Annotated in this window: 58 protein-coding genes and 2 riboswitches (2 of these 60 only partly in view); of the genes, 37 read left to right on the top strand and 21 right to left on the bottom strand. The window is 70.8% G+C overall.

Annotated elements, in window-relative coordinates; genetic code table 11:
* From Psi02_RS01365 to thiO, 3 genes are all read right to left on the bottom strand, one after another.
* Positions 1–128, bottom strand: partial view of a thiazole synthase gene (locus tag Psi02_RS01365; RefSeq protein ID WP_373317581.1) — the 5' portion only. Its footprint begins 667 nt before the window's first position; only the first 128 of its 795 coding nucleotides appear in the window; its start codon is at positions 126–128; the stop codon falls past the left edge of the window.
* A complete protein-coding gene (thiS, locus tag Psi02_RS01360; protein WP_203970895.1) occupies positions 125–325 on the bottom strand; it encodes a sulfur carrier protein ThiS in 201 nt (66 codons plus the stop codon). The genes Psi02_RS01365 and thiS overlap by 4 nt, the downstream gene beginning before the upstream one ends.
* A complete protein-coding gene (thiO, locus tag Psi02_RS01355) occupies positions 322–1,551 on the bottom strand; it encodes a glycine oxidase ThiO (protein WP_239094503.1) in 1,230 nt (409 codons plus the stop codon). The genes thiS and thiO overlap by 4 nt, the downstream gene beginning before the upstream one ends.
* Positions 1,540–1,651, bottom strand: a riboswitch (TPP riboswitch). (Overlaps the previous gene by 12 nt.)
* A gap of 128 nt (positions 1,652–1,779) precedes the next feature.
* On the opposite strand from thiO, the gene Psi02_RS01350 reads away from it, so the two are divergent.
* From Psi02_RS01350 to thiE, 3 genes are read left to right on the top strand one after another with little or no spacing between them, the layout of a single operon-like run.
* Positions 1,780–2,958, top strand: coding sequence for an NAD(P)/FAD-dependent oxidoreductase (locus tag Psi02_RS01350; protein ID WP_203970893.1), 1,179 nt, complete (start codon positions 1,780–1,782; stop codon positions 2,956–2,958).
* 43 nt (positions 2,959–3,001) lie between these two features.
* Complete coding sequence (locus Psi02_RS01345) at positions 3,002–3,376, top strand: Rv2175c family DNA-binding protein (RefSeq protein ID WP_203950878.1); 375 nt, start codon at positions 3,002–3,004, stop codon at positions 3,374–3,376.
* 28 nt (positions 3,377–3,404) lie between these two features.
* Positions 3,405–4,058, top strand: a complete 654-nt coding sequence (thiE, locus tag Psi02_RS01340; protein WP_203971637.1) for a thiamine phosphate synthase — start codon at positions 3,405–3,407, stop codon at positions 4,056–4,058.
* Between the two features lie 36 nt (positions 4,059–4,094).
* Here the strand turns inward: thiE and Psi02_RS01335 are convergent, their stop codons facing one another.
* On the bottom strand, positions 4,095–5,162 hold the full coding sequence (locus Psi02_RS01335) for a polyprenyl synthetase family protein (protein ID WP_203970891.1): 1,068 nt from the start codon (positions 5,160–5,162) through the stop codon (positions 4,095–4,097).
* Positions 5,163–5,308: 146 nt separating this feature from the next.
* On the opposite strand from Psi02_RS01335, the gene metF reads away from it, so the two are divergent.
* Positions 5,309–6,238 carry a methylenetetrahydrofolate reductase [NAD(P)H] gene (metF, locus tag Psi02_RS01330; protein WP_203970889.1) on the top strand — a complete coding sequence of 310 codons (930 nt, stop codon included), beginning with the start codon at positions 5,309–5,311 and terminating at the stop codon, positions 6,236–6,238.
* Between the two features lie 9 nt (positions 6,239–6,247).
* On the opposite strand, the gene Psi02_RS01325 is transcribed toward metF, so the two are convergent.
* Together Psi02_RS01325 and Psi02_RS01320 are read right to left on the bottom strand one after the other, a co-directional pair.
* Positions 6,248–6,799: a GNAT family N-acetyltransferase gene (locus Psi02_RS01325; protein WP_239094502.1), complete on the bottom strand. Its 552-nt coding sequence runs from the start codon at positions 6,797–6,799 to the stop codon at positions 6,248–6,250.
* Positions 6,800–6,901: 102 nt separating this feature from the next.
* Positions 6,902–7,378 carry a YbaK/EbsC family protein gene (locus Psi02_RS01320; RefSeq protein WP_239094501.1) on the bottom strand — a complete coding sequence of 159 codons (477 nt, stop codon included), beginning with the start codon at positions 7,376–7,378 and terminating at the stop codon, positions 6,902–6,904.
* A gap of 129 nt (positions 7,379–7,507) precedes the next feature.
* Here Psi02_RS01320 and Psi02_RS01315 point away from each other — a divergent pair, with 129 nt between their 5' ends.
* Both Psi02_RS01315 and Psi02_RS01310 read left to right on the top strand, forming a co-directional pair.
* Positions 7,508–8,359, top strand: a complete 852-nt coding sequence (locus Psi02_RS01315) for a peptidoglycan-binding protein (RefSeq protein WP_203970887.1) — start codon at positions 7,508–7,510, stop codon at positions 8,357–8,359.
* Positions 8,360–8,807: 448 nt separating this feature from the next.
* Entirely contained in the window at positions 8,808–9,242 is a 435-nt protein-coding gene (locus Psi02_RS01310; RefSeq protein WP_203950873.1) for an SAV_6107 family HEPN domain-containing protein, read from the top strand.
* Between the two features lie 108 nt (positions 9,243–9,350).
* On the opposite strand, the gene Psi02_RS01305 is transcribed toward Psi02_RS01310, so the two are convergent.
* Both Psi02_RS01305 and bldD read right to left on the bottom strand, forming a co-directional pair.
* Positions 9,351–10,595 (bottom strand): arginine deiminase, encoded by a 1,245-nt coding sequence (locus Psi02_RS01305; protein ID WP_203970879.1) that lies wholly within the window; start codon positions 10,593–10,595, stop codon positions 9,351–9,353.
* Positions 10,596–10,796: 201 nt separating this feature from the next.
* Positions 10,797–11,291, bottom strand: coding sequence for a transcriptional regulator BldD (bldD, locus tag Psi02_RS01300; RefSeq protein ID WP_203880615.1), 495 nt, complete (start codon positions 11,289–11,291; stop codon positions 10,797–10,799).
* Between the two features lie 402 nt (positions 11,292–11,693).
* On the opposite strand from bldD, the gene pyrR reads away from it, so the two are divergent.
* The 14 genes from pyrR to metK all read left to right on the top strand — a co-directional run bounded on the left by pyrR (position 11,694) and on the right by metK (position 26,359).
* Positions 11,694–12,251: a bifunctional pyr operon transcriptional regulator/uracil phosphoribosyltransferase PyrR gene (gene pyrR / locus Psi02_RS01295; RefSeq protein WP_203950871.1), complete on the top strand. Its 558-nt coding sequence runs from the start codon at positions 11,694–11,696 to the stop codon at positions 12,249–12,251.
* Entirely contained in the window at positions 12,248–13,180 is a 933-nt protein-coding gene (locus Psi02_RS01290; RefSeq protein WP_203970877.1) for an aspartate carbamoyltransferase catalytic subunit, read from the top strand. The genes pyrR and Psi02_RS01290 overlap by 4 nt, the downstream gene beginning before the upstream one ends.
* A gap of 97 nt (positions 13,181–13,277) precedes the next feature.
* The gene (locus Psi02_RS01285; protein ID WP_373317590.1) at positions 13,278–14,519 is read left to right on the top strand and encodes a dihydroorotase; all 1,242 of its coding nucleotides are present in this window, start codon (positions 13,278–13,280) and stop codon (positions 14,517–14,519) included.
* The gene (carA, locus tag Psi02_RS01280) at positions 14,516–15,721 is read left to right on the top strand and encodes a glutamine-hydrolyzing carbamoyl-phosphate synthase small subunit (protein WP_203970873.1); all 1,206 of its coding nucleotides are present in this window, start codon (positions 14,516–14,518) and stop codon (positions 15,719–15,721) included. The genes Psi02_RS01285 and carA overlap by 4 nt, the downstream gene beginning before the upstream one ends.
* Positions 15,714–18,992 carry a carbamoyl-phosphate synthase large subunit gene (gene carB, locus Psi02_RS01275; protein WP_203970865.1) on the top strand — a complete coding sequence of 1,093 codons (3,279 nt, stop codon included), beginning with the start codon at positions 15,714–15,716 and terminating at the stop codon, positions 18,990–18,992. The genes carA and carB overlap by 8 nt, the downstream gene beginning before the upstream one ends.
* Positions 18,993–19,006: 14 nt before the next feature.
* Entirely contained in the window at positions 19,007–19,864 is an 858-nt protein-coding gene (locus Psi02_RS01270; RefSeq protein WP_239094500.1) for a dihydroorotate dehydrogenase electron transfer subunit, read from the top strand.
* A gap of 21 nt (positions 19,865–19,885) precedes the next feature.
* Positions 19,886–20,860, top strand: coding sequence for a dihydroorotate dehydrogenase (locus Psi02_RS01265; RefSeq protein ID WP_203971574.1), 975 nt, complete (start codon positions 19,886–19,888; stop codon positions 20,858–20,860).
* Entirely contained in the window at positions 20,857–21,555 is a 699-nt protein-coding gene (gene pyrF, locus Psi02_RS01260; protein WP_203970854.1) for an orotidine-5'-phosphate decarboxylase, read from the top strand. Before Psi02_RS01265 ends, pyrF begins: the two co-directional genes overlap by 4 nt.
* Positions 21,556–21,963: 408 nt before the next feature.
* Positions 21,964–22,287, top strand: a complete 324-nt coding sequence (mihF, locus tag Psi02_RS01255; RefSeq protein ID WP_203880608.1) for an integration host factor, actinobacterial type — start codon at positions 21,964–21,966, stop codon at positions 22,285–22,287.
* 121 nt (positions 22,288–22,408) lie between these two features.
* On the top strand, positions 22,409–22,972 hold the full coding sequence (gene gmk / locus Psi02_RS01250; protein WP_203970852.1) for a guanylate kinase: 564 nt from the start codon (positions 22,409–22,411) through the stop codon (positions 22,970–22,972).
* Between the two features lie 11 nt (positions 22,973–22,983).
* Complete coding sequence (rpoZ, locus tag Psi02_RS01245; RefSeq protein ID WP_203880606.1) at positions 22,984–23,247, top strand: DNA-directed RNA polymerase subunit omega; 264 nt, start codon at positions 22,984–22,986, stop codon at positions 23,245–23,247.
* 72 nt (positions 23,248–23,319) lie between these two features.
* Entirely contained in the window at positions 23,320–24,513 is a 1,194-nt protein-coding gene (gene coaBC, locus Psi02_RS01240; protein ID WP_203970849.1) for a bifunctional phosphopantothenoylcysteine decarboxylase/phosphopantothenate--cysteine ligase CoaBC, read from the top strand.
* 117 nt (positions 24,514–24,630) lie between these two features.
* On the top strand, positions 24,631–24,999 hold the full coding sequence (locus Psi02_RS01235; protein ID WP_203970847.1) for a hypothetical protein: 369 nt from the start codon (positions 24,631–24,633) through the stop codon (positions 24,997–24,999).
* A gap of 172 nt (positions 25,000–25,171) precedes the next feature.
* Complete coding sequence (metK, locus tag Psi02_RS01230) at positions 25,172–26,359, top strand: methionine adenosyltransferase (RefSeq protein WP_203950862.1); 1,188 nt, start codon at positions 25,172–25,174, stop codon at positions 26,357–26,359.
* Between the two features lie 172 nt (positions 26,360–26,531).
* Here metK and Psi02_RS01225 read toward each other — a convergent pair whose 3' ends face one another.
* Entirely contained in the window at positions 26,532–27,203 is a 672-nt protein-coding gene (locus tag Psi02_RS01225; protein WP_203970845.1) for a DUF1345 domain-containing protein, read from the bottom strand.
* 58 nt (positions 27,204–27,261) lie between these two features.
* Here Psi02_RS01225 and Psi02_RS01220 point away from each other — a divergent pair, with 58 nt between their 5' ends.
* Genes Psi02_RS01220 through Psi02_RS01195 form a run of 6 tightly spaced genes read left to right on the top strand, consistent with a single transcriptional unit; the run spans position 27,262 to position 35,332 of the window.
* A complete protein-coding gene (locus Psi02_RS01220) occupies positions 27,262–29,343 on the top strand; it encodes a primosomal protein N' (protein WP_203970843.1) in 2,082 nt (693 codons plus the stop codon).
* Positions 29,344–29,383: 40 nt separating this feature from the next.
* Entirely contained in the window at positions 29,384–31,060 is a 1,677-nt protein-coding gene (locus Psi02_RS01215) for a hypothetical protein (RefSeq protein WP_239094499.1), read from the top strand.
* Between the two features lie 23 nt (positions 31,061–31,083).
* Positions 31,084–32,298 carry a hypothetical protein gene (locus Psi02_RS01210; protein WP_203970841.1) on the top strand — a complete coding sequence of 405 codons (1,215 nt, stop codon included), beginning with the start codon at positions 31,084–31,086 and terminating at the stop codon, positions 32,296–32,298.
* A gap of 41 nt (positions 32,299–32,339) precedes the next feature.
* Entirely contained in the window at positions 32,340–32,888 is a 549-nt protein-coding gene (gene def / locus Psi02_RS01205; RefSeq protein ID WP_203950858.1) for a peptide deformylase, read from the top strand.
* Positions 32,888–33,817 carry a methionyl-tRNA formyltransferase gene (fmt, locus tag Psi02_RS01200; RefSeq protein WP_203970839.1) on the top strand — a complete coding sequence of 310 codons (930 nt, stop codon included), beginning with the start codon at positions 32,888–32,890 and terminating at the stop codon, positions 33,815–33,817. Before def ends, fmt begins: the two co-directional genes overlap by 1 nt.
* 6 nt (positions 33,818–33,823) lie before the next feature.
* The gene (locus Psi02_RS01195; RefSeq protein WP_203970838.1) at positions 33,824–35,332 is read left to right on the top strand and encodes an RsmB/NOP family class I SAM-dependent RNA methyltransferase; all 1,509 of its coding nucleotides are present in this window, start codon (positions 33,824–33,826) and stop codon (positions 35,330–35,332) included.
* 21 nt (positions 35,333–35,353) lie between these two features.
* Here Psi02_RS01195 and Psi02_RS01190 read toward each other — a convergent pair whose 3' ends face one another.
* Positions 35,354–36,265 carry a hypothetical protein gene (locus tag Psi02_RS01190; protein WP_203970836.1) on the bottom strand — a complete coding sequence of 304 codons (912 nt, stop codon included), beginning with the start codon at positions 36,263–36,265 and terminating at the stop codon, positions 35,354–35,356.
* Entirely contained in the window at positions 36,262–36,627 is a 366-nt protein-coding gene (locus Psi02_RS01185) for a PadR family transcriptional regulator (protein ID WP_203970834.1), read from the bottom strand. Before Psi02_RS01185 ends, Psi02_RS01190 begins: the two co-directional genes overlap by 4 nt.
* 119 nt (positions 36,628–36,746) lie before the next feature.
* Between Psi02_RS01185 and rpe the strand changes: the two genes are divergently transcribed.
* Positions 36,747–37,406 (top strand): ribulose-phosphate 3-epimerase, encoded by a 660-nt coding sequence (gene rpe / locus Psi02_RS01180; protein WP_203970832.1) that lies wholly within the window; start codon positions 36,747–36,749, stop codon positions 37,404–37,406.
* A gap of 73 nt (positions 37,407–37,479) precedes the next feature.
* Here rpe and Psi02_RS01175 read toward each other — a convergent pair whose 3' ends face one another.
* The 5 genes from Psi02_RS01175 to Psi02_RS01155 all read right to left on the bottom strand — a co-directional run bounded on the left by Psi02_RS01175 (position 37,480) and on the right by Psi02_RS01155 (position 43,551).
* On the bottom strand, positions 37,480–38,511 hold the full coding sequence (locus tag Psi02_RS01175; RefSeq protein WP_203970830.1) for an ABC transporter ATP-binding protein: 1,032 nt from the start codon (positions 38,509–38,511) through the stop codon (positions 37,480–37,482).
* Positions 38,508–39,572, bottom strand: coding sequence for an ABC transporter ATP-binding protein (locus tag Psi02_RS01170; RefSeq protein WP_275415125.1), 1,065 nt, complete (start codon positions 39,570–39,572; stop codon positions 38,508–38,510). Before Psi02_RS01170 ends, Psi02_RS01175 begins: the two co-directional genes overlap by 4 nt.
* 76 nt (positions 39,573–39,648) lie before the next feature.
* Positions 39,649–40,629, bottom strand: a complete 981-nt coding sequence (locus Psi02_RS01165) for an ABC transporter permease (protein WP_203970828.1) — start codon at positions 40,627–40,629, stop codon at positions 39,649–39,651.
* Positions 40,630–40,719: 90 nt separating this feature from the next.
* Complete coding sequence (locus Psi02_RS01160; protein WP_203970826.1) at positions 40,720–42,507, bottom strand: ABC transporter substrate-binding protein; 1,788 nt, start codon at positions 42,505–42,507, stop codon at positions 40,720–40,722.
* 18 nt (positions 42,508–42,525) lie between these two features.
* Positions 42,526–43,551: an ABC transporter permease gene (locus Psi02_RS01155; protein ID WP_203970824.1), complete on the bottom strand. Its 1,026-nt coding sequence runs from the start codon at positions 43,549–43,551 to the stop codon at positions 42,526–42,528.
* A gap of 394 nt (positions 43,552–43,945) precedes the next feature.
* A riboswitch (FMN riboswitch) is annotated at positions 43,946–44,109 on the top strand.
* Positions 44,110–44,242: 133 nt separating this feature from the next.
* Between Psi02_RS01155 and ribD the strand changes: the two genes are divergently transcribed.
* The 7 genes from ribD to Psi02_RS01125 all read left to right on the top strand — a co-directional run bounded on the left by ribD (position 44,243) and on the right by Psi02_RS01125 (position 48,967).
* Positions 44,243–45,304 (top strand): bifunctional diaminohydroxyphosphoribosylaminopyrimidine deaminase/5-amino-6-(5-phosphoribosylamino)uracil reductase RibD, encoded by a 1,062-nt coding sequence (gene ribD / locus Psi02_RS01150; RefSeq protein ID WP_203970822.1) that lies wholly within the window; start codon positions 44,243–44,245, stop codon positions 45,302–45,304.
* On the top strand, positions 45,305–45,901 hold the full coding sequence (locus Psi02_RS01145) for a riboflavin synthase (RefSeq protein ID WP_203970821.1): 597 nt from the start codon (positions 45,305–45,307) through the stop codon (positions 45,899–45,901).
* A complete protein-coding gene (locus tag Psi02_RS01140; protein ID WP_203950847.1) occupies positions 45,898–46,530 on the top strand; it encodes a nicotinamide mononucleotide transporter family protein in 633 nt (210 codons plus the stop codon). Before Psi02_RS01145 ends, Psi02_RS01140 begins: the two co-directional genes overlap by 4 nt.
* Positions 46,527–47,762: a bifunctional 3,4-dihydroxy-2-butanone-4-phosphate synthase/GTP cyclohydrolase II gene (locus Psi02_RS01135; protein ID WP_203970819.1), complete on the top strand. Its 1,236-nt coding sequence runs from the start codon at positions 46,527–46,529 to the stop codon at positions 47,760–47,762. Before Psi02_RS01140 ends, Psi02_RS01135 begins: the two co-directional genes overlap by 4 nt.
* Positions 47,759–48,238 carry a 6,7-dimethyl-8-ribityllumazine synthase gene (gene ribH, locus Psi02_RS01130; protein WP_203970817.1) on the top strand — a complete coding sequence of 160 codons (480 nt, stop codon included), beginning with the start codon at positions 47,759–47,761 and terminating at the stop codon, positions 48,236–48,238. Before Psi02_RS01135 ends, ribH begins: the two co-directional genes overlap by 4 nt.
* Before the next feature lie 155 nt (positions 48,239–48,393).
* Positions 48,394–48,522 (top strand): hypothetical protein, encoded by a 129-nt coding sequence (locus tag Psi02_RS40610; protein ID WP_275415124.1) that lies wholly within the window; start codon positions 48,394–48,396, stop codon positions 48,520–48,522.
* Positions 48,515–48,967 (top strand): PH domain-containing protein, encoded by a 453-nt coding sequence (locus Psi02_RS01125; RefSeq protein WP_203970815.1) that lies wholly within the window; start codon positions 48,515–48,517, stop codon positions 48,965–48,967. Before Psi02_RS40610 ends, Psi02_RS01125 begins: the two co-directional genes overlap by 8 nt.
* A gap of 43 nt (positions 48,968–49,010) precedes the next feature.
* On the opposite strand, the gene Psi02_RS01120 is transcribed toward Psi02_RS01125, so the two are convergent.
* Genes Psi02_RS01120 through Psi02_RS01105 form a run of 4 tightly spaced genes read right to left on the bottom strand, consistent with a single transcriptional unit; the run spans position 49,011 to position 52,694 of the window.
* Positions 49,011–50,144, bottom strand: a complete 1,134-nt coding sequence (locus tag Psi02_RS01120; RefSeq protein ID WP_203970813.1) for an LLM class flavin-dependent oxidoreductase — start codon at positions 50,142–50,144, stop codon at positions 49,011–49,013.
* Complete coding sequence (locus Psi02_RS01115) at positions 50,141–51,136, bottom strand: ABC transporter substrate-binding protein (RefSeq protein ID WP_203970811.1); 996 nt, start codon at positions 51,134–51,136, stop codon at positions 50,141–50,143. The genes Psi02_RS01120 and Psi02_RS01115 overlap by 4 nt, the downstream gene beginning before the upstream one ends.
* Positions 51,133–51,888, bottom strand: a complete 756-nt coding sequence (locus Psi02_RS01110) for an ABC transporter ATP-binding protein (protein WP_203970809.1) — start codon at positions 51,886–51,888, stop codon at positions 51,133–51,135. The genes Psi02_RS01115 and Psi02_RS01110 overlap by 4 nt, the downstream gene beginning before the upstream one ends.
* A complete protein-coding gene (locus Psi02_RS01105; protein WP_203970807.1) occupies positions 51,861–52,694 on the bottom strand; it encodes an ABC transporter permease in 834 nt (277 codons plus the stop codon). The genes Psi02_RS01110 and Psi02_RS01105 overlap by 28 nt, the downstream gene beginning before the upstream one ends.
* A 125-nt stretch (positions 52,695–52,819) precedes the next feature.
* On the opposite strand from Psi02_RS01105, the gene Psi02_RS01100 reads away from it, so the two are divergent.
* A complete protein-coding gene (locus tag Psi02_RS01100; RefSeq protein WP_203970805.1) occupies positions 52,820–53,143 on the top strand; it encodes a DUF4031 domain-containing protein in 324 nt (107 codons plus the stop codon).
* A gap of 45 nt (positions 53,144–53,188) precedes the next feature.
* On the opposite strand, the gene Psi02_RS01095 is transcribed toward Psi02_RS01100, so the two are convergent.
* On the bottom strand, positions 53,189–53,791 hold the full coding sequence (locus tag Psi02_RS01095) for an HD domain-containing protein (RefSeq protein WP_239094498.1): 603 nt from the start codon (positions 53,789–53,791) through the stop codon (positions 53,189–53,191).
* 115 nt (positions 53,792–53,906) lie between these two features.
* On the opposite strand from Psi02_RS01095, the gene Psi02_RS01090 reads away from it, so the two are divergent.
* Together Psi02_RS01090 and Psi02_RS01085 are read left to right on the top strand one after the other, a co-directional pair.
* Positions 53,907–54,881 carry an AAA family ATPase gene (locus Psi02_RS01090; RefSeq protein WP_203970801.1) on the top strand — a complete coding sequence of 325 codons (975 nt, stop codon included), beginning with the start codon at positions 53,907–53,909 and terminating at the stop codon, positions 54,879–54,881.
* A protein-coding gene (locus Psi02_RS01085; protein ID WP_203970799.1) for a vWA domain-containing protein crosses the window boundary here: on the top strand, positions 54,874–55,752 show its 5' portion. The gene runs 273 nt beyond the window's last position; 879 of the gene's 1,152 nt are visible here — the first part of the coding sequence; its start codon is at positions 54,874–54,876; its stop codon lies beyond the right edge, outside the window. The genes Psi02_RS01090 and Psi02_RS01085 overlap by 8 nt, the downstream gene beginning before the upstream one ends.

Here is a 55,752-nt window from a genome sequence, read left to right as displayed (position 1 = left end):
GCCTCCTCGAGGACGTCGAGCGAGGGGGCGCCGCCGGTCCCCATGATCAGCCGGGACGTGAACTTCTCCCCGCCCAGGGTCAGCACGTCGTCCATGCCCGCTTCCACTTCCACGCCGTCCACGCTCATCCTCCCTGCACCGCCGTGAGCACCTCGACCAGGTCGCTCTCCGACAGTCGCGTCGACTCCCACGCGCTCCTGCTCACGACCTCGCCGTTCACCGCGACCGCGACGCCGGACGTCATCGGCGTCAGGGTCCGTACGGCCTTGCCCACCGTCGCCCCGCCCGGCAGTTCGACGGCGCCCCCATTGATCGTTATCTTCATCGGCTGAATCTCCCTGGATCGCACGACTCCACCACCTGCGGGACCGGCTCCCCGGTGAGGAACGCCGCGATGGCGTCGGCGGTGATCGGGGCGAGCAGGACGCCCGCCCGATGGTGCCCGGTCGCGGCCAGCAGGTCCGGCGGCCGGGGCGGCCGCGGTGCGGCGGGCTCGGCCGGCCCGCGTGGTCCCGTCCCCCGCAGCGGGCCGATGAGCGGCAGGTTGTCGGGGGTTCCCGGGCGGAAGCCGACGGTCGTCTCGGACAGCTCCAGCTCCGTGACGCCGGGCACCAGTTCGCGGGCGTCGCGGAGCAGTTCGTAGACCCCGCCCGCGGTGACCCTCCCGTCGAACCCCATCTCCTCCATCGTCGCGCCGAGAGTGATCTCCCCGTCGCCCCGGGGGACGAGGTAGGCCGGAGCGCCGTGGACCAGCCCTCGCACGCAGCGCGTGAGGAACCCCTCGGGGCCGCGCAGCCGCAGGATCTGGCCCTTGATCGGCCGGATCGGCAGGCCGGGCACGAGAGAGGGCGACCACGGGCCGGCCGCGACGACGACGCTCGTGGCCCCGATGACCTGGCCGGATGCCAGCCGTACGCCGACGACGCGGTCGCCGTCGAAGGCGAGACCGCCGGCCCGCTCCGTGATGACCGTGCCCCCGGCCTTGGCCAGCGCCGCCAGCAGCGCGGAGACCACGCGGCGCGGGTTGACCCAGGCGTCGTCCCGGGCGAGCAGGCCGCCTCGGACCGAGGGCGAGAGCATCGGCTCCAGGGCGCGGCAACCCCGCCCGGTCAGGCGCTCGACCCGGAGGCCGAGGGACTCCTCGAACGACGCGAGGTCGTCCAGGTAGGCCATGTCGTCGGTGCCGTAGGCCACGTCGAGGGTGCCGTCGGTCCGGTAGTCGAGGTCCTCGCCGCTCTCGCCTTCGAGGTCGGCGCGGAACGCCGGCCACATGGCCAGGGACGCCAGGCCCAGGCGCAGCAGCGGCTGCTCGGTGTAGGTCACCTCGCTGACGGGCGCGAGCATCCCGGCGGAGGCGTGGGTGGCGCCGCTCCCCGGGCTCGGGTCGACGACGACGACGGACAACCCCCGCCGCGCCGTACGCCAGGCGACGGACAGGCCCGCCACGCCGGCGCCGACGACGGCGACGTCGTAAAGCGGGGAAGCGTCAGGAGAGCCGTCCGGGACGGCGGAGGAACCGGGCTCGGCGGCGGTTCGTCGCAGATCAGGCACTGCGCTCCCTTCGCCGGCATTACCCGGATCAGGTCGATTGCGGTCGAGAGCCTCACGCTCTCCTCTCAGCCCGGCCTGCCGGGCTCCCGCGCGTCTTACGCCCCTAGCCTAGCCCTGATCGGGAGGGATACGCACAAGGCGGTCATTACGCATTGTGCGCAGTACTTAGTCAATTCGTTATCCACTCTCCATTGGCGGGTGGCCGTGTCGGCAATCTATGGTCAGGTCGTGGATCACGTCGTGGTTGTGGGAGCCGGTCTCGCCGGCGTGCGAAGTGTCGAGGCGCTGCGTGCCCACGGGTTCGCTGGGCGGATCACGCTGGTCGGCGAGGAACCGCATCGCCCCTACGACAGGCCGCCGCTGTCCAAGGCGGTGCTGCTCGGCCAGGCCGACTCCACGGTCGTCGACTCCGACCTCGAGGCCCTCGACGTCCGGCTGTGCCTGGGCATCGCCGCGAAGGGCCTGCGCGACGGCGTGGTGGAGACCACGGAGGGCGAGCTCGACTACGACGGCCTCGTCATCGCCACAGGCGCCTCGCCCGTACGGCTGCGGGGCGAGGGCCGTCAGCACGTCCTGCGCACCATCGACGACGCACTGGCCCTGCGGGCACAGCTCGTCCCCGGCGCCAGGATCGTGGTGATCGGCGCGGGCTGGATCGGCGCCGAGGTCGCGACCGCCGCCGCCAAGGCCGGCTGCGCGGTCACCGTGATCGAGGCGGGTGAGGCGCCGCTGTCCGCCGCGCTGGGCGTCGCCGCCGGCGGCCACACGATCCCCTGGTACGGCAAGGCGGGCGTCGAGTTGCGGCTGGGTGCGATGGTCGGCAGCGTGGACCCGGACGGGGTGACCCTGATGTCGGGCGCCAGGATCGAGGCGGACGTCATCCTCACCTGTGTCGGCGTGCGCCCCGCCGTCGACTGGCTGAAGGGCTCCGCCGTGGCCGTCGAGGACGGCGTGGTCGTCGACGAGCACCTGCGGACCTCGCTCGCCAACGTGGTCGCCGTCGGCGACTGCGCCAACTGGTGGTCGCGCAGGTTCGGACGCCGGATGCGGGTCGAGCACTGGGACACGGCTCTCGGCGCCCCCGACACCGCGGCGGCGACGCTGCTCGGCGAGGTCGCGGTCTACGACCCCGTTCCGTATTTCTGGTCGGAGCAGTTCGGCCACATGGTGCAGTTCGCCGGGCACCGGGGGACGGCGGAGCGCCTGCTGCTGCGGGGGGATCCCCTCGTGGACGAGAAGTGGGCGGTATGCTGGCTCGCCGCCGATGATCGGCTGGCGGCCATCCTCACCGTCGACCGGCCGCGGGACCTCGTGCAGGGGCGCCGCGTCGTCGAGGGTGGCCAGCGGCTCGACGTCACCCGGTTGATCAATCCGGCAGTGACTCTCCGCGACTGTATTATGGCGTAATCGAGGTGTTTCCTGGAAGGTCGGCTGTGGTAATGGTGGTTTCGTGACGCTTACTGTTGCGCAGATCGACGTGGAGACCGACCGGCTGGTGGGGGAGTGGCTCCCCCTTTCCGAGGTCGCGGAGAGGCTGAGGCTGTCCATCGGACGAGCCAAGCAGCTGCTGAAGGACAAGAAGCTCGTCGGCGCCCGCAGGGGCGGCGGTGAGCCGCACATCCCGGCCGTGTTCATCGCGGACGGGGATGTCCTCAAGGGGCTTCCCGGCACGCTGACCGTGCTGTCCGACGCGGGCTACGGCGATGTCGAGGCGATCCGGTGGCTGTTCACACCGGACCCCTCGCTTCCCGGTTCGCCGATCGACGCGGTCCTCGCGGGACGGCACACCGAGGTCAAGCGGAGGGCTCAGGCACTGGGATTCTGATCCCGGCGGCCCGTGGCATTGTGGTCGGGTGACCGACACCCGGCGCGAGCGACTCGCGCATGCCAGGCTCTATCTCTGCACCGACGCCAGGAGGGACCGCGGCGATCTCGAGGACTTCCTCGACGCGGCCCTGGCGGGCGGAGTGGACATCGTCCAGTTGCGGGACAAGGGCCTGGAGGCGCGTGAAGAGCTCGAACTGCTCGAGGTCTTCCGTGCTGCCTGCGACAGGCATGGGGCGCTCCTGGCGGTGAACGACCGGGCGGACATCGCCCACGCGGCCCGCCCGGACATCCTTCACCTGGGCCAGGACGACCTGCCCGTCGCGCTCGCGCGGGAGATCCTCGGCCCCGGCATCCTGATCGGCCGGTCCACGCACTCGGCGGACGAGGCCTCGGCCGCGGCGGTGCAGCCCGGCGTCGACTACTTCTGCTGCGGCCCCATCTGGCCGACCCCGACCAAGCCTGGCCGCCACGCGCCCGGCCCCGCCCTGCTCAAGCATGCCGCCGATCTCGGTGCCGGCCGGCCGTGGTTCGGCATCGGGGGGATCGGGCTTGACACGCTCGACGAGGTCATGTCGTACGGCGTGCGCCGTGCCGTCGTCGTGAGGGCGATCACCGAGGCCGACGACCCCCGGGAGGCCGCGGCCGGGCTGCGGGCGCGGCTCGCCTCGGTTCCGCTCTGACCACGCGGACCTCCGTAAGACCCGCTTCGGCCGTGCTCAGGTCCGCCGGGACGTGGCCGCCACGGCGAGCGCGGCGAGGGCCGTACGTGCGCTCTCGTCGATGGGGGCATGCTCCAGAGCGTGCAGGGCGTCGTCGAGGAACCGTTTGATCATCTCCTCGCACGCCGACAGCGCGCCGGTGTCCAGGATCACGGAGCGGAGCCGCTCGACCCCGTCCGCGTCGAGCAGGGGATCCCCGAGCAGGGTGCGCACGACCTCCGCCTGGGCGGGCGACGCCACCGAGAGGGTCCGCGCGATGAGGATGGTCCGCTTGCCCTCGCGCAGGTCGTCTCCCGCCGGCTTCCCGGTCTCCGCGGGATCGCCGAAGACGCCGAGGATGTCGTCGCGGAGCTGGAACGCGATGCCGACCTGCTGGCCGTACTGGACGCAGAGTTTGTCGATCCACGGGTGCTGGGCCCGGGCCGCGAGCACGAGGCCCAGCCGGAGCGGCTGCTCGACGGAGTATTTGCCGCTCTTGTAGAGGGCGACGCGGAGCGCCCCGTCGAGGGTGCTCTCTCCCTGGGCCTGCTCCAGCAGGTCGAGGTACTGCCCCGACATGAGCTCGGTCAGCATGTGCTCATGGACCGGCTGCGCCGCGGCGAGCGCCTCCGGCCCCAGACCGCTGTTGCGCCACATCTCGCCGGCCCAGATGAGGAGCAGGTTGCCGAGCAGGACGGCGGCGCCCTCCCCGAACTGCTTCGCGGACCCGTGCCAGCCGGCCTGCCTGTGCATCTGCTCGAACTTGCGGTGAACGGCCGGCATGCCGCGGCGGACGTCGCTGGAGTCCATCACGTCGTCGTGGATGAGCGCGCTCGCCTGCAGGAGTTCGAGCGAGGCGGCGGCGGCGTGGAGCGCGGGGTCGTCCCCGCCTCCCGCGGCACGCCAGCCCCAGTAGCAGAAGGCCGGCCGCAACCGCTTCCCGCCCGCGAGGAAGTCCTCCGCCGTGCTCAGCAGGACGGCCAGCTGAGGGTCGGTGAACAGAGGACGCTGCCGGTCGACGAACATGCGCAGAGATCGGTCCACCTCCGGGCGAATGAGGTCGAACGGAGCGGCGGAAGCGGTCATGCTTTGAGGGTAACCGCGGTTGATCGAACGTCCTATCTGGAGATACCCCTGTTGCTACTGTTTTGTGATTAGTCTCGCACCGTCTGTGCCCGCCGGGCGGGGTGAGAGGCTCTGGCCCGGTTGACGCGACATGTAACGTTGGGGCCATGGCTCTCGGTCTTCCGTCACGGCTTCCTGAACGAGTTCCGACGGTCCGCGAGCTGCTGGCCGCGGGTGAGCGATCGTTCTCGTTCGAGTTCTTCCCGCCGAAGACCGATGAGGGTGAGCGCCAGCTGTGGCGGGCGATCCGTGAGCTGGAGGCGTTGCGTCCCACGTTCGTCTCGGTGACCTACGGCGCCGGGGGTTCCACCCGTGATCGCACGGTGGACATCGTCGAACGCCTGGCGCACGAGACGACGCTCACACCGGTCGCCCACTTCACTGCGGTCGATCACTCGATCCGCGAGCTGCGGCACCTGATCGGCAGGTTCGCCGACGCCGGCGTCCGCAACATCCTCGCCGTGCGGGGGGACCCGCGCGGGGCCGACCCCCTGAGCGAGTGGGTCAAGCATCCGGAGGGCGTGCTGTACGCCGAGGACCTGGTCCGGCTGATCCGTCAGGCGGGCGAGTTCTGCGTCGGGGTCGCGGCCTTCCCCTACAAGCATCCGCGGTCGGCGACGATCGAGTCCGACACCGAGTTCTTCGTCCAGAAGTGCCGCGCCGGAGCGGACTACGCGATCACGCAGATGTTCTTCAAGGCCGACGACTACCTGCGCCTGCGCGACCGGGTCGCGGCCAGGGGCTGCGACACCCCGATCATCCCGGGCATCATGCCCGTCACCCAGATGAGCACCATCGCGCGCTCGGAGCAGTTGTCGGGCGCCCCGTTCCCGCCGGAGGTGGCCGCGCGGTTCGAGGCGGTCGCCGACGATCCCGCGGCGGTGCGCCGGCTGGGCATCGAGCATGCCGCCGAGCTGTGCCGGACCCTCCTCGACGAGGGCGCGCCCGGCATCCACTTCATCACCTTCAACCGGTCGAGCGCCACCCGCGAGGTGTTCGAGGCGCTGGCCCCCGCCACCGCGACCGTACGCCGCTGACCTGCGGGTTCACCCCGCCAGCGGAGACAGAGGCAGGCTCGTGCCGGCGATGGCGTAGTCCTCGTAGCCGCCGGGGAAGACGAACTCCGTCATGAGGTCGACGAAGCCGATGTCACGGTAGAGGTGGCGGGCGGCCGTCGGCGCGTCGTGGGTGGACAGTACGGCCGTGCGCTCGCGCCGGCCCTCACAGAGCCCGTGGATCATCCGGCGGCCGATGCCCTTGCCCTGGTGGTCGGGGTGGACGTGGACCTCCGCGATCTCCAGGGCGTCCCCGAACCAGTTCTCCGCGATCGGGGCGCCCGCCCGGTCCCGCAGGGCGCGGCGGACCACGTCGTGCCACCACTGCCCGGGAGTGCCGTGAAAGCCGTAGGCGAAGGCGACGATCTCCGGAGCCTCCGCGAGCATGCACACGAAGTCGGGATAGGTCGCGTGGTTGCGCATGATGGCGAGGCGGCCGGGGAGCTGATCCGGCGGCGGGCGCATGGCCGCGGCGTAGATCGTCAGCACCGTGTCGAGTGCCGCGATGAACCGGTCGGGCCCGACGCGTCGCAGTTGGATCACTTTCCGGACCCTAGCAAAGACCGCGTGCCCCGCCCGCCGATGAGAAGCCGCCGGCGGATCTTTCCCGGGCCTCACGGACCGTCCACGCCATCCACCAGGGCCTCATCCGACCTCTGCGGCCGTGCCTCCGGTGATCTTCAGGAGCTCGCCGTACGTCGTGGCGAAGACCGTGTGCGGGTGACCCGCCGCGGCCCAGACGGTCTCGTGCTCGTCGAGCCAGGTGTCGACCAGGGTGCGGACCTGCGCCGGGTGCCCGACGGGGGCGACGCCGCCGATCGGCTGGCCGGTGTGCTCCCGGACGAACTCCGGGGTGGCCCGCCGCACCTTCCGCGCCCCCACGAGGCCGGCGACCAGGTCGGTGTTCACGCGGTGGGCCCCGCTGGTGAGCACGAGCAGGGGGGCGTCGTCCGCGTTGAAGATCAGGCTGTTCGCGATCGCCCCGATCTCGCAGCCGAGTTGGGCCGCGGCCGTCGCGGCCGTCGGCGCGCTGTCCGTGAGGACCACGATTTCGCTCTCGATGCCGTGTGAGCGGAGGGCTTCGGCCACCCGGACGGCGTTGGGATGCAACTTTTCTGGCACGCGGACACTCTAAACACGGTGAGTGGGCATGAGCGATCCGTTATCGCCACTTGATCCCTCGATGGGACGGGCCCACCATACCCACAGGATCCCTTGATCCAATTTGGCCTAAACGAGAGGTTGGACGCGATGGGGGGACGACGGAAGTTGGCCGCCGCCGCGCTGGTCACGGTGGGGGCCGTGACGCTGATGGCGAGTGGTCTGTCCGAGGCCGCACAGGCGCGGACGGGCACGACGCGGATCACCGCCGTACAGGTGGCGACCGTGGGGGCGACGACCGCCTCGCAGCTGGGAACGGCTCTCCAGGAGAGCATGGTCACGTCGGCGGCGGCCTTCACGGCGCCGTCGAAGACGCTCAAGTACGGTGCGAAGGGCGCCGCGGTCAAGACGCTGCAGACGAGGCTCAAGCAGCTCGGTTACGTGCCGGGGAAGGTCGACGGCGTCTACGGCTCGGGCACGAGGGCCGCCGTCTGGGCCTTCCAGAAGGTCCAGGGCATCAAGCCGACCAGCACGGTGGCGTCGAAGACGTGGAACGCGCTGGAGAAGCCGAAGGCGCCCACGGTCCTGGTCCCCAAGGGCAAGCCGACCAGGGTCGAGATCAACCTCACCAAGCAGATCATGGTGTTGTACCGCGGGGGCAAGCGGAAGCTGATCTCGCACATCTCATCCGGCAGTGGGATCCCGTACACCGAGTGGGTGGTGTGGAACGGCAAGCGGCAGAAGTTCTCCGGGAACGCCAGGACGCCTACGGGCAACTACAAGACGACGTGGCGCGTGAAGGGCTGGCACACGTCCTATCTGGGATCGCTGTACAACCCGATCTTCTTCAACGGCGGCATCGCGCTGCATGGCGCGACGTCGGTTCCGCTGTACCCCGCGTCCCACGGTTGCGTCCGGCTCCCCATGCCGGTCGCGCAGATCCTGCCCGGTCTGCTCGGCACGGGCGTGCCCGTCCACGTCCGCGGCAAGTTCGTCCGCTGAGAGGGTCCCGGCCCCACGCCGGGAGTACGGCACGGCAGGCTCGAGGCCTCGCGCGAACATCTCGCGCGGGGCCTTCGCCGTTGCCGGAGAGGTGGCCGGAGGTGGGGCGCCCGGCGGGCGGGAATCGAATACGTGTTCGCTCTCATCCTTGACACGCGCTGGTGTCGAATCTATGTTCGATGTAGTGGGCGTGAGACTCGCGGCTCGCGCCCACCCCGTTGGACCCGTGCCTTCGTCGTCGGCGGAGACGAACGCGGCACGGCCCGCGGCGTGGGCCGGACGGGGAGAGGGGAAGCTCCTCGTCCGGCCGGCCTCGGGAGTGCCGGCGGTGTTCGGGAATTCCATGTCGTCGTCGGAGATTGCTGACCTCGGCGGAATTGTCGGTGGGACCTGTAACTGTGATCTCACCGGCGATCACCGCCGGCTGCCACGACTCGAGGAGGCGGGCATGACTGGACAGATCGAAGAGCGGAGCGGGCCCAGGGTCTCGCAGACCGTCCTGGCGCACCTCGGTGACGCCAGGACGTGCCTGGCGGACGCCACCATGGGGCGCACGCCCGCCGACAGGTACGTCTCGGCTCACCTCGCGGCACTGCGGGCAGCCGCGGCCATCCTCGCGGCACGGCCCCGGCCGATGGACGGGCGCAAGCGGCGGCTGCGCAGCGCCTGGGAACTGCTGCCGGAGGCGGAGCCCAAGCTCGCGGACTGGGCCGCGTTCTTCGCGGTCAGCGCCACCAAGCGGGCGGCGGCCGAGGCCGGCTTGGTCCGGGTCGTGACGCCCAGGGATGCGGAGGAGCTCATCGCCGAGGCCGACAGATTCGTCGGCGAGGTCGAGGCGATCCTGGGGGTCCCCGGCCAGTCGGCCCTGCCGATGGCCGGCTAGGAGTCGCGGCAGGCCCGAGGCGCGGCCGCTCACACGGAGTCGTGGCAGGACCCGGGGCTCAGGCGCGGCCGCTCAAACGCGGCAGGGCCGAGGCTGGGGCGCGGCCGCTCAGACGGCGTCGCGTTCCAGCGGGCAGCTCATGCAGCGCGGGCCGCCCCGTCCGCGGCCGAGTTCGCTGCCCCGGATCGTGATGACCTCGATCCCGTGCCTGCGCAGGTAGTTGTTGGTCGTGGTGTTGCGCTCGTAGGCCATGACGACGCCGGGCTCCAGCGCCAGCACGTTGCAGCCGTCGTCCCACTGCTCCCGCTCGGCGGAGCGCACATCCTGCGACGGGGTGAGGATCTTGATATCGTCCAGGTCCAGCGCCCGCGCGATGGCCTGGTGCATCTCCGCAGGAGCATGATCGGTGACCTTGAGCTCCTTCTCGTTGTCGCCCGGCTCGATCGTGTACGACGGGAGCATGCCGAGTCCGGCGTACTTGGTGAACACGCCCACGTCCACGTTGGTCATCACCGTGTCGAGATGCATGAAGGCCCTGGCCTTCGGCATGTCCAGCGCCACGATCCTCGTCGCGGAGCCGGCGGCGAACAGGTTCGTGGCCAGCATCTCGACCGCCTGAGGCTGCGTGCGCTCGCTCATCCCGACCAGCACGACGCCGCTCCCGAGCACCAGGACGTCGCCGCCCTCGATGGTCGCGGGGGCGGCCCGGGTGCCGTGGTACCAGACATGGAAGCCGCCCTCCTCCGGCCGGTCGTAGCCGGCGGCGAACGCCGGATGCCACCGGTAGACGGCCTCGTAGTTCACCGTCTCCCGCCTGCGTGCCTTCTTCCGCATGGCGTTGATGGACACCCCGTCGTACACCCAGCACGAGGTGTCGCGGGTGAACATGTGGTTGGGCAGCGGAGGCAGGACGAAGTCGTCGGCCTTCAGAGTGTGGAACGCGATCGACTTCGGGGCGCAGCCGAGCTCCATGATCTCGCGCTTGGTGATCCCGCCGGTCAGGAACGGCGCGAGCGTGGCCGCGTCGAGGCCGTCGAGGGTGTTCCTGATCGCGTCGGCGGCGAGGGGGCCGAACCAGCGCTCGTCGACGGTGCCGTCGAGGACGTGCTTCCTGGCCTCGGGAACGGCGACGGTCTCCTCGATGAGGTCGCCGAGCAGATGGACCCGGACGCCGCGGGCCGCGAGGGCCTCACGCCACTCGTGGTGCTCCTCCAGCGCGCGCTGGACCCAGAGCACGTCGTCGAAGAGCAGATCGTCCTTGTTGGAGGGGGTGAGCCGCTTCAGCGCGAGCTCGGGGATGTGCACCAGGACCTGGCGGAGTTTCCCGACCTCCGAGCCGACATGAAAGGTCATATCCCTTCACATCCTCGTCCACCAGGAGAGTCTCCGCAACAGGAGGTGCAGGGGTGATCCTGTGTGACGGACGGTGTCACCCGCGACTACGCCAAGCGCAGGAGAGCCCGTCGCGTCCGGGACCGAGACGGCCCGGACGATCGACCTCGCGTGACGAACCCGGACGGGCCGCCTCCCCGGACGGGGGGCGACGTGGCCGGGTCAGAAGGACTCGACAGCGCGCCGGGCCTCCGCGTCGAGCACACCCCAGCTGATGAACTCCTCGGTCAGCTCGACCGGCGACTTGTCGTAGATGACGGCGAGCGAGCGCAGGTCCTCCTGGCGGATCGACAGCACCTTGCCGTTGTAGTCACCACGCTGGCTCTGGATGGTCGCGGCGTATCGGGCCAGCGGCCCGGCCTTCTCCTTGGGCAGCTGCGAGAGCCGCTCCAGGTCGATGACAAGCTTCGGCGCGGGCGCGAGCGGGCTGGGCGCGGCCCCTCCGGGGAGCAACTCGGAAACCGGGACCCCGTAGAAGTCGGCAAGCTCGGCAAGCTTCTGCACCGTCACCGCACGGTCGCCACGCTCGTAGGAACCCACGACGACGGCCTTCCACCGGCCGCGCGACTTCTCCTCGACCCCGTGCAGGGACAGGCCCTGTTGGGTGCGGATGGCGCGGAGTCGTGCGCCCAGGGACTTGGCGTAGTCAGACGGCATTGGATGGCCCCCGGCTTTCTATGTCTGTTCTCACTTGATTCTGCTTCCTCGGCCCGAGCGTTCCGAACACCGGGGTTGCACTGAGTCAGGCACCATCGGTGACCATTGCGTCGGGTTTTACCCAGGAAGGTCGCGAGTTGTGGTTACGGACAGTGACGGTAAAGCCGTCACTGTCAAAGGTCAAGCTGATTGGAAAAAAGAGCGCCAAACAGTGCTCTGGCCGAAATCCCCGACACGTGCCGCAGCCTGGGAGTTTCGGACCACTCCACCGTAGGCGACCGAGCCAGGCGTTCCGTACATCGTCCCTGGCGAGAGGGGGTCTGAAGCCGCCCTGGTAGCCTGAACCCGCCAAACACCCTTTTAAGACCCGTCCTGTGAGGCGGGAAAGGTGGTGACTTTTCGATGTCCGACGTCCAGAACCAGGCGCACGCCGTGCTGGAGGGCCCCGACATCCATCGGGCTCTCACCCGCATCGCACACGAGATCCTCGAGCGCACCAAGGGCGCGGAAAGCGTCGTCCTCCTGGGCATCCCCACCCGCGGGGCCACGCTGGCGCGGCGGCTCGCCGAGCGGATCGCCCAGTTCGAAGGCCTCAAGGTCCCTGTCGGTTCCATCGACATCACGATGTATCGCGACGACCTGCGCCTGCGGCCCGCCCGCCCGCTGGGCCGTACCGAACTGCCGCCGGACGGGGTCGACGGCAGGACCGTCGTGCTCGTCGACGACGTCCTGTTCTCCGGCCGGACGGTCCGCGCCGCGCTCGACGCGCTCAACGACGTGGGCCGCCCCCGGGCCGTCCAGCTCGCGACGCTCGTCGACCGGGGCCACCGCGAACTGCCCATCCGCGCCGACTACGTGGGCAAGAACCTGCCGACCTCCAAGGCGGAGAAGGTCAAGGTCTACCTGGAGGAGACCGACGGCCGCGATGCCGTCCTGCTCATCAAGGAGGAGGCCCGATGAGGCACCTGATCTCGGCGGGCGAACTCTCCCGCGACGACGCGCTTGTCATCCTCGACACCGCAGAGGAGCTGGCGAGGGTCTCCGACCGGTCGATCAAGAAGCTGCCCACGCTGCGCGGCCGCACGGTGGTCAACCTCTTCTACGAGGACTCCACCCGCACCCGGATCTCGTTCGAGGCGGCGGCCAAGCGCCTGTCGGCCGATGTGATCAACTTCTCGGCCAAGGGGTCGAGCGTGTCCAAGGGCGAGTCGCTCAAGGACACCGCGCTCACCCTGGAGGCCATGGGCGCCGACGCCGTAGTCATCAGGCACGGCGCCTCCGGCGCGCCGCACAGGCTCGCGACGTGGGTCCACGGCAGCGTGGTCAACGCCGGCGACGGCACCCACGAGCACCCGACCCAGGCGCTCCTCGACGCGTACAGCATGCGGCGGAGGCTGGGCCGGCTGGAAGGGCTCAAGGTCGCCGTGGTGGGCGACGTCCTGCACAGCAGGGTGGCCCGATCCAACGTGCTGCTCCTGCACACGCTCGGCGCCGAGGTGACCCTCGTCGCGCCGCCCACGCTGCTGCCGGTGTCGGTCGAGACCTGGCCCTGCCAGGTGTCCTACGACCTCGACGCCGTGCTGCCGAAGTCGGACGTCGTCATGATGCTGCGCGTCCAGCTGGAGCGGATGAACGCCTCCTACTTCCCCTCCGCGAGGGAGTACAGCCGCCGTTACGGCCTCGACCGCGACCGGTTCGCGCGGTTGCACGACGAGGCCATCGTCATGCACCCCGGTCCGATGAACCGGGGCATGGAGATCTCGGCCGAGGTCGCCGATTCTCCGCGGTCGACCATCGTGGAACAGGTCGGCAACGGCGTGACCGTCCGCATGGCCGTTCTCTACCTGCTGCTGGGCGGCTCGGAGCCCGCGATCGGGGGCACCGCGTGAGCACCATGAACACGCCGGGCGACATCGAGGGAGACCTGTGAACACCATCCTCATCAAGGGCGCCGCGATCCTCGGCGGCGGCCCCGCAGACATCCTCATGAAGGACGGCGTGATCGCGGAGATCGGCGACCTCGCCGGAGCGGCCGCGACACTGACCGTCGACGCCGCCGGCCTGATCGCGCTGCCGGGACTGGTCGACCTGCACACCCACCTGCGCGAGCCGGGCCGGGAGGACGCCGAGACCGTGGAGACCGGCACCCAGGCCGCGGCCAGGGGCGGCTACACCGCCGTCCACGCCATGGCCAACACCTCGCCGGTCGCCGACACGGCCGGCGTGGTCGAGCAGGTGTGGCGGCTCGGCCAGGAACACGGGCACTGCGACGTCCAGCCGGTCGGCGCGGTGACCTCTGGCCTGGAGGGCAGGCAGCTCGCCGAGCTGGGGGCGATGGCCGACTCGGCCGCCCGCGTCCGCGTCTTCTCCGACGACGGCAAGTGCGTCTCCGACGCCGTGCTGATGCGCCGCGCGCTCGAATACGTCAAGGCGTTCGACGGGGTCGTGGCCCAGCACGCCCAGGAGCCCCGGCTGACGGAGGGCGCCCAGCTCAACGAGGGCGAGGTCTCCGGCAGGCTCGGCCTGAGCGGCTGGCCGGCGGTCGCCGAGGAGGCGATCATCGCGCGCGACTGCCTCCTGGCCGCCCACGTCGGCTCCCGGCTGCACGTGTGCCACGTCTCGACCTCCGGGTCCGTGGAGATCATCCGCTGGGCAAAGTCGAAGGGCTGGGACGTCACCGCCGAGGTCACCCCGCACCACCTCCTGCTCACCGACTCCCGCGCGGAGTCCTCGCCGGTCGGGCCGTACAACCCGATCTACAAGGTGAACCCGCCGCTGCGGACGGAGGAGGACGTGCGGGCGCTGCGCGAGGCGCTGGCCGACGGCACGATCGACTGCGTCGCCACCGACCACGCCCCGCACCCGGTCGAGGACAAGGAGACCGAGTGGAGCGTGGCCGCCATGGGGATGATCGGCCTCGAGACCGCTCTGTCGGTCGTCCAGGAGGCCATGGTCGAGACCGGCCTGCTCGACTGGGCGGGCGTCGCCGACCGCATGTCGGCGCGTCCGGCGCGAATCGGCCGTCTGGCCGGTCACGGCCACCCGATCGAGGTCGGGGCCCCCGCCAACATCACCCTCTACGACCCCTCGCCGCGGGCCCTCGTCGACCCGTCCGCGATGGCCTCCCGCAGCCGCAACACGCCGTATGAGGGCATGACGCTGCCGGGCCGGGTCGTGGCCACGTTCCTGCGCGGCCGTCCTACCGTTCTCGAAGGGAAGCTCGTATGACCGCCCTGCTCGTGCTCGAGGACGGGCGCGTCTTCGCCGGAACGCCCTACGGAGCCGTGGGGGAGACGTTCGGGGAGATGGTCTTCAACACCGGCATGACCGGCTACCAGGAGACCCTGACCGACCCGTCGTACCACCGGCAGATCGTCGCCATGACGGCACCCCACATCGGCAACACCGGCGTGAACGAGGACGACCCCGAGTCCGGGAAGGTCTGGGTGGCCGGGTACGTCGTGCGCGAGCCGTCCAGGATCCCGTCGAACTGGCGGTCCACCCGGACGCTCGACGACTACCTGCGCGACCAGGGCGTCGTCGGCATCGCCATGCGGGGCACCCGTGCCCTCACCCGCCACCTGCGCGAGCGCGGAGCCATGCGCGCGGGCGTCTTCTCCGGGCCGTCCCTCGCACCGGTCGCCGAACTGGTCGAGCGCGTACGGCTCTCGCCGGGCATGGAAGGGGCCGACCTGGCGAAGGAGGTCAGCACCGCCGAGCCGTACGTCGTCGAGGCGCGGGGGACCCGCCGCTTCAAGGTGGCCGCGGTCGACCTCGGCATCAAGGCGATGACGCCGCAGCGGATGGCCGAGCGTGGTTGTGAGGTGCACGTGCTGCCCGCGAGCGCGACGGCGGCCGACATCCTCGCCCTCGAGCCCGACGGGGTCTTCTTCTCCAACGGGCCCGGCGACCCCGCGACGGCGGACTACGCCGTCGAGGCGCTGCGCGGCGTGCTGGGCGAGGGGGTGCCGTTCTTCGGCATCTGCTTCGGCAACCAGATCCTCGGCCGCGCGCTCGACCTCGGCACCTACAAGCTGCGCTACGGCCATCGGGGAGTGAACCAGCCGGTGCAGGACCGACGCACCGGCAAGGTGGAGATCTCCGCGCACAACCACGGCTTCGCCGTCCGGGCGCCGCTTGACGGGCCCTTCGCCACGCCGTACGGCAGGGCCGAGGTGAGCCACGTCAACCTCAACGACGAGTGCGTCGAGGGGCTGCGGCTGCTCGACCGGCCGGCGTTCAGCGTCCAGTACCACCCCGAGGCCGCGGCGGGCCCGCATGACGCGGCGTATCTGTTCGACGAGTTCTGCGAGCTGATGGAGCGCAGGAGGGAGCGAGCGAGCGGCGCTCAGGGGGTCCTCGATCCTGCGAGCGAGCGATCGGGCGCGACCGGGAACACAGCGGATGAGATGGGAGCCCAGGGTGCCTAAGCGCACGGACATCAGGTCGATCATGGTGATCGGCTCCGGGCCGATCGTCATCGGGCAGGCGTGCGAGTTCGACTACTCCGGCACCCAGGCGTGCCGCGTCCTGCGGGCCGAGGGCTTCCGCGTGATCCTGGTCAACAGCAACCCGGCCACGATCATGACGGACCCCGAGTTCGCCGACGCCACCTACGTCGAGCCGATCACTCCGGACATCGTCGAGAAGATCATCGCCAAGGAGCGGCCCGACGCGCTGCTGCCGACGCTGGGCGGCCAGACCGCCCTGAACACGGCGGTCGCGCTGCACGAGGCGGGCGTGCTCGAGAAGTACGGCGTCGAGCTGATCGGCGCCAACTTCGACGCCATCCAGGCGGGGGAGAACCGCGAGCGGTTCAAGGAGATCGTCGCCAAGGTCGCGGCCGAGCAGCGCCTGAACGCCGAGTCCGCCCGCAGCGTCGTCTGCCACACCATGGACGAGTGCCTGCGCGGCGCGGAGGAGCTGGGCTACCCGGTCGTCGTGCGGCCCTCCTTCACCATGGGCGGGGTCGGCTCGGGATTCGCCCACGACGAGTCCGACCTGCGCCGCATCGCGGGCGCCGGGCTCGACGCGTCCCCGACCACCGAGGTGCTCCTCGAGGAGTCCATCCTCGGCTGGAAGGAGTACGAACTCGAGGTCATGCGCGATCGCAACGACAACGTCGTGATCGTGTGCTCGATCGAGAACATCGACCCGATGGGCGTCCACACGGGCGACAGTGTGACCGTGGCCCCCGCGCTGACGCTCACCGACCGTGAGTACCAGAACATGCGCGACGTCGCGATCGCGGTCATCCGCGAGGTCGGCGTGGACACCGGCGGCTGCAACATCCAGTTCGCGGTCGACCCGGACACCGGGCGCATGATCGTCATCGAGATGAACCCGCGGGTGTCCCGGTCGTCGGCCCTCGCCTCGAAGGCCACGGGCTTCCCGATCGCCAAGATCGCGGCCAAGCTGGCCATCGGCTACACCCTCGACGAGGTCCCCAACGACATCACCAAGGAGACGCCGGCGTCGTTCGAGCCCTCCCTGGACTACATCGTCGTCAAGGTGCCGCGGTTCGCCTTCGAGAAGTTCGCGGGGGCCGACCAGACCCTGACGACGCACATGAAGTCCGTCGGAGAGGTCATGGCCATCGGCCGGTCGTTCCCCGAGGCGCTCCAGAAGGCCCTGAGGTCGATGGAGAAGAAGGAATCGTCCTTCACCTGGGCGGGGGAGCCGGGCGATCTGTCCGAGCTGCTGAGCGCCTGCCGTACACCGCATGACGGGCGGCTGCGCACGATGCAGCAGGCCATCCGTGCCGGGGCGAGTCCCGAGCAGCTCTTCGAGGCGACCAGGATCGACCCCTGGTTCGTCGACCAGCTCTACGCGATCGACGAGGTGGCGCGCTCGATCGACGGCCTCGACGGGGAGAGCCTCGCCACGGCCAAGCGGCACGGTTTCAGCGACGCGCAGATCGCCGAGATCCTCGGCGCCGAGGAGGGCGCCGTCCGCGCCTCGCGGCACGCGCTCGGCCTCAGGCCCGTGTACAACACGGTGGACACCTGCGCCGCCGAGTTCGCGGCGCGCACGCCCTACCTCTACTCGACCTACGACGAGGAGACCGAGGTCCCGTACGGCGACCGGCCCAAGGTCATCATCCTCGGCAGCGGGCCCAACCGGATCGGGCAGGGCATCGAGTTCGACTACGCCTGCGTCCACGCCTCGTTCGAGCTGGCCAGGGCCGGCTACGAGACCGTCATGGTCAACTGCAACCCCGAGACCGTCTCGACCGACTACGACACCTCCGACCGGCTCTACTTCGAGCCGCTCACGCTGGAGGACGTGCTGGAGGTCGTGCACGCGGAGCAGGAGACGGGGCCGGTCGTCGGCGTCATCGTCCAGCTCGGCGGGCAGACCCCGCTGGGCCTCGCCCAGGCGTTGAAGGACGCGGGGGTGCCGGTGGTCGGCACCTCGCCGGAGTCCATCCACCTGGCGGAGGAGCGCGGCGCGTTCGGGCAGGTCCTGGCCGAGGCCGGGCTGCCCGCGCCCAAGTTCGGCACCGCGCGGACCGTGGCCGAGGCTCAGGCCGTCGCGGCGGAGATCGGCTACCCCGTGCTCGTCCGGCCGTCGTACGTCCTGGGCGGGGCGGGCATGGCGATCGTCTACGACGACGACACCCTGCGGACCTACATGTCCAAGGCGTCGACCGACCACCCGGTGCTCATCGACAGGTTCCTCGACGACGCCATCGAGATCGACGTGGACGCCCTGTTCGACGGCGAGGAGCTCTACCTGGGCGGCGTCATGGAGCACATCGAGGAGGCCGGGATCCACTCCGGCGACTCGGCGTGCGCCCTGCCGCCGATCACACTGGGCGGCTTCGACATCAAGCGGATCCGCGCCGCGACGGAGGCCATCGCCAGGGGCGTCGGCGTCCGCGGGCTGCTCAACGTGCAGTACGCCATGGCCGCCGGGGTCCTCTACGTCCTGGAGGCCAACCCGCGGGCCAGCCGTACGGTGCCGTTCGTGTCCAAGGCCACGGCCGTGCCGCTGGCGAAGGCCGCGGCGCGGGTCATGCTGGGGGCGACGATCGCGGAACTCCGGGCGGAGGGCATGCTGCCCGCCACCGGCGACGGCGGCACGCTGCCCCTCGACGCGCCCATCGCGGTCAAGGAGGCGGTGCTGCCGTTCAACCGCTTCCGCGGCGTGGACACGGTGCTGGGCCCGGAGATGCGCTCCACCGGCGAGGTGATGGGCATCGACGAGTTCTTCGGCACGGCCTTCGCCAAGTCGCAGGCGGCGGCCTACGGTCCGCTGCCGACCAAGGGGCGAGCCTTCGTCTCCGTGGCGAACAAGGACAAACGGGCCGTCATCTTCCCCGTGAAGGCGCTCGCCGATCTCGGTTTCGAGATCCTGGCCACGGAGGGTACGGCAGAGGTGCTGCGCCGTAACGGCGTACGTGCCAAGATCGTGCGCAAGCAGAGCGACGGGACCGGTCCTGACGGTGAGCCGACGATCGTGCGGCGGATCCACGACGGCGAGGTGGATCTCATCGTCAACACGCCGTTCGGCAGCCCGGGCCAGTCCGGCCCGCGGCTCGACGGGTACGAGATCCGCACCGCCGCGGTGCTGCGCGGCATCGCCTGCGTCACGACGGTGCAGGGGCTCGCCGCGGCGGTTCAGGGCATCCAGCACATCGTCAGGGGCGACGTGGGCGTACGGTCACTCCAGGAACACGCGCGGAGGCTCAAAGAGTAGGGGAGGGGCAGCGGGTGGCGGCTAGTCCGGTGCAGGTGACGGGCACGGTGCTGACGACGCGCCGGGTGGACGCCTACCATGCGCTCACCGTTGTCGCGCCGGGCGTCGCCGACCGGACCCGTCCCGGCCACTTCGTCGGCGTCGCGGTGGGAGGCCCGAGTACGTCGATGCTGACTCGGCGGGCCTTCGCCATCCACGACGTCAAGCCGGACTACGGTGGCACGGTGGAGCTGGTCTTCACCGTGCGCGGCCCCGGTACGGCCTGGCTGGCCGACCTGCGCGCACGGGACACCCTCGATCTGGTCGGACCGCTCGGACGGCCGTTCCCGCTTCCGCGCGACCCCTGCACCTGCGTCCTGGTGGGCGGCGAGTACGGCTCGGCCTCGCTCTTCGCGCTGGGCGACGCGTTGCAGCAGCGCGGCTGCCGGATCGACTTCGTGCTGGGCGCGCCGAGCGCCGACCGGGTCTTCGGCGCGCTCAGAGCGCGCCGGATGGGGGAGACCACCACGCTGACCACTGAGGACGGTTCGCTCGGCATGCGCGGCAAGGTCACCGACGTGCTCGCGGGGGTGATCGCCGACGCCAGGGCCGACGTGGTCTACGCGTGCGGTCCGATGGCGATGTTGCAGGGGGTGACGGCGGTCGGGGTCGAGTTCGACATCCCGGTCCAGGTCGCGGTCGAGGAGTCCATGGCCTGCGGCATCGGCGTGTGCATGACCTGCGTGCTGCCCGTGATCGGCGACGACGGGGTGACCCGCATGGTCAGGGCGTGCACCGACGGGCCGGTGTTCCGGGGGGAACGCGTCCGGTTCGAGGACGTCGGGACCATCCCGTTCGACGCTCTGGGCGCGCCGGGGGGACGGCATGCCTGAGCATGGCTGGGGTGAGCGGCGATAGGGGCCGACCTCAGAAGCTACATCGCCCACGTCGAGCTGCCCAACCCGGTCCTCACCGCCTCCGGATGCGGAGGCACGGGCCGGGAACTGGCGCAGTTCTTCGACGTCACGCGGCTCGGCGCGTTCGTCACCCGATCGATCACGATGGCGCCGCGGGCCGGCCGCCCGACGCCGCGGATGGCGGAGACGCCGTCGGGGCTGCTGAACGCCGTGGGCCTCCAGGGGCCCGGCGTCGAGGCCTTCCTGACGCAGGAGCTGCCGTGGCTCGCCGAGCGGGGCGCGCGCACCGTCGTGTCCATCGGCGGCGGCACCGTGGCCGAGTACACCGCGCTGGCGCGCCGCCTCGCCGACGCGCCGGGCGTGACGGCCGTCGAGGTCAACCTGTCGTGCCCGAACGTCGAGGACCGCGGCAGGGTGTTCGCCCGCGACGGGTCGTCGGCGGCGGAGGTGGTGGCCTCCGTCCGGGCGGCGACGCGGTACGACATCCCGGTGATCGCCAAGCTCGCCTCCGACGTGGCCGACATCGTGGCCGTCGCGCGCTCGTGCGTCGACGGCGGCGCGGACGCCCTCGCCATGATCAACACGCCGGTCGGCATGAGCGTCGACGTGGACACCATGCGCCCGTCCCTGGCGGCGGGCACAGGAGGCCTGTCCGGCCCCGCCATCCGGCCCCTGGCGGTGCGGTGCGTCTGGCAGGTCCACGCGGCGCTGCCCGGGGTGCCCATCATCGGCATGGGCGGCGTGACGACCGGCAGGGACGCGCTGGAGTTCGTCCTGGCGGGGGCTTGCGCGGTCGCTGTGGGCTCTGCCCTGTTCCACGACCCGTACGCCTGCCCCCGCATCCAGAGAGAGCTTGAGGAGCTTCTCACGGAGCGCGGTTTCGACCGCCTGGCGGACGCCGTCGGCCTTGCCCACCACCCCCCGGGGTCAGGACCCCGGGGCAGAACCGATCTGGAAGAGAGTTCCCTGTGACGACGCCCGCTCCCATAGCCGTCGCGCTGGACGCGCCCGACCTGGAGACCGCCGCCCGCTGGGCGGGCCTGGTGACGCCCCACGTGTCGACCGTGAAGGTGGGGCTCGAGCTCTACCTTCGCTACGGTCCCGACGTGATCGCCTCGGTGCGCGGGGCGAGCGGCGTCCAGGTCTTCCTCGATCTCAAGCTGCACGACATCCCGAACACGGTGGCGGCGGCCGCTCGCGCGGTCGGACGGCTGAAGCCGGCCATCCTGACCGTCCACGCGTCCGGCGGCTCCGCGATGATCCAGGCCGCCGTCGAGGCGGCGCCGAACACCCAGATCGCGGCCGTGACACTTCTCACGTCGCTCTCCGAGGCCGATCTCGCCCGAATCGGCATCGAGGGAGCTCCGGTCGACGCCGCGCGCCGGCTGGCCGCGATCGCGGTCGGCGCGGGCGCCCAGGCCCTCGTCTGCTCGCCGCGCGAGGTCGCCGCCGTGCGTGCGGAGGTGGGGCCGGACATCATGCTCATCACCCCGGGTGTGCGGCCTGCCGGTGCCGACACTCAGGATCAGGCAAGAGTAGCGACTCCGGAGGACGCCCTGAGCCAGGGGGCCGATCTTCTCGTCATCGGCCGCCCGATCACCGGCTCGGCGGACCCCGGAGCGGCCGCCGCGGGCATCGCCGCGGCGTTGCGGCGCGTGAGTCACTGAGACCCCGCGGCGTTGCGGCGCGTGAGTCACTGCGACCTCGCGGCCCGGCCCCGGACGCGTGTTCCGGGGCCCCCAACCGCGCCCGATTTGTGTGATTTCTGGCACCGCCGACGCGTCGCGGACGCCCCTTTCCGGCCTCCCCGGGCGTACGGCCGGGCGGGCTTCGCGGCGGTCTCGCGAGGCCTTCGAGCGGGCCGTTTCGCGGGCCGATCGCGTCTCCCGAGGGTCACTCGGTTACAGGGCTGATGAGGCGGTTTTCATAGACAAAGCGTGATATTTACATTACCAAAAGTAGTAGAATCAATTTTGTGGGCACGGAAACAGCCCTTGACGTTGCCGGATGGGGCATAGACCAGCTAGTTTCCCCTCCCGTCCGAGTACATCGACAGAAATTCGAGGTGACCCGGCGTGGCTCTTCCTCCCCTGACCCCCGAGCAGCGCGCCGCAGCTCTTGAGAAGGCTGCCAAGGCACGCAAGGAGCGTGCCGAGGTCAAGAACCGGCTCAAGCACGGCGGGGTTTCTCTGGCTGAGGTGCTGAAGGATGGGCAGACCGACGACGTCATCGGCAAGATGAAGGTCTCGGCTCTGCTGGAGTCGCTCCCTGGCGTCGGCAAGGTCCGCGCCAAGCAGCTCATGGAGCGCCTTGGTATCGCCGAATCCCGCCGTGTGCGGGGTCTCGGTGCCAACCAGCGCGCTTCCCTGGAGCGCGAGTTCGGCGGTGCCGAGAGCTGATCTCGGTTTCGACGAACGCGTATCACGGGGGTACGGAGTGACCGGCACGTCTTGGTCCGCTGAGAATCGGGCCCACGAGGCAGCCGCTTCCAGCGGATCCGAGACAAGTGGCGGTGGCTCCATGCTCCAGAACCGGCGCCTGACGGTCCTGTCCGGTCCGTCGGGTGTCGGGAAGTCAACGGTCGTCGCCGAGCTCCGGCGGTCACACCCTGAGGTGTGGCTGTCGGTCTCGGTGACAACCCGTAAGCCCCGTCCCGGCGAGAAGCACGGAGTCGAGTACTACTTCGCCGACGACGACGAGTTCGACCGGCTCATCGAGTCCGGAGAGCTCCTGGAATGGGCCGAGTTCGCCGGCAACAGGTACGGGACGCCGCGCTCTCCCGTCATGGAGAGACTCGCGGCAGGCGTGCCGACGTTGCTCGAGATCGACCTCCAGGGCGCGCGTCAGGTCCGGTGCAGCATGCCGGAGGCGCAGCTCGTCTTCCTGGCTCCGCCGACGTGGGAAGAGCTGGAGCGCCGCCTGCGCGGACGCGGCACCGAGCCGCCCGACGTGGTGGCCCGCAGGCTGGACGCCGGCCTGGTCGAGATGGCGGCCGAGAAGGAGTTCGACCTCACACTCGTCAACACATCCGTCAAGGATGTGTGCCACCGGCTGATAGCCTTGATGAGAAGTTCATCTAGCTAGAGGAATCAAACGTGGCAAGCAGCGCCGCATATGCCGAAGGCATCACCAACCCGTCGATCGACTCGCTGCTCGACATCGTCGACAGCAAGTACAGCCTGGTGATCATGGGCGCGAAGCGGGCGCGCCAGATCAACGCGTACTACTCGCAGCTCGGCGAGGGCCTGCTCGAGTACGTCGGGCCCCTCGTGGAGACCCACGCGCAGGAGAAGCCGCTGTCCATCGCGCTCCGCGAGGTCAGCGATGGTCTGCTCACCTCCGAGCCCATCGAGGGCTGAGTTGCTCGCGGCGCTCGTCCCGCTCACGCGGTCCCGGGCGCCCCTGAGCAGGCACAGCCCTGTGACATCCGCATGAGCTCGATCGTTCTGGGCGTCAGCGCCGGCATCGCGGTCTACAAATCCTGCGAGCTGCTGCGCCTGTTCACGGAGTCCGGCCACGACGTGCGCGTCGTGCCCACCCGTGACGCCCTGAGGTTCGTCGGTGAGCCCACCTGGGCCGCGTTGTCCGGCAACCCGGTGACGACCGAGGTGTGGGAGTCGGTCCACGAGGTGCCGCACGTCCGCATCGGGCAGAGCGCCGATCTCGTGGTGGTCGCCCCCGCCACGGCGGACGTCCTCGCCCGGGCTGCCAACGGCCTGGCGAACGATCTGCTGACCAACACGCTTCTGACCGCCCGCTGCCCGGTGGTCTTCGCTCCCGCCATGCACACCGAGATGTGGGACCACCCCGCGACCCGGGCGAACGTCGCCACCCTGCGTGAACGCGGCGCGCTCGTGATCGAGCCCGCCGTCGGCAGGCTCACCGGAGCCGACACCGGCCCCGGGCGGCTGCCCGATCCCGTGGAGATCTTCGAGGTCTGCCGGCGAGTGGTGTCCGGCCGCGGCCTCGACCTGGCCGGCCGCCATGTCGTCGTCTCCGCCGGAGGCACCCGCGAGGCCGTCGACCCCGTCCGCTTCATCGGCAACCGCTCGTCCGGGCTTCAGGGATACGCGCTCGCCCGCACGGCCGTCGCGCGCGGAGCCGAGGTCACTCTCGTGTCGGCCAACGTCGGGCTGCCGGACCCGGCGGGAGCCAAGGTGGTGCGGGTCGACTCCGCCCGGCGGCTCCGCGAGGCCGTCCTGTCGGCCGCGGGCCACGCCGACGCCGTCGTGATGGCCGCCGCGGTGGCCGACTTCCGGCCCGTACGGCAGAGCGAATCGAAGATCAAGAAATCCTCGGGTGAGCCCGAGCCCATCCACCTGACGAAGAACCCGGACGTGCTGGCGGAACTCGGTGAGATCCGCAGGACCGCGGCCTTCCCCCGGGTGCTCGTGGGCTTCGCCGCCGAGACCGACGACGTCCTCGCGAACGGGCGGGCCAAGCTGGAGCGCAAGGGCTGCGATCTGCTCGTGGTCAACCAGGTGGGGGAGAACCTCGCGTTCGGCACGCCCGACAACGCCGCCGTCGTCCTGTCCGCGGACGGCGGGTCCGTGGAGATTCCCAGGGGTCCCAAAGAGGATCTCGCGGACGTAGTCTGGGATCTGGTGGTGGCGCGCCTCTCCTGACAGGCCCCCGGCAGGATCCGGCCCGTTTCACGGGGTGGTTCCGTTCGCCGTCACGGGAGTCGTCCCGGCCTGCCGCGACCAGCCGTTACATGGTGGTGGCGCGAGGGAGCGATGGCCATGCCGGTGTCCGCCTCGATCAGGGAGCGCTGTCGCACCTACCTGCGCTCCGGCGACGACATCCGCTACGTGTTCCCGGTCCTGTCGCTCGGACCGCCGCTCACGGCCTCGTTCCTCGTCGTCGTGACGGACCTGTCGGTGACGCTGTTGTCCACGACGATGTTCGGCCGCGACGAGCCGTCGGGGGTGTGGGCGACCTACCCGCGCCGCACCAGGCTGGGGCCGGTCGTCTCCCGAGGAGGGCCGACGATCGAGTTCGGGGGGATGATGTTCGAGGTCGACGACGAGTACGCCGCAGTCGTAGCGGCGGCGGACACCGAGGCCTTCACCCCCGGTGACCTGCCACGGGACCCGTTGCCCGAGCTCTGAGATCGTGGCCGGCCCGCGACGCGGGGTGCGCCGCGGCGCCCGGAATCTGGACGGTTTCGCGGCGCCGTGCCCCGTAAGGCTAGACTCGCCTCTGCATTGGAGCGGCCGCGGTAGGGCTTCTACCGCCGGCCGATTCCGAACGTCAGCAGCCGCTGCATGAGGAGCCACAGAGTTGTCCCGTCGCCTGTTCACCTCCGAGTCGGTTACCGAGGGCCACCCGGACAAGATCGCCGACCAGATCAGTGACGCGATTCTCGACGCCATGCTCAAGGACGACCCCAAGAGCCGGGTCGCCGTCGAGACGCTGATCACCACCGGCCAGGTCCACGTCGCCGGCGAGGTGACGACGGAGACCTACATCGACATCCCCGCCCTGATCCGCGAGAAGATCCTCGAGATCGGTTACGACGCGTCCCACAAGGGCTTCGACGGCGCCTCCTGCGGCGTCTCGGTGTCCATCGGCGCGCAGTCGCCCGACATCGCCCAGGGCGTCGACGACGCCTACGAGCACCGTGAGGGCGAGGGTCTCGACGACTTCGACCGCCAGGGTGCGGGCGACCAGGGCCTGATGTTCGGCTACGCGTGCCGCGAGACGCCCGAGCTCATGCCGCTGCCGATCACGCTCGCCCACAAGATGGCCCGGCGCCTGTCCGAGGTCCGCAAGAACGGCACCGTGCCCTACCTGCGGCCGGACGGCAAGACCCAGGTCACGATCGAGTACGACGGTGACCGTCCCGTCCGCCTGGACACCGTGGTCGTCTCCACTCAGCACGCGCCGGAGATCGACCTCCGGGAGATGCTGACCCCGGACATCCGCGAGCACGTCGTGGAGCCGGTCCTCGCCGAGCTGGACATCGAGACCGAGGGCTACCGCCTCCTGGTCAACCCGACCGGCCGTTTCGAGATCGGCGGCCCGATGGGCGACGCCGGCCTCACCGGCCGCAAGATCATCATCGACACCTACGGCGGCATGGCCCGTCACGGTGGCGGCGCCTTCTCCGGCAAGGACCCGTCGAAGGTGGACCGCTCGGCCGCCTACGCCATGCGGTGGGTCGCCAAGAACGTCGTCGCGGCCGAGCTCGCCGACCGCTGCGAGGTCCAGGTGGCGTACGCCATCGGCAAGGCCAAGCCGGTGGGCCTGTTCATCGAGACGTTCGGCACCGAGAAGGTCTCGGTCGAGACGATCCAGGAGGCCGTCCTCCAGGTGTTCGACCTGCGTCCGGCCGCGATCATCCGCGCGCTCGACCTGCTCCGCCCGATCTACGCCGAGACCGCCGCCTACGGCCACTTCGGCCGGGAGGGCGTCTCCTGGGAGTCGACCGACCGCGCGGAGGCCCTCCGCAAGGCCGCCGGCCTCTGACAGCCGGAACGCGGCCCGCCGTCTGACGGCGGCCGCACCGGTGCACCGACAGCGCGTAAACGGCGCCCGCTTCGCGCGGGCGCCGTTTCGCGTCCACGGCCGTTCGCGGTGAAGGGCCGTTCCGTGTGCGAAAGGCCCGTTTCGCGTGAAGGCCTGTTCCGCCTCGCCGGTCCTACGCGAGGACGTTGATGGCCCTGGCGATCACCAGTGCCACCACGATCAGCGACGTCGCCGACTGGACCAGCATCACCATCTTGGCCCAGCGGGACAGCGGCATCACGTCCGTCGGACTGAACGCGGTGGCGTTCGTGAACGCCAGATAGAGGTAGTCGGCGAAGGTGGGCCGCCAGTCCGGCGGCGCGACGTCGCGCTCGCTCATCTGGGGGAAGAGGAAATCGGGGTACGGGGAGCGTGCCTTGGCCCGGGCGACCGGCCCGCCCCGGTCGAGTTCCCAGTACCACAGGGCGAAGAGCAGGACGTTGATGACCCAGACGCCGGCGCCCGTCGTGAGCAGGTTGACGGCGTCGTGCTCCCGGCCGCCGATCAACCTGGTGACCTCGCGCGCGATGATCCAGGCGTTGTACGCGCTGATGACGCCGATCAACGTGATGTCGGCCGCGCGAAGCAGGCGGCTCTCCCGCGTGAAGGCCACCGGGTTGGCGATGATGAGGCCGACGAGCAGAGCCGACTCCAGCGCGGGCATGAGCCAGTGCGGACTGATGTTGACCGTGCCCGGAAGCAGGACGTGGATGACGATCACCGCGATGACCGCGCCCGCGGCCGTCCAGCGGCCCTCCGCCTCGGTCTCGCGCAGCCAGACCGGAAGTCTGTTCTCGCTGTTCATGCCACCGCCAGCCCGTAGCCGTGCGCCTTGCCCCGGCCGGGTCTGGTAGGACGTAGACGTGACCGAGCCGACCAGCGAACCCTACCCCCAGGAGGCGCTTCTTCCCGATCCCCGGAGGGCCTCCCGGCGTACCCGGGCGAAAGGCGCGAAGGAGGCCGCGGAGGACCTGCCGGTCGCGCGGATCGTGATCGACTCCCCGCTGCCCCATCTGGACCGGCCCTTCGACTACCTCGTGCCGGCGGAGCTGGCGGCGGACGCCGTGCCCGGCTGCCGGGTGCGGGTGCGCTTCTCCGGCCAGCTGACCGACGGCTTCCTCCTCGAACGGCTTGAGCACAGCGACCACAAGGGCAAACTGTCGTTCCTGGAACGGGTGACCTCGCCGGAGCCCGTCCTCACGGCCGAGATCGCAGGCCTCGCGAGAGCGGTCGCCGACCGCTACGCCGGGACCATGTCCGACGTCCTGCGCCTGGCCGTCCCGCCCCGGCACGCCAGGGTGGAAGCGGAGCCGCGCGCCGACGCCCCGGCGGAGGGGGCGGGCTCCGAAGGGATCGACGCCCACCGGCAGGCCGGCGAGAGGGCCTGGGCGGCCTACCCGGCGGGACACTCGTTCCTGACCGCTCTCGCGGCCGGACGGGCGCCTCGCGCCGTCTGGTCGGCGCTCCCGGGGACGGACGCGGAAGGCCCGGCCTGGCCCGCGGCCGTGGCCGCCGCCGTGCGCGTCACGCTGGCGAGCGGGCGTGGGGTCGTGGTGGTCGTGCCGGACGGCAAGGACGTCGCGGTGGCCGAGCGTGCGCTGGCCGGCACCCCGCACGTCGCGATCACCGCGGACCTCGGCCCGGCCGAACGTTACCGACGCTGGCTGAAGCTGCTGCGCGGACAGGCCCGGGCCGTGGTCGGCACCCGTGCCGCCGCCTTCGCCCCCGTCGCCGATCTCGGGCTCGTCGTCATCTGGGACGACGGCGACGACGTCCACGCCGAACGGCTGACGCCGTACCCGCACGCCCGTGAGGTGCTGGCGCTGCGCGCGCACCGCGCGGAGGCCGGCATGCTGATCGGCGGCTACGCGCGGACGGCCGAGGCCACCCAGCTCGTCGCCACGGGATGGGCGGCGCCGCTGACGCCGCGACGCGAGGAGGTCAGGGCGCGGGCGCCCAGGATCCGGCCCACGGGGGACGACGCCGAACTGTCCCGCGACGAGGCCGCGCGCGCGGCCCGGTTGCCGAACCTCGCGTGGCGGACCCTCAAGCAGGGGCTGGAGAGCGGCCCGGTGCTCGTCCAGGTGCCCCGGCGGGGATACCTGCCCGCGCTCGCCTGCCGCCAGTGCCGCGCCCCCGCCCGCTGCCGGGCGATCACCGGCACCGCGCAGGACGGGCCGGTGTGCGCGGGTCCGCTCGCGCTCCGCAGCGGCCATGCCATGCCGTACTGCCGGTGGTGCGGGCGGGTGGCGGGCGACTGGCGCTGCCCCAACTGCGGCGGCGGCCACGTGCGCGCCGTCGTGGTCGGCGCCCGGCGCACCGCGGAGGAACTGGGCCGGGCGTTCCCCTCCGTCACCGTCAGGACCTCGGGCCGCGACGGCGTCCTCGCCACGGTCGGCTCGGCTCCCGCACTCGTCGTCGCCACTCCGGGGGCCGAGCCGATGCCCGTGGACGGGTACGCGGCGGCCGTGCTGCTGGACGGCTGGGCCCTGCTGGGCCGTCCCGACCTGCGCGCGGGGGAGGAGGCGCTGCGGCGGTGGATGAACGCCGCGGCCCTGACGCGGCCGGGAGCGGACGTGGTCGTGCTCGCCGACTCCGGGGTGGCCGCGGTGCAGGCGCTCCTGCGGTGGGACCCGGTCACCTTCGCCGAGCGAGAGCTGGCCGACCGGGCGGAGCTGGGATTCCCGCCCGCGGTGCGGATGGCGACGCTCACCGGCCCCGGCGCGGCCGTCAGGGAGATGCTGGCCGACACCCCGCTGCCCGGAGGGGCGCAGATCCTGGGGCCGGTGCCGGTCGACGGCGGCCTGGAGCGGGCCATGATCAGGATTTCGCGTGACGGGGGGTCGAAGCTGGCCAGAGCGCTCAAGGGGGCCAGCGGCGTCCGGTCCGCGCGCAAAGCGGCGGACGTGGTCCGTGTGAACATCGATCCGCTGGACCTGATCTGACCGATTCGCGATGCTGACAGTAACCCGTTAGCGTCTCCCTGTGTCGATCGAATGGGTGAACCTGGCCGTCGAGGGCCTTCGCACGTGGGGGCACGAGAAGGGCGTCGAGGTCGACGTCGACGAGGTGCGGCTGCTGTGCGACTACGCCAGCGACTACCTGGAGGTCAACGAGCTCGGCGATTTCCGTGCGGGCACGTTCGAGGAGCTCCTGCTGGAGATCTACCCCCGTAAGGTCATCGCCCCGCCGGAGAGCGCACCGGAGACCGTGGCGGCGGCGCGGACGCTGGTCGACTTCCTGCTCGACACCGGCGAGATCGGCATCAAGACGGCCGCCCGGATGCGCACCACGATCGACGCGATCGAGCCCGAGATGCCCCGCGCCCTCGCCGACACCACCAAGTTCGGCATGGCCAAGAGCATCTTCAGCGCGATAGGCGCTGACTCCCTCGACATGGCCGACGGCGGGACGGACCCGGCGCGGGACGGGCTCGACGAGACGGCCGGAGAAGGGTTCGACCGCCCGGGGTACGCGCCGCTGCCCCCGGTACGGCTGGCGTCCCCCCAGGAGGTCGCGAGAGCCGTACGGGAGGTGCCGCTGCTCCGGGACGCCCACCGCGTGGCGGCCTGGATGGCCGGTGAGGCGCGCACCACGACCGTGCGCAAGGAACTGCGGGTCAAGGACGCCCGGCGGCTCACGGCGGAGCTGGGCGTCGGCAGGCCGGCCCTCGCCTGGCGGCTGGCCCTCGACCTGGGGCTGGCCCGGCTGGAGGGCACCGCCGTCCTCGCCCGGGAGGGGCTCGGGCCGCTCGCCGCCGTGCCCGACGACGAGCTCCTCACCCTGTGGGCCGGCACGGTGGACTTCGTGGTCGAGGCGCCGGCGGACATCACCGGCGTGGAGATCGTCGACAAGGAGATCTACTCCATCCACGACCTGCTCTACCGGCTGCAGGCGCCGGTCCCGCTCGAGGCGATCCGCGACTACCTCCAGGAGGTCGCGGCCGATCGCCCGATCGACCAGTTGGAGAAGGCGTTCCACGACCTCGCACACGCGGGAACGGTCCAGTACGACGAGGACGGCCTCGCCCTGACCGGCCATGGCCTGTGGGGTCTTCGCACGCGATACGAGGCGATGGGCGTGTCCGCGCCCATCGCGGCGGACCTGGCGGAGGGGGACGCGAGCGGCCTCATCGCCGGTCTGATCACCGACGGGCTCCCCGCTGAGGTGGCGGAGCGAGACATCGTCGCCTGGCTGTCCAGGCGTACGCCTGAGGAGGCGGCCGCCGAGTTGCTCGGCGCGGTCGCGGGCGCGCCCGCAGAGGTGCGCGGCATCGCCGTCACGATCGTCGACAGGCTGGGGGAGGAGGCCGCAGGCGTGGTGCGGGCCCACCTCGAGGACGTGGAGTTGCGGCCCCACGCGATCCACTGGTTGTCCACGCGCGGGCTCGACGCCCCGGCGCTGACCCAGGACGAGGTGTTGTGGCTCAGCGTCGACATGCTCGCGCTGGCTCTTCCCGCGGCCGAGGCCGATCCCGAGGGCTTCGCGGAGAACATCGCTCTGTCAGGTCCTCCCGCTCATCTGATCGACGACATGTGGCACGTGGACCATCCCGACGTCGTCGAGGTCCTCGAGTTGCTCGGCAACACGCTTCCTGACAAGGCGGCAGCGAAGTCTGCCCGAAAGGCGGCGTTCAAGGCACGTTCGCGGGGCATCCGGTAACGCGTGTGGAGTAAGTTGCTGGAATGGCCGACAGCGACGTGCTCACCTTTCCACCGGTCGAGCTCGCCCCCGATGCGGAGCTGGCTCACACGGTGCGGGCGATCCCCCTGGTGCGGGACGCCGCACGCCTGGCCGGATGGACCGGCGTCCGGGAGGTCACCGAGCAGGGCCTGCTGACCACCGACGACGCGCGTGCCGCCGTCGCCGAGCTGGGTCTGGCCGCCAAGCGGCTCCACCTGCTGTGGGTCGTCGCGGTGAACGGGCGCCTCATCGAGATCACCCGTGCGGGAGCCCGTCCCGGCCCCGGCGTCGCCGACCCCATGGAGTTCTGGGACGGCGTGGTGATGGACGTGCTCGACCGCACGGAGGAGGGCCTCACCGGCTCGAGCGTCGTGGACGAGCACCTCACGGAGATCCTGGCGACGATCTACTCGGTCCGGGACGGGATGCCGGTCGCGGCGCTCGCCACCGGCATCCTCCAGGCGCACGAGGTCGGGTGTGAGGCGCGCCAGACGGAGCTCAAGCGGCTGCGGATGACGCTGCCCGGCGAGCTGGCCGAGGCCATGAAACTGCTGGAGTACTGCGGGCTGATCGAGGTGACCGGCGATCTCGTCAGGCTCACCCAGCCCGGCGTGTGGGCCGTGCGCCGCGACCTGCTCAGGGAGGGCCATGACGCGCCTTCCCTGCACGAGGTCGCCGGGTTCGCCGAGCTGACCGCCGCCGAGCTGATCGACTCGATGCTCCAGGGCAAGGCGTCCGCGAGCGCCGCCACGCTCTGGCTGGAGCAGCGGATGCCCGAGGACGCCGCACGCGATCTGATCAAGATCGCGGCCTCCGGGAACGCCGCGCAGAGGGGCACGGCGGGGACGATCCTGGAGGAGCTGGGCCCGGAGGCGGAGCCCGCCGTCCGTGAGGCGCTCGACGAGCCCATGATGTCGCGGTACGCCGCGGCCTGGCTCGGCGTGCGGGACCTCGACGCGCCGGCGCTGGGGGAGGGGGACGGCGCCTGGGTGGCCGTGGACACCCTCGCCGCCCTGCTCTACATCACGGCCCCGGTCGACTCGATGACGCAGTACGACATCCTGGGCGAGGACCTGCTGACGCTGATGCCGGCGATGGGCAGGAGCGACCATCCCGACGCGCTCGCCGTCCTGGAGATGCTCAGCGGCCACCATCCCGACCCCGTGATCGCCAAGGTGGCGAGGAAGACGGCGATGAAGGCACGCTCGCGCCCGTAAACTGTGCTGATCCCACAGAACGACGTGAATGGAGCCCACCGTTGGCCATCCAGCCGATCCGCCTGTTCGGCGACCCGGTGCTGCGCACTCCGGCGGAGCCGGTGGTCGACTTCGACAAGGAGCTGCGCAAGCTCGTCAAGGACCTCACCGACACGATGATGGACGCGCCCGGGGCCGGTCTGGCCGCGCCGCAGATCGGCGTCGGGCTGCGGGTCTTCACCTACTACGTCGACGAGCAGCTGGGACATCTGATCAACCCCGACCTCGACCTGTCCGAGGAGCTCGACGAGGAGGGCGAGGAGGGGTGCCTGTCGTTCCCCGGCCTGGCCTTCCCGACGCCGCGCGCCATCCGGGCCGTGGCCAGGGGTTTCGACATGCACGGCGAGCCGATCACGCTCGAGGGCACCGACCTCATGGCGCGGTGCTTCCAGCACGAGACCGACCACCTGGACGGCGTGCTGTTCATCGACCGGATGGACGCCAAGCAGCGCAAGCTGGCCATGAAGGCCGTACGGGAGGCCGAGTGGAGCGGCCTTTCCGCGCCCGCCGTGAAGCTCTCTCCGCACGCGACGCACGGGAGGGCCCTGTAGTGCGCCTGGTCTTCGCCGGCACTCCGGACACCGCGCTCCCGTCCCTCCGCGCCCTGCTGGACTCGCCCCGCCATGAGGTGGTCGCCGTCGTGACCCGCCCGGACGCGCAGTCGGGCCGGGGACGGCAGGTCCACCCCAGCCCGGTGGCCCAGCTCGCCGAGGAGTCGGGCATCGAGGTGCTCAAGCCGGCGAAGGCCGGAGACCCGGGCTTCCTCGACCGCCTGCGGGCGATAAATCCGGATTGTTGTCCGGTCGTCGCCTATGGAGCTCTGCTTCCGCAGTCCGCGCTGGACATCCCGCCCCATGGGTGGATCAATCTGCACTTCTCGCTGCTGCCCGCCTGGCGGGGAGCGGCACCGGTCCAGCATGCCGTCCTGCACGGTGACGAGATCACGGGCGCGTCGACGTTCCGGATCGTGAAGGAACTCGACGCCGGCCCCGTCTTCGGCGTGGTGACCGAGGAGATCCGGCCGGACGACACCAGCGGAGACCTGCTCGCGCGGCTCGCGGAATCGGGTGCCGGGCTGCTCGCGGCGACGCTCGACGGCGTCGAGGACGGCGTCCTCGAGGCACGGCCCCAACCCGTCGACGGCGTGAGCGTCGCCCCCAAGATCGGGGTGGACGACGGGCGGGTGGACTGGGCGGCTCCGGCCATGCGGGTGGACCGGCTCGTCCGCGCCTGCACCCCGGCCCCCGGCGCGTGGACGGAGTTCCGCGGCCAGCGCGTAAAGCTCGGCCCCGTACGGCTCGCGCCCGAGGCCGACAAGCTCGAGCCCGGGGAGATGGCCGCGTCCAAGAAGTCCGTGCTCGTCGGGACGGGCAGTCACCCGATCGAGCTGGGCGAGGTGCAGCCGCAGGGCAAGCGCCTCATGACGTCGGCCGAATGGGCGCGCGGCATGCGCGTCACCGGCCAGGACCGGCTGGGCTGAGCGCCGATGAGCAGCCAGACAGGCGGCGGAGGGGCCGCCAGGGACGCGCAGGGAGTCCACGGCGCGTCAGGAGGCTCAGCGGGAGGTTCCCAAGGACGTGGGGGCTCTCAGGGGCGTGGAGGCTCGCAGGGGCGCGGCGGAGGCCAGGGGCGCGGTGGAAGCGGCCCCGGAGGCCGTCGCCGCCCTCAGCGCCCGACGAGGGACGAGGCCCGCAACGCCGCCTACGACCTCATGAGGGCCGTCGACGAGCGCGACGCGTACGCCAACCTGCTCATGCCCTCGCTGCTCCGGCAGCGGCGGCTCAGCGGGCGTGACGCCGCGCTCGCCACCGAGCTGGCCTACGGCACGTTGCGGGGCCTCGGCACCTACGACGAGATCATCGCCGCGTGCAGCGACCGTCCTCCCGAGCAGGTCGACCCGCCCCTGCTCGACGCCATACGGCTCGGCGTCCACCAGCTCCTCAAGACGCGCATCCCTCCGCACGCCGCCGTGAGCGCCACGATCGACCTCGTGCGGCTCCGGGTCGGCACGGGCCCGTCCCGATACGCCAACGCGGTGCTGCGGAAGGTCGCGGGGCGGACGCTCGAGGAGTGGCTCGCGATCGTCGCCCCGCCGCGTGAGGAGGACCCGGTCGGTCACCTCTCGGTCTCCCACAGCCATCCGCGCTGGATCGTCAGCGCGCTTCGCGACGCGCTGGGCGGCGACGTCGACGAGACGGCCGCCCTCCTGGCGGCCGACAACGACCGGCCGCGTGTGGCCCTGGTGGCCCGCCCCGGGCGCTGTTCCGTCGAGGAGCTCGTCGAGGCGGGAGGGGAGCGCGCCAGGTACTCGCCGTACGGGGTCTACCTGCCCGAGGGGGACCCCGGTTCGCTGCGGGCCGTGGGAGAGGCTCGTGCGGCGGTCCAGGACGAGGCGAGCCAGCTCGTGGCCCTCGCGCTCACGCGGGTGCCGCTCGACGCCGACGGCCGCTGGCTCGACATGTGTGCGGGGCCGGGCGGCAAGGCCGGGCTGCTGGACGCGATCGCCGTACAGGGCGGGGGGCACCTGCTCGCCGCGGACGCGCAGTATCACCGCGCCCGCCTGGTGTGGAGCACCACCAAGGACGCCGAGGTGGTGGTCGCCGACGGAACCGAGCCGCCCTGGCGCGCCGGAGCCTTCGACAGGGTCATGCTCGACGCCCCCTGCACCGGGCTCGGAGCCCTGCGCAGGCGGCCGGAGGCCCGCTGGCGGCGGGACCCCCGGAGCATCCCCGAGCTGACGTCTCTGCAGCGCCGCCTGCTCGATTCCGCGCTCGAGGCGGTACGGCCCGGCGGCGTGGTCGCCTATGTCACGTGCTCCCCGCACCTCGCCGAGACGCGTGCGGTCGTGGACGACGTCAGGGACCGGGTGGAGATGCTGGACGCGAGGGAGTTCCTGCCCGAGGTCCCCGATCTGGGAGACGGGCCGTACGCGCAGTTCTGGCCGCACCGGCACGGGACCGACGCCATGTTCGTCGCCTTGATGCGCCGCAGGTGAGGCGTCCGGGGCCGTCCGGGGTCACCCGGGGGTGCCACCGGGCGCCGACGGGGCGCGACCGGTTCGCGCGAGCCACGCGATGAGGGCCAGCACCGCCGCGGAGAACGCGGCGGCGACAGGCAGGGCCACCGCGGCCTGACCCCAGACGCCTTCCACGGCCACAAGGGGGAACAACGCGATCGCCGCTCTCCGCCCGGAGGGGGAGCGCAGCGCCACGGTCGCCAGAACCGCCACCAGCGAGAGGGGAAGCGCGAGGCCCGCGCCGGGAACGTACGTGCTCGCGACGAGCGCGGCCAGTGCCACCGCCGTCCAGGTGAGCAGTCTGCGCGTGCCCACCGAGGCGGGGCCCGGCGCCGGCGCCAGTGTGAGCGTCACCGCGACCAGGCAGGCGCGGAACACCAGGAGCGAAGGCGTCAGCAGGTCGATGGGCGGGACGCCGTCGAACACGTTGAAGGGCAGCACGCCGAGGCCGGGACTCAGGCCGAGCCAGGTGTACAGCACCACCCAGGCCCAGGCGCACACCGCCGCGGGCCTCCTCCGCCCGAGCCAGGCGAGCAGGGTGATCAGCCCGTACGGCAGGGCCGGAATGAGCGACCGCAGCACGTCCTGCAGGGATGCGAATCCCCGGAGCGCCGCGTCGGCCGTCCCGGTCGCCCGCGTGAGTTCCATGAGCAGCAGGACGATCGGGCCGATCAGCGCCGCCAGGTTGAGCGCCCCGAGCCAGAGGTGCCCCGATTCCGGTCCCATCGCATGACGCAACCGGATGGACAGGCCGCCGCGCGCCAGGTCGAACGTGTCGCGCATGGTCGGACGGCTCTGCCCGGCGGCCGATCCCCCGAGGAGCACGGCGACCATCTCCTCTTCGTGCAGGAACCGGTGGTCCTTCGGATACCACCTCAGTAACCTGCGATAACGCCGCTCGAGTGTGTTCACGTGACGCCCCCACCCGCGGTTCCCGGACGCAGGACGAGCGAACCGAGCGCGAGGCCGGGACGTCCACGCAGCCGTGAGGCCGCGGTCTCCACGTTCCGGCGCAGTCGCTCCGTCTCGACGGCGAGCCGGCTCGCTCCCGTGGAGGTCAGCCGGTAGTAGCGGCGGGCGCGGCCGTCGACGACCTCCTCACGGTCGGTCTCGATCATTCCCTCCCCCTGGAGACGGTCGAGCGCCGCGTACAGCGTGCCGGCGCGCAGCCGCACCCGTTCATCGGAGATCGCCAGGACGTCGGTGATGATGCCGTAGCCGTGCTGGGGCCCCGCGGCCAGCGCCGTCAGGATCAGGAACGTGGGTTCCTGCATGGATCGATCCTTCATGTGGACGATATATACCGATGAATTGACTCATCTGCAAGAGCACGCCGGGGTGCGTCCGGGCATGGGGTCCAGGTGTGGCCGGGGAGAAATAGACTGCTGCCACTATGGCCGTACAGATCTCGCCCAGCATCCTGTCCGCCGATTTCGCCCGCCTGGCCGACGAGGCCGCCCGGGTCGAGGGCGTCGCCGACTGGCTGCACGTGGACGTCATGGACTATCACTTCGTGCCCAACCTGACGTTGGGACTGCCCGTCGTCGAGGCCCTGTTGAAGGCGACCTCCACGCCGATCGACTGCCATCTGATGATCGACGATCCGGACCGGTGGGCACCCGGCTACGCGGAGGCCGGCGCGGCGAGCGTCACCATCCACGCCGAAGCGGCCAAGGCCGCCGTGCGCACGCTCCGCGCGATCCGCGCGGCCGGAGCCCGCTCGGGGCTCGCCATCAACCCCGCCACGCCCGTCGACCCCTACGAGGACCTGCTGCCCGAGATCGACATGCTCCTGGTCATGACCGTAGAGCCCGGATTCGGCGGGCAGGGCTTCCTGGACATCATGCTTCCCAAGATCAATAAGGCCCGCGGGCTCATCGACAAGTACGGCGGCGAGGTGTGGCTTCAGGTGGACGGCGGCGTGTCGGCCGCGACCATCGAGCGCTGCGCCGAGGCCGGGGCCGACGTGTTCGTGGCCGGCAACGCCGTATACGGCGCCGACGATCCTGCCCAGGCCGTACGGAGCCTGCGCGCGCTGGCGCAGCAGGCCTGAGCCCGGATCGGAACGCGCCGCCTCCCGGCTCCGGACGGTCTGCCGGGCCGGCGCCTGGAGGCGGCCGGGGTGGTCAGACGAGGGCGGGGTCGAGCACCACGTCGTCCCCGTGGACCGTGGGCGCCTCGGGGAAGTGGCACGCGGTGAGGTGCCCCTCGCGGTTGCCGTTCAGCTGGATCAGCGGCGGAACCTCCGTCGCGCACTTGTCCTGGGCCTTCCAGCACCGGGTGCGGAAGCGGCAGCCTGACGGCGGGTTGATGGGGGAGGGGACGTCGCCCGCCAGGCGGATGCGCTCGCGCGGCTCGTTGGTCACGTCAGGCTCGGGGACGGCCGAGAGCAGGGCGTGCGTGTACGGATGCCTCGGCCGCTCGTAGATCGACTGACGGTCGCCGACCTCGACGATCTTGCCGAGGTACATCACCGCCACTCGCTGGGAGAAGTGCCTGACGATCGCGAGGTCGTGCGCGATGAACAGGAACGCGATGCCGAGGTCGCGCTGGAGTTGCTGGAGCAGGTTGACGACCTGGGCCTGGATGGAGACGTCGAGGGCCGACACCGGCTCGTCCGCGATGATCAGCTTGGGGTCGAGTGCCAGAGCCCTGGCGACGCCGATGCGCTGGCGCTGCCCGCCCGAGAACTCATGCGGGAACCGGTTGTAATGCTCCGGATTCAGGCCGACGATCTCCAGCAGTTCCTGGGCCCGCTTCTTGCGACCGCCCTCGGGATTGATGTCGTTGATCTCCATCGGGCCGCGGATGATCGTGCCGACGGTCTGCCGGGGATTGAGCGAGCTGTAGGGGTCCTGGAAGATCATCTGGATCTCGGGCCTGATCGGCTTGAGCTCGCGTCGCGAGCTGTGGCTGATGTCGCGGCCCTGGTAGAGGATCTTGCCGGCCGTCGGCTCGAGCAGGCGCGAGGCCAGCCGGCCGGTGGTGGACTTGCCGCAGCCCGACTCGCCCACGAGACCGACGACTTCTCCGGCTCCCACGGTCAGGTCCACGCCGTCCACGGCGTGGACGCTTCCGACCTGGTGCTTGAAGATCATGCCGCCCCGGACGGGGAAGTGCTTGGTCAGCCCCTGCATCTCCAGCAGCGTCTCGCTCATGCCTGTTCCTCGGTGTCGCCGGTGCGGATGTCCCTCTTCTGCTGGAGGGTGAGATAACAGGCGTCTCCGTGCCCGTTCTCGGGGGAGATGTCCGGTCGTTGGGTGAAGCACAGATCCGATCCGACGAGCTGCGGGAAGTCGCATCGCGGATGGAAGGCGCAACCGGCCGGAGGGTTGAGCAGGCTCGGCGGGGCGCCGCGGACGGGCGTCAGCGGCACGTCGACGGACGACGTCAGCCGGGGCATGGAGGACAGGAGCCCCCAGGTGTACGGATGACTCGGCTTGCTCAGGACCTCGCGGACCGTGCCCCGTTCCGCGGCCCGTCCCGCGTACATCACCAGGACGTTGTCGGCGGTGTTGGCGACCACTCCCAGGTCATGGGTGATCAGGATGATGGTCGTGCCGAACTGCTCCTGCAGGTCCTTGAGCAGGTCGAGGATCTGCGCCTGGACGGTGACGTCGAGCGCGGTGGTGGGCTCGTCGGCGATCAGCAGATCGGGATCGCAGACGAGAGCCATGGCGATCATCGCGCGCTGGCGCATGCCGCCGGAGAACTCGTGGGGGTAGTGATCGACGCGGGTGGCGGGCTGCGGGATGCCCACACGTTCGAGCATCTCGATCGCGCGGTCGCGGGCCTCCTTCTTGCTCGCGCCCTTGTGCTTGCGGTACACCTCCCCGATCTGCCGCCCGATCGTGTGGAAGGGGGACAGCGAGGTCAGCGGGTCCTGGAAGATCATCGCGACCCGGTTGCCGCGCAGCTTCTCCAAGGCCGAGGCGTCGGCCCCGACGAGTTCCTGGCCCTCCAGCCAGATCTCGCCGTCGATCTCGGTGTGCGCGGGATCGTGCAGCCCCAGGATCGTGAGGTTGGTGACGGACTTGCCCGACCCGGACTCGCCCACGATGCCGAGGGTCGTGCCCTTCTCCACGTCGAAGGAGAGCCCGTCCACGGCGTGGACGACGCCGTCCTCGGTGCTGAACCGCACGCTGAGATCACGGACGGACAGGAACGGCCCAGGGCCGCGCGAGGTCCCCGGCTCGCTGCTCCACGACACGGTGGTCACTTACTGCTCCAGCTTCTGTACTGCCCGGTCTGCTCGGTGCGGACGGATACGGCGTGCATGCGCGAAGGCCTTCGTCTCAGTTCAGCCGGACGCGGGGGTCGATGAACGCGTACAGCACGTCGACCACGATATTCAGGATGACGATGGCCGCCGCACCGACCACGGTCACGCCGAGCAGCATCGGCAGGTCGGTGTTCTGCACGGCCCGTACGGCCAGCTCGCCGATGCCGTGCAGGGTGAAGGTCTGTTCGGTGATGATCGCGCCGCCCAGCAGTGTCGCGAGGTCGACGCCGAAGATCGTGATGATGGGGATCATCGCGCCGCGCCAGGCGAACCGGAAGAAGACCGACCGTCCGGACATCCCCTTGGCCCGCGCCGTACGGACGTAGTCCTCGGCGAGCTGCTCGAGCATCTGCGAGCGGGTCATGCGGGTGTAGTTGGCGGTGAAGATGATCGACAACACCACCCACGGGATCAGCAGATGCACGAACCAGGTGAGCGGGTCCTCGGTGAACGGGACGTACGAGGGGCGCGGGAGCAGCCCGAGAGTGTCCACCAGGAAGAACACCACCAGCGGGCCGACGAAGTAGATCTGCAGCGAGGCGCCGATCACGGATGAGGAGCTGGCGATCTTGTCGAGCGGCTGCCCGACCTTCCACGCCGCCAGCATCCCGGTCAGGATCCCGAACGACAGGATGACGACGGAGGCGCCGAGCGTGAGGGACAGGGTCACGGGGAACCGGTCCACGATGGCGCTGAAGACCGGCTGCTGGGTGGCGAAGGAGTACCCCAGGCAGGGAGCCGGGCAGGGCCCGAACTGGGTGAAGTCGCGGCCCACGAAGATGGCGGACAGCCAGAGCCAGTACTGCACGAACAGCGGCTTGTCCATCCCCAGGTTGTGCCGGACCAGTTCCAGGGTCTCCGGCGGGCAGATCTTGCCGCAGAAGGCCCGGGCGGGGTCGCGGGGGACGGCGTAGAAGAGGTAGAACGTGATCAGGCTGATGAGGATCAGGATCACGATGGCGCCGACTACCCGGCGTACCAGAAAGCTGGTCATGATCTCGCACTTGCTCGTGGCGGTGAACGGGCCGGTGTCCCCGCCGCCCCGCCCGCGCGGGGCGGGGCGGGGCGGCAGGGACGGTCGCTGCTACTTGACCCAGATGTCGAGCGCGGACTGCTCGCCCTGGATCGGGTCGAACCTGACGCCGCCGAGACCCGAGCCGTAGAGACCGAAGTAGGTCTGGTAGAACTCGGGAACGATCGCGGCCTGCTCCATGATCTTCCGGTCGATCGCGGCCCAGGCCTTGCCCGCTTCGACGGGGTCGGTGACGGTGTTGGCCTGGTCGATGGCGGTGTCGATCTCCGGAACGTTCAGGTGCGTGTAGTTCGGTGCGTTGTCCGCGATGAGGCGGCCGTCGAATGACGGCTGGATCGCGGTCGAACCGGTCGGCCAGTCGGCCGCCCAGCCGCCCCAGTAGATGTCGTACTCGTTGTCCACCGGGCCGATCGCGTCGTAGTACGTCGCCGCGTTGAGCGGCTTGGCGACCACGTTGATGCCGGCCTTGCTCAGCGCGTCCTTGATGGCGATGGTGACCTTCTCCTGGACCGGCGTCTGGTTGTACGCGTAGACGATCGTCGGAGTCGGTGTGCTCGTCGACGCGAGCAGCTTCTTGGCCGCCTCGGGGTCGCCCTCGGGCTTGGCCAGCTTGCCGTACAGGTCGAAGGCCTCGTAACCGAGCACAGTCGGGCTCATCACCGTGGTGGCGATCTTACCGATGCTGGTCTCGCCGCCCTGGAGTTGCTGCAACTGCTTGGCCGGCCACGCCAGCTCGATGGCCTTGCGGACGTTGACGTCCGTGACCCGCTTGGTGTTGATGTTGTAGAAGGTCGTGAAGGGGGTCAGGCCCTGCAGGGACCGCTTCATCGCCTCGGGGTTGTTCAGCACCTCCTGGACCCGCTCGGGTGCGACCGGGTTGTGGAAGGTGAACGCCTGCTTGTCGGGGCCGGCGTCGGCCAGGAACCGCTCGGTCGACTGCTGCGACTGGAGACCGAACTCCATGTGGAACTTGTCCGGGTAGGCGTGCCGGATCGGGTCGGTGTTCTTGTCCCAGTTCGGGTTGCGCTCCAGGTCCAGGGACTTGTCGGTGACGTGACTCACGATCTGGTACGGGCCGGAGGAGAACGGCTGCTTGTCGTACTTCTGCTTGGTGTCCTTGGCCTTCGGCACCGCGCCGTAGCCGGTCATGGCCACGGTGAAGTTGAAGTCCGGGTGGGCGGCGTTCAGGTGGAAGACGACGGTCTTGTCGTCAGGAGTCTCGATGGTGTCGAGTTCCTTGCCGTCGTACGGGCCCTTGTACTGGTCGCGGAACGGCTTCTTGGGGTCGGGGACGAGCCAGCTCTCGGCGTAGTCCGGGCCCTCGGTGATGAAGTCGGCGAACAGGCGCTCGAAGCTGTACTTGATGTCGCCCGAGGTGATCGCCGAGCCGTCCTGCCACTTCACGCCGTCCTTGAGCGTGAACTTCCAGGTCTTGCCGCCGTCGGTGGTGGTGCCCGTGTCCGTGGCGAGGTCACCGACCAGCTTGATGCTGCCTGACGCGTCTTCCTTGTAGTTGGTGAGCTGCCGGGTGAACAGCAGCGACACCGACGCGTTGTAGTTCAGGTAGACGCGGCCCGGGTCGAGGTGACTGAAGTCGTCACGGTCGATCATGTTGGCCGTGCCGCCCGGCTTGGCGCCGGCGACCTCGGGCGCGGGCCCGGTGGAGTCCGCGGCGGTGCCGACCGTGATCGCACTGACCGCCTTGTTCTCCAGCGGAGGCTTCGACGCGGCCGCGGAGGGGGCGCCACCTCCTCCGCCCTTGGCGCAGCCGGCCAGCGCCAGCGCGCCGACAGCGAGCACGGCCGTCGCTGTGGCGATTCGCCTGCGATGCGATCTCATGTGGTCCTTCCTAGGGGGTCAGCGCTTCGTCTTTGGGTCGAAAGCGTCGCGGATCGAGTCTCCGAGCAGGTTGAAGGCGATCACGAAGATCAACATCGACACGCCCGGGAACAGGAGGTAGGTCACGTCGGAGTGGTAGACGGTGGAGCCCACCAGGAACATGCGGCCCCAGTCGGGAGTGGTCTCCGGCATCCCGACGCCGAGGAAGCCGAGGCCCGCCTCGGCGCCGACGTAGAGAGGGAGCGCGAGCGTGGCCTGGATGATGATGGGGGTCCACAGGTTGGGCATGAGCTCCTTGAAGATCACCCGGGCCGGCGACGCGCCGGTCACCCGGGCCGCCTCGATGAACTCGCGCTCCCGCAGGGACAGCACCTGCGCGCGGAGCAGCCGGGCGGTCGTCGCCCACCCGAGCACGGTCAGCACGATGCAGATCGACGCGAATCTCAGCCAGGTCGGCGTCTCCTGATTGGGCAGCACCAGAGCGGAGTCGACGACCGGGATGAGCACGATCAGGAAGAGCTGTGACGGGAAGGAGAGCAATGTGTCGATGACCCGCCCGATCGCGTAGTCGACCTTGCCGCCGACGTACCCCGAGGTGATGCCCAGCGTGACCCCGACGACGGTGGACAACACCGTCACGATGAGCGCGATGGTGATCGACGTGCGGATGCCGTACACGAGTTGCGTGAGGACGTCGCGGCCGAGACCGGGCTCGAGGCCGAACCAGAAGTCGCCGCTGATGCCGCCGTTCGGCAGGATCGGGTAACCGAACTCGTTGAGCAGGCCGGGCTGGTTCAGCCCGTAGGGAGTGTCTGGATTCTTGCCGTACGCCCAGGAGATCACCGGTGCCAGCAGCGCGATCAGGAGGAACGCGAGTACGACGGCCGCCGAGATCATGCCAGTCCGGTCGCGGCGGAAGCGCCGCCACATCAACTGGCCGGGCGATCGCCCGACGACGGCGGCGGAGGGCCCGGCTGCTGCGGCGGCCACTGTGTCGACGGCGTCCGAGCCTGTCTCTGCCGCGGTCGAGGAAGGGAACGTCATGGTGGGCGGTGCTCCCGGATGCCAATAACGGTCGGCGATATCCGACTGGAACGAACCCTGGCAACTTATTTTCCGCGGGTCAATCGCTTCGCCGGGGCATCGCGGTTTTTGCTCTACTTCGTTGTCCAAAGTAAACCAGCTTGTGTCCCATTGCCAGTTGACCTGGCCAAACGATCGGTATGACACTTAACGTCAGCTGGACCCTAAGTGTGTCATGGTTTGGTGACACAACGCGGACGCCGTGCGGACAGTCCGCACGCCGGCAGGCGACTCGTGTGCAACCTGAGCCCGATGGGGATGGCCGAAAGTCCAGGCAGGGCGCGCTATGACTGATTTGCGTGGATCCTGCACAATGGTGACCGTGCCAGGCATGGCACACTGGTAAAGACAGAGCAAGCGTGCTCCGGGGTCGGTGTAATTCCGAACCGGCGGTGACACTCGCGATCTCCACTGGAGGCCGACGGGTGGCAGTCCGCGACCCGGCCGAAGCCATCGGCCGGTGGACCTGGTGAGACTCCAGGACCGACGGTGAAAGTCCGGATGGGAGGAAGCGCGCGAGCGGATGACGGTGCCCGGAGGGCACGTGTCGTCCGCTGACGTGACGCGTTATCGCGTCCGTCCCACCCCCGGGGCCCGCCGTGGCGACACAGGCGAGAGGACGACCCGGGTGGGTCCGCAGGACATCATTCACATGCGCCGCGCGATCGGGCTGGCGGCGCGAGGCCATGGCGGCACGAGCCCCAACCCCGTCGTCGGGTGTGTGGTCCTCGACGCCTCGGGACAGGTCGCGGGGGAGGGATTCCACGCCTACGCAGGCGGACCCCACGCCGAGGTCGTGGCGCTGCGCGAGGCGGGCGAACGGGCCAGGGGCGGCACGGCGTACGTCACCCTGGAGCCCTGCGACCACACCGGCAGGACCGGGCCGTGCAGCGGTGCGCTGATCAGCGCGGGCGTCGCACGAGTCGTGGTCGCCGTGACCGATCCCAACCCCCTCGCCGCGGGCGGCGTCGACAGGCTCCGCCGCAGCGGGGTCGAGGTCGAGACCGGCGTGCTGGCCGAGGAGGCCGAGCGGGTCAACGCGGCGTGGCTCACGTTCATCCGCAGGCGCAGGCCGTTCGTCACCTGGAAGTTCGCCGCGACCCTCGACGGACGGTCCGCGGCCGCGGACGGCACCAGCAAGTGGATCACGTCCCCCGAGGCCAGGGCCGACGTGCACCGCCTGCGCGCCGAGGGCGACGCCGTCATCGCCGGGATCGGCACCGTCATCGCCGACGATCCCCAGCTCACGGCCCGCGTGCCCGGAGACGCCGCTCGCAGGCCGCTGCGGGTCGTCGTCGACTCCGCGGCCCGCACGCCCGCCTCGGCCAGGGTCCTCGCGGGCGAGGAGCCCGCGCTCGTCGCCGTCGCGGACGACGCGGACGTCCCCGCGCACCTCGGCCATGCCGTACGGCTGCCGCGCGCGCCCGGCGGAATAGACCTCCACGCGCTCATGGCTGAGCTGCACGGGAGGCAGATCGTGAGCGCACTGCTCGAAGGCGGACCGACCCTCGCCGGTTCCTTCCTCAGAGAAGGCCTGGTCGACAGGGTCGTCGGCTACATCGCGCCCGCACTGCTGGGCACGGGGCCCGCCGCCCTCGGGCCGGCGGGTGTGACCACGATCGGCGAGATCCTCCGCCTCGAGTTCGAGGAAGTGACCCCCATCGGACCGGACCTCAGGCTCGTCCTCCGGCCGGCACCACCTAAGGAGAGCTGAATGTTCACCGGAATCGTCGAGGAACTCGGCGAGGTCGTCGCGGTCGAGCCCCAGGCCGACGCGGCACGCCTGTCGGTGCGCGGCAAGGTCGTCACGGGCGACGCCGGGCACGGAGATTCGATCGCCGTCAACGGCGTCTGCCTCACGGTGGCGGACGTCGAGGGGGACGTGTTCACCGCCGACGTCATGAAGGAGACCCTGGACCGTTCGTCGCTGGGCGCGCTGGAGCCGGGATCGCGGGTCAACCTGGAGCGTGCCGTACGGGCCGACCAGCGGCTGGGCGGCCACATCGTCCAGGGCCACGTGGACGGCACCGGCGTGGTGCTGTCGCGCGAGCCCGGTGAGCACTGGGAGGTCGTCCGCCTCTCCCTGCCCGCCGACCTGAACCGCTACGTGGTGGAGAAGGGGTCGATCACGGTCGACGGGGTGAGCCTGACCGTGGTCGCGGTGGACGCGGACTCCTTGGCCGTCAGCCTGATCCCCACCACGCTCGGCCTCACGACTCTCGGCCGCAAGCAGCCGGGCGAGCCGGTGAACCTCGAGGTCGACGTGATCGCCAAGTACGTCGAGAAGCTCACTCTGGGGACACGCGCATGAGCTGGACCGAAGCGGGATTCGACGTGGTGGGGCAGCACGTGCTCTGGACCGACCTGGTCGGGAACGTGGGCGCCCTGACGACGGTCTGGCTCGCGATCAGGAAGACGATCTGGACCTGGCCGGTGCAGTTCGCCTCCTCCGCCCTGCTGTTCGTCGCCTCCATCAGCGCCCACATCACGGGCAACGCGCTCAAGCAGGCGCTGTTCGGCGCGCTGGCCGTCTACGGGTGGATCCGCTGGTCGCGGGGCACTCGCGGCGGCGCCGCGCTGCCGATCAGGTCGGCCACCTCGCGGGAGAGGACGCTGGTCGTCGCGGTGATGGCGCTGGGCACGGTGGCGGTCGCGCTGCTGTTCACCTATCTCAACTCGCGGGGCCTGAACATCTCGTGGGCCCCGTGGCCGGACGCCTACATCTTCGTCGGCAGCGCCGTGGCGACGTGGGCGCAGGGGAGGGCGCTGGTGGACTTCTGGGTGATCTGGGTGGCCGTCGATGTGATCGGCGTGCCGCTGGCCTTCTCCTCCGGCCTGGTGGTCTCGGGGGCCGTATACGGCGTCTTCCTGGTCATGGTGGCCTTCGGATTCCGCGACTGGCTGCGTCAGTCGCACCAGTTGCGGGCGGTGACGGCATGACGGGCATCAGGCTCGATCCGGTCGAGCGGGCGATCGCCGACATCCGGGACGGCAGGCCCGTCGTCGTGGTGGACAACGAGAACCGCGAGAACGAGGGCGACATCATCTTCGCGGCGGCCAAGGCGACGCCCGAGGTGGTCGCCTTCACCATCCGGTACTCGAGCGGCGTCATCTGCGTGGGCATGGAGGGGCGGGAGCTCGACCGGCTCGGGCTGCCCCTCATGGTCCACCAGAACCGCGAGCGTCTCGGCACGGCGTACACGATCAGCGTCGACGCCCGTGACGGCGTGACGACGGGGATCTCCGCCGCCGACCGCGCCAAGACGATCCGCACGCTGTGCGACTCCGCCACCGAGCCCTACGAGCTCGTCCGTCCCGGGCACATCTTCCCTCTGCGCTACCGCGAGGGCGGCGTGCTGGTCCGGCAGGGCCACACCGAGGCGGCCGTGGACCTGGCCAGGCTGGCCGGGCTGTCCCCGGCGGGCGCGCTCGCCGAGGTCGTCAACGACGACGGGACGATGGCGCGGCTGCCCCGGCTGCGGGAGTTCGCCGACGAGCACGATCTGGCGCTCATCTCGATCGAGCAGCTGATGGAGCACCGCAGGCGGTCCGAGCGGGTGGTCACGCGCGTCGCCGAGACCCGGATCCCCAACCGGTACGGCATCTGGCGCGCCTACGGCTACGCGAGCTCCCTCGATGGGGGCGAGCACCTTGCCCTGGTCTACGGCGACCTCGCCGACGGGGAGAACGTCCTGGTGCGGGCGCACTCCGAGTGCCTCACCGGCGACGTGCTCGGCTCGTTGCGGTGCGACTGCGGCGTCCAGCTCGACAACGCCATGCGCACGATCTCCGAGCACGGCCGCGGCGTGGTCGTCTACCTGCGCGGCCACGAGGGACGGGGGATCGGCCTGCTGGCCAAGCTGCGGGCCTACAACCTCCAGGACAACGGCAGCGACACCGTCGACGCCAACCTGGAGCTCGGCCTTCCCGTGGACTCCAGGGAGTTCTCCAACGCCGCCCAGATGCTCGCCGACCTCGGGGTGAAGTCGGTCAGGCTGCTGACCAACAATCCCGCCAAGGTGCGCGGCATGGACGGCTTCGGCATCAAGGTGCTCGGCCGCGAGCCCATGCCGGTGGCCATGAATCCGTACAACGAGAAATACCTCACGGCCAAGCGCGAGCGCCTCGGCCATGACATTCCACGGGACATCCCGGAAGGGGAGCACGAATGAGCGGGGACGGGCGTCCGGTGGCGCAGAGCGTGGACGCGGGCGGGCTGACGGTCGGCATCGTCGCGGCACGCTGGCACGAGAAGATCACCGACCAGTTGCTGGCGAGAGCCGTACAGGCGGCGGAGGACTGCGGCGCCGCGGCCGTCACGGTCCGCGTGGCCGGATCGCTGGAGATCCCGGTGGTCGCGCAGGCCCTGGCCAGGCGGTATGACGCGGTGGTCGCGCTGGGCGTGGTGATCAGGGGGGAGACCGCCCACTTCGACTACGTCTGCGACTCGGTGACCGCCGGTCTCACCAGGGTGGCCCTCGACGAGGCGACTCCGGTCGGCAACGGCGTCCTCACCTGCGAGACGCTCGACCAGGCGGTCGACAGGTCAGGCGTGCCGGGCAGCGCCGAGGACAAGGGTTACGAGGCCACGGTCGCCGCCCTCGAGACCGCCCTCCTCCTCCGCACCCTCCCCACCCCCTCCGCGTGATCATGCACAAGTTCGTGATCAAGGGGTCCGACCTGCCACTTCCCTCCCCGTGATCATGTACGGATTCGGGGAGAGTTCACTTGACCAGCCAGGACGCATTCCGTGATCATGCACAGGTTCGCATCTTGACCATCTCAGCTGGGAAAACCCAATTGGTGATCATGCAGAAGCCGGCGGGAGGCGCCCGCGAGACCGCGGGCGCTCCCCGCGAGGCCGTCCCCGGCGTCGTCTTCGATGTCGTCTTCGGCGCCGTCCGAGGTCACGTGGGAGGCCGTCATGGATGAGCGCAGGCCGCCGTCGCTGCCCGTGACGTGGCGTCCCCGGCAGGCCCCGATCATCGCGTACAGCCTGGCGGTGGTCATGGTCGTCGGGGCGGTCGTCCTCGCGCTGATCCTGCCCGAGCAGTTCAGGTTGCCCGACCGGCTCGGCCTGGTGGTGTTCGGCTGCCTCGTGGCGGGGCTGCTGCACCTGCTCGGGCGCACTCGCGTCGTGGCCGACGAGCGGGGGATCACCGTGGTGAACCCCCTCAGGGTGCACCGCTACGAATGGCCGGAGATCCTCGACGTCACGATGGTGGAAGGCGACCCCTGGCCCAAGCTCGACCTGGCGAACGGGCTCAGCCTGGGCGCGATGGGCATCCAGAGCACGGAGCGCGAGCGGTCCCGCAAGGCGGTCTCCGAGCTCAGCGCCCTCATCCACGACCGCGGCGAGGCGCCCGACCGGGTGTGACCCGGCCGGGCGCCTACGCGCGCGCCGCCATGACGGATGAGGTTCAGGCGCTGCGCAGCACCGGTACGGGGGCCTCGAAGAGCCCACGGCGGCGGAGTTCGGGCAGCACGCCCTCCCCGAACCAGTAGGCCTCCTCGAGATGCGGGTAGCCGGACAGGACGAACTCCTCGATGCCGAGGGAGGCGTACTCCTCGATCAGGTCCGCGACCTCCTGATGGCTTCCGACCAGCGCCGTGCCCGCGCCGCCGCGGACCAGTCCCACGCCGGCCCAGAGGTTGGGGTGGATCTCCAGCTCACGGGCCTTGCCGTGGTCGAATCCCTGGTGGAGGGCGAGCATCCGCTGCTGTCCCACCGAGTCGCTGCGGCCCAGGATGGCCTTCGCGGACGCGATGTCCGCGGGGTCGATCCGGTCGAGCAGCCGCTGGGCCTCCTCCCACGCCTCGCCCGAGGTGTCCCGGGTGATCACGTGCAGGCGGATGCCGAAGCGCAGCGTACGGCCCTGGGCCGCGGCCAGCTCCCTGATCCAGTCGAGCTTGGTGGCGACCTGCGACGGCGGCTCGCCCCAGGTCAGGTAGACGTTCACATGCTTGGCCGCGACCGGTCCCGCGGCGGCCGACGAGCCGCCGAAATAGAGCTCGGGGACGGGGGAGGGGGACTCGGCGACCTGTGCCCCCTCGACGTCGTAGTACGTGCCCTTGAAGTCGAACGGCCCCTCCCAGGCGCCCCGGACGATCGAGAGGAACTCGTCGGTCCTCGCGTACCGCTCGTCCTTGGACAGGTGGTCGCCGAACCGCTTCTGCTCGGTGGTCTCCCCGCCGGTGACGATGTTCAGCAGCAGCCGTCCATCGGATATCCGCTGGTAGGTCGCGGCCATCTGCGCGGCGAGGGTCGGCGACAGCGCCCCGGGCCGGAAGGCGACGAGGAACTTCAGCCGCTTCGTCACCTGGGTGAGCGCGGACGTCACGAGCCACGCGTCCTCGCAGAACGTGCCGGTGGGAGTCAGCACGGCCTCGAAGCCGAGCTGTTCGGCCGAGCGGGCGATCTGGCCCAGATAGTCGACCGATGGCGGGCGGTACACCTCGGCCGCGGAATGACCGTGTGCCCGGTGCAGGCCGTGCCCGCCGCCGACGATCGCCCTGCTGTCGCCCGTGGTGGGCAGGAACCAATGGAACTTCACTGCTGACCCTTCGCTACGACGTCGTTGAACCGGTCATCGACGAAATCCGAGAACTTCAGGCCGCCGGGGATGAGCCCCTCGGCGCTGAACGCGTCGGCCATCTGCTGCTCCGACGTGACCACCGAGTCGTCGATCACGATGGAGGTGGCCAGGGTGTTGGCGACGGCCGCGTTCGCGACCTCCACGGGAAGGCCGGTCTCCTGCGCCCACACCTTGGCCCACTCGGGCTGGTGGGTGACGGCCCAGGTCCTCGCCTTGGCCAGACGGGTGAGGTAGTCGCGGATCGCCGTGTCCTTCCCCTTGTCCTGCAGCGCGCCGGGCGCCGCCACCTGGAAGTTGAGCCCGTTGACGTAGCCGTTGCCGTCGACCAGGAGCTTGGCCTTGTTCTGCAGCTCGGCCTGGGAGGTGAAGGGCTCCCAGATCGCCCAGGCGTCGATGGTCCCGGAGGTGAACGCCGCGAGGGCGTCGGCGGGCTGGAGGTACTGCGGCTGGATGTCCTTGAACGACAGCCCGGCCTTCTGGAGCACGGAGAGCAGGTGGTAGTGCGCCGAGCTGCCCTTGGCGACCGCGACCTTCTTGCCCTCGAGCTGCGCCGGTGCGGTGATCGTCGAGCCTTGCGGCACCAGGATCGTGGCGCCCGCGAGGTTCTGCCGGTAGGCCGCGACCACCTTGATCTTCGAACCGGCCGCGGCGGCGAAGACGGGCGGGGTGTTTCCGACGCCCCCGATGTCGACGGCGCCGGCGTTGATCGCCTCCAGCATCGGCGGGCCCGACGTGAACTGGGACCAGGTGATCTTGTACGAGGTCCCGTCGAGCAGCCCGGCGGCCTTGAGCAGGGCCTGGGAACCGGCCTTCTGGTCGCCGACCCGCAGGGTGACGCCCGAGCCGCTCGCCCCGGAGCCGGCCGGGGAGTCGTTGGCCGAGCCGGTGGAGGCGCAGGCCGTGCCGGCCAGCGCGGTGAGCAACAGGGCCGCGAGCAGTTTCCTGGTCATGTGGTTCCTTCGGGGGACACGCCGAGAGCGGCGAGGAGGGTCGTGCGGAGGGAGGTGAGATCGGGATGGTCGCGGTGGCGGGGACGCGGCGCCGGGACGTCCGACTCGTGCGCGATGCGCCCCCGGTCGAGGACGAGCACGCGATCCGCGAGCAGTAGCGCCTCGTCGACGTCGTGGGTGACCAGCAGTACGGCCGGCCGGTGGACGGACCACAGCTGGAGGACCAGTTGGTGGATGGTGATCCGGGTCAGCGCGTCCAGGGCGCTGAAGGGCTCGTCGAGCAGCAGCAGGTCCGGCTCCCGGACCAGGGCGCGCGCCAGGCTGGCCCGCTGCGCCTCGCCGCCGGAGAGCGTGAGCGGCCAGGCGCCCGCCCGCTCGGTCAGGCCGACCTCCGCCAGGGCGGCGTCCGCCTTCTCCTTCGGGTCGGGTACGGCGAGGCCGAGCGTGATGTTGGCGTGGACGCGCTTCCAGGGCACGAGCCGCGGCTCCTGGAAGGCCACCGCCACGGAACCGGTGACGCTCAGGCCGCCCTCGGCCTCGCTGTCGAGCCCGGCGAGCGCGCGGAGCAGCGTCGACTTGCCGGAGCCGCTGCGGCCGAGCAGCGCGATGAACTCGCCGCGCCCGATCTCCAGGTCGAGCCGGTCGAGGACGGTCCGCTCGCCGAACCTGCGGGTCAGCCCGTCGGCGGTGGCCACCGGTCCTGTCGCGGCCGCGGCCGGCCGGGTCAGCGGGCCAGGAACTCGCGTCGCCACGTGAGGGCCCTCCTTTCGAGCAGCCGGACGAGAGCGTCGGTCAGCAGGCCGAGCGCGCTGTAGACGAGCAGGCCCACGACGATCACGTCGGTACGGAGGAACTCCCGCGCGTCGTTGATCATGTAGCCGAGGCCGGCGTTGGCGTTGACCTGCTCGGCGACGATCAGCGCCAGCCACGCCACGCCGAGGCTCTGCCGGAGGCCGACGAGCGTCTGGGGGAGCGCGCCGGGGAGCACGATGTGCCGGATGAGCTGGGTCCTGCCGAGCCCGACCGTGCGCGCGACCTCGGCGAGCTTCCCGTCGACCCCGCGGATGCCCGCGAAGGTGTTCAGGTAGAGGGGGAACGACACCGCGAGGGCCACGAGCAGCACCTTGGGCGCCTCCCCGATGCCGAACCAGAGGATGAACAGCGGGATGAGGCCGAAGAACGGCAGCGCCCGGAGCATCTGCATGATCGGGTCGACCGCGTTCTCGCCCTTGCGGCTCAGCCCGGCGACCAGGGCGAGGCCGACGCCCGCGATCGCCCCGGCCGCGAAGCCGATCAGGACGCGCTGGAGCGACACGGCGATCGCCGTGGGCAACGTCCCCGCCTGGACCAGGTCGACCGCGGTCGCGGCGATCGTGGACGGCGCGGCGAGCAGTCGGGTGGGCAGCAGGCCGGTAGTGCTCGCGATCTGCCAGGCGAGCACGAGGACCAGTGGGCTGATCCAGCGCTGCCAGGCTTTTCCCGGCAGCCGCCGGCGCCGGGTCCGCGCGCCGGGGTGCGGCTCGGCCCGGACCGGGGTGTCCAGTTCAAGGACGGACATGGAGGTACCTCGCAGGGATGGTGTGCGATGTCCTCCTCAGGATTATCCGTATTTCCTACCAAGTCAATTGGTAATTTCGAAAGGCCTTACAGTGCCGGGAAGAAACGTCCGGCTGGGGAGGTCGTGTGAGCGTGTTGATCGATCGGCCCAACTGGCCCGGCCCGCGCGGGCTGCTGTGGTCACACCTGGTCAGCGACGTCTCCTACGAGGAGCTGCACGCGTTCGCCAGGGTGCTGGACGTGCCGGAGCGGGCGTTCGACCGCGATCACTACGACGTGCCCGAGACGGTTTACGACCGCGCGGTCGAGCTCGGTGCCGAGCCTGTGCCGAGCGGCGAGCTCGTCCGGCGGCTTCGGGCGGCGGGGCTGCGCCGGCCCAAACACCGCCCCGCCCGGCCGCCCGTCCCTGAGTCGCCCGAAACGCCGCCCCGCCCGGCCGCCCGTCCCTGAGTCGCCCGAAACGCCGCCCGTCCCTGAGCCGGTCCCGCGCCAGACCTAGCCGCCGAGCGTGGCCAGCTCGCGGGTCATGTTCTCCCTGGCCCGGCGGTCCCACAGGTCGCGTGCGCGGGCCGTGCCGTACAGGCGGTCGTTAGACAGGAGTCGCCCCAGGACGGCGGCCCTGCCCGCCCGGAACAGGTCGTCGGGGACGTGGCGATACTCGGCTCGTACGGCTCTCGCGTAGGCCGCGTAATCCTCCGGGGCGCCGCCGAGGACGGCCAGATCGGCGTCGCACAAGACGGCCGCGTCCGTGTCGCCGGAGCCGTAGGAGTGATCGGCCGTCACCCGCACCAGGCGGACGACCTCGCGTACCCGTTGAGGCGTGACGCCGCACGCGGGGAGGCGGGCCTGCGCCAGCTGGGCGCTGCGCTCCTCATCCCATCCCGGGCGGCCGTCGTAGACGGCGTCGTGGAACCAGGCGGCGAGCCGTACGGCGCCGATGTCCCCGGCCAGGGCGGCGAGCGGCTCGATCGCGGCGAGCACGGCCCGCAGGTGCGTGGTGGTGTGGTAGCGCCGGTGCGGCTCGGCCCACCGCGCCGCCAGCTCGGCGGCCAGCGCGCTCGCCGCGGGAGACCCGGGAAGCCCCAGAGGATTCGTCACGTCCACGACGGTAGAGGGCCCCTGTGCGATCGTGGCAACGATCGGCCCGTGAACGGCGGGCGTTTGGCGGAATCGGCCAGAGCGTTCGCGGGCCCCCGGCGCGTAGCCTGAGAGGATGCTGGGAGGCACAACGAAGGCGTCCGACATCGACTCTCCCGCGACGGTGGCCGAGCTGCTCGCTTCGCACGATTACCTGGCGGACGAGGGCCTGGCCACCGCGGCGTTTCTCGCGCTGAGGATGGGCCGCCCCCTCTTCCTCGAAGGCGAGGCCGGAGTGGGCAAGACGGAGCTGGCCAAGACCCTTTCCGCGGTGCTCGGCGCCCCGCTGATCCGGTTGCAGTGCTACGAGGGCCTCGATGCCGCGCAGGCGCTCTACGACTGGGACTTCGCCCGCCAGCTGCTGCATCTGAAGGCGGCGGAGGCGACGGGCGTGACCGACGTCAGGGCGCTCGAGGGCGAGATCTACGACCGGCGCTTCCTGATCGCCCGGCCCCTGCTTCAGGCCGTCGAAACCCAGCCCAGCGTGCTGCTGGTCGACGAGATCGACCGCGCGGACGACGAGTTCGAGGCGTTCCTGCTCGAGGTGTTGTCGGACTTCACGATCTCGATTCCCGAGCTGGGCACGATCAGCGCCGCCGCGCCTCCCGTCGTGGTGGTCACCTCGAACCGCACGCGTGAGGTCCACGACGCCCTCAAGCGGCGCTGCCTCTACCACTGGCTGGAGCACCCCGGTTTCGAGCGCGAGGTGGCCATCCTCCTCAGGCGTCTTCCCGAGTGCACGGAACGGCTGGCCAGGGAGGTCGCGCGGACCGCCGACCGGCTGAGGGCCGCCGACCTCGTCAAGCCGCCGGGGATCGCCGAGACGCTCGACTGGACCGAGGCCCTGCTGACGCTCGGGGCGACCGACTTCGACCCCGGCCTCGCGGCCGCCACCCTGGGCGCGGTGCTGAAGCACCGCGAGGACCAGGAACTCGTGCGGCGCGACGGCATCCTCCTCGCGGACGCGGCCACAGGCGCGGGCATGACCACGCGCGCGGGCATGGCCACAGGCGCGGGTGCGGGCCGAGGTGAGGCGGGCCGCCATGCCTGAGCCCCGATCCGGCGGAGCGCGGGACGTGGTCGCCACGATGACCGGGTTCGCCCGCACGCTGAGAGCCGCCGGCGTCGGGGCCGACCACCAGCGCACCCAGGGCTTCCTGACCGCGCTCGGCCACCTGGACGTCGCCGCCGAGCGCGACGTCTACTGGGCCGGCCGGCTGACGCTCTGCGCCGGGCCGGACGACCTGGCACGGTACGACCGCTGCTTCGCGGCCTACTTCGCGGGGGAGCGGCCGCGGCCCGGCCGTGCCCGGACGACGGTGACCGTCACGCGGCTCGTCGCCGAGCCGTACGGCTCCCGCGACCAGGAGGAGGAGGCGGGCGAGCAGAGCGCGGTGCCGGCCACGGCCAGTGAGATCGAGGTGCTGCGGAACCGGGACGTCGCGCGGATGACCGCGGCCGAGCGGGAGCAGGTCAACCGGATGCTGGCGCTGCTGCGCGGAGTGCGGGAGCGGCGCGGCTCGCGGCGGTTCACGCCCGCCCGCAGCGGCGTGCTCGACAGCCACCGCACGGTCAGGGAGGCCATCAGGCGGGGAGGGGAGCCCGCGCGCCTCCGTATGCGGACCCATCGGGACCGGCCGCGTCGGGTCGTCATGCTCGTCGACGTCAGCGGTTCGATGGCGCCGTACGCGGACACCCTGCTGCGATTCGCGCACGCCCTCGTCCGGGCCGAGCCGCGGGCGACCGAGGTGTTCAGCGCGGGGACCCGCCTCACGCGGATCACGGCCGAGCTGCGCCATCGGGATCCCGACGTCGCCATGATCGCGGTCTCCAGGGCCATCCCCGACTGGAACGGCGGGACCCGGCTCGGTGAGGAGGTCAAGGCGCTGCTCAGGCTCGCCGATCCCCGGGGCGCGACGGTC

Source organism: Planotetraspora silvatica (assembly GCF_016863315.1).
In the GTDB taxonomy this organism is placed as follows: domain Bacteria; phylum Actinomycetota; class Actinomycetes; order Streptosporangiales; family Streptosporangiaceae; genus Planotetraspora; species Planotetraspora silvatica.
The sequence above is the reverse complement of the archived record's forward strand: the minus strand, read 5'-3'. Positions and strand labels throughout refer to the sequence as shown.

Coding starts and splice junctions, on each gene's coding strand:
- thiS (WP_203970895.1), bottom strand. CDS start 325: ATGAAGATAACGATCAATGGGGGCGCCGTCGAACTGCCGGGCGGGGCG.
- Psi02_RS01335 (WP_203970891.1), bottom strand. CDS start 5,162: ATGACCGCTTCCGCCGCTCCGTTCGACCTCATTCGCCCGGAGGTGGAC.
- metF (WP_203970889.1), top strand. CDS start 5,309: ATGGCTCTCGGTCTTCCGTCACGGCTTCCTGAACGAGTTCCGACGGTC.
- Psi02_RS01315 (WP_203970887.1), top strand. CDS start 7,508: ATGGGGGGACGACGGAAGTTGGCCGCCGCCGCGCTGGTCACGGTGGGG.
- Psi02_RS01310 (WP_203950873.1), top strand. CDS start 8,808: ATGACTGGACAGATCGAAGAGCGGAGCGGGCCCAGGGTCTCGCAGACC.
- Psi02_RS01305 (WP_203970879.1), bottom strand. CDS start 10,595: ATGACCTTTCATGTCGGCTCGGAGGTCGGGAAACTCCGCCAGGTCCTG.
- bldD (WP_203880615.1), bottom strand. CDS start 11,291: ATGCCGTCTGACTACGCCAAGTCCCTGGGCGCACGACTCCGCGCCATC.
- pyrR (WP_203950871.1), top strand. CDS start 11,694: ATGTCCGACGTCCAGAACCAGGCGCACGCCGTGCTGGAGGGCCCCGAC.
- Psi02_RS01290 (WP_203970877.1), top strand. CDS start 12,248: ATGAGGCACCTGATCTCGGCGGGCGAACTCTCCCGCGACGACGCGCTT.
- Psi02_RS01285 (WP_373317590.1), top strand. CDS start 13,278: ATGAAGGACGGCGTGATCGCGGAGATCGGCGACCTCGCCGGAGCGGCC.
- carA (WP_203970873.1), top strand. CDS start 14,516: ATGACCGCCCTGCTCGTGCTCGAGGACGGGCGCGTCTTCGCCGGAACG.
- gmk (WP_203970852.1), top strand. CDS start 22,409: ATGCTCCAGAACCGGCGCCTGACGGTCCTGTCCGGTCCGTCGGGTGTC.
- coaBC (WP_203970849.1), top strand. CDS start 23,320: ATGAGCTCGATCGTTCTGGGCGTCAGCGCCGGCATCGCGGTCTACAAA.
- Psi02_RS01235 (WP_203970847.1), top strand. CDS start 24,631: ATGCCGGTGTCCGCCTCGATCAGGGAGCGCTGTCGCACCTACCTGCGC.
- Psi02_RS01225 (WP_203970845.1), bottom strand. CDS start 27,203: ATGAACAGCGAGAACAGACTTCCGGTCTGGCTGCGCGAGACCGAGGCG.
- Psi02_RS01210 (WP_203970841.1), top strand. CDS start 31,084: ATGGCCGACAGCGACGTGCTCACCTTTCCACCGGTCGAGCTCGCCCCC.
- Psi02_RS01195 (WP_203970838.1), top strand. CDS start 33,824: ATGAGCAGCCAGACAGGCGGCGGAGGGGCCGCCAGGGACGCGCAGGGA.
- Psi02_RS01185 (WP_203970834.1), bottom strand. CDS start 36,627: ATGCAGGAACCCACGTTCCTGATCCTGACGGCGCTGGCCGCGGGGCCC.
- rpe (WP_203970832.1), top strand. CDS start 36,747: ATGGCCGTACAGATCTCGCCCAGCATCCTGTCCGCCGATTTCGCCCGC.
- Psi02_RS01175 (WP_203970830.1), bottom strand. CDS start 38,511: ATGAGCGAGACGCTGCTGGAGATGCAGGGGCTGACCAAGCACTTCCCC.
- Psi02_RS01165 (WP_203970828.1), bottom strand. CDS start 40,629: ATGACCAGCTTTCTGGTACGCCGGGTAGTCGGCGCCATCGTGATCCTG.
- Psi02_RS01160 (WP_203970826.1), bottom strand. CDS start 42,507: ATGAGATCGCATCGCAGGCGAATCGCCACAGCGACGGCCGTGCTCGCT.
- Psi02_RS01155 (WP_203970824.1), bottom strand. CDS start 43,551: ATGACGTTCCCTTCCTCGACCGCGGCAGAGACAGGCTCGGACGCCGTC.
- ribD (WP_203970822.1), top strand. CDS start 44,243: ATGCGCCGCGCGATCGGGCTGGCGGCGCGAGGCCATGGCGGCACGAGC.
- Psi02_RS01145 (WP_203970821.1), top strand. CDS start 45,305: ATGTTCACCGGAATCGTCGAGGAACTCGGCGAGGTCGTCGCGGTCGAG.
- Psi02_RS01140 (WP_203950847.1), top strand. CDS start 45,898: ATGAGCTGGACCGAAGCGGGATTCGACGTGGTGGGGCAGCACGTGCTC.
- Psi02_RS01135 (WP_203970819.1), top strand. CDS start 46,527: ATGACGGGCATCAGGCTCGATCCGGTCGAGCGGGCGATCGCCGACATC.
- ribH (WP_203970817.1), top strand. CDS start 47,759: ATGAGCGGGGACGGGCGTCCGGTGGCGCAGAGCGTGGACGCGGGCGGG.
- Psi02_RS01125 (WP_203970815.1), top strand. CDS start 48,515: ATGGATGAGCGCAGGCCGCCGTCGCTGCCCGTGACGTGGCGTCCCCGG.
- Psi02_RS01115 (WP_203970811.1), bottom strand. CDS start 51,136: ATGACCAGGAAACTGCTCGCGGCCCTGTTGCTCACCGCGCTGGCCGGC.
- Psi02_RS01105 (WP_203970807.1), bottom strand. CDS start 52,694: ATGTCCGTCCTTGAACTGGACACCCCGGTCCGGGCCGAGCCGCACCCC.
- Psi02_RS01090 (WP_203970801.1), top strand. CDS start 53,907: ATGCTGGGAGGCACAACGAAGGCGTCCGACATCGACTCTCCCGCGACG.